The following is a 57383-nucleotide window of genomic DNA, read 5'->3' on the forward strand; positions in this document are numbered from 1 at the left end:
GGCGCCACGCCGGCGGCCGGCGCCTGGGCCGCTGGCGCCTGCAAGGTGTGATAGTGCACGGGCGCAGACGCTCCGCAGCCAGCCAGCGCCGCCGACAAAGCCAGCAAGGACAGGAGCGGACGCAAACGGGGGGCCGCGGATCGCGGCTGCTCGGAACTCGGAGTCGCCTGGCGGGCGCGGGGGAATGGGCGTCTATTCATGGGGTTCAGTTCCTGACAGGACCGGCGCCGGGGATCGGGTCTGGGCCGCGGCCGCGCAACAAGGCCTCGGGGTTGGCTTGCAGGAAGTCGGCCAGGGCGCGCAGCGAACGGGCCGCGCGGCCAAGTTCCTGCATCGCCTTCTCCGTGTTGACCGGCAAGGAGGCATCGGAGGCCAGCAGCGCGTTGACCTGCGCCATGGATTCCTTGGCCTGCTTGAGCATGTTCTGCGCTTCAGGCGCGACCTGCTTGTCCAGGCGGTTCATCAGCTTGGAGGTGCTGGCCAGCGTGGTGCGCAGGTCCTCGCCGATCTTGTCGAACGGAATCTTCTCGATCTTGGCGACGATGTTGCTGATCTGCTGCTGCAATTGGTCCAGGTTGCCGGGCACCGTCGGAATCATGGCCGGATCCGAGACCTTGAACTCAACCGGCTTCGCGTTCGGGAAGTCGTCCAGCGCCACGTACAGCTGGCCGGTCAGCAGGTTGGCGGTGCGCAGCTGCGCGCGCAGGCCGTGCTTGATCATGCCGCCCAGCAGGCGATTGCCGGCAAGGTCGCCATCCTTGGCTGCGCGATCGCGCACTTCTTCGAACACGCGCCCCAGGCGTTCCGGATACAGGGTGGCGTCCACCAGCGAATAGAAGCGCTTGGCGATCGGATCGAAGTCCATGTTGATCTGCGTGACGTTGCCCAGCGTGATGCCGCTGAAATCGATGGGCGCGCCCACCGTCAGGCCGCGGATCGACTGGTCAAAACGCATGCGGATCGGGAAGGCCTCGCCGTCCGGATTGGCCTTGGCGGCCGCCTCGGTCGCGTACAGGTCGAACTGGGCGTCGGCCTGCGCCTGCTTGCCCGAATCGCGCGTGGTCAGGACCGGTTCGAAAGCGACGCCCCCCACCGCCATCGACACCAGCGATTGCGTGCGTACCTTGAGTCCGTCGGCGTTGACGCTGAAGTCGACGCCGCTGGCGTTCCAGAAGCGCGAGCCTTGGGTCACGAACTTGTCGTTGGGCGCGTCCACGAACACCTCGACGTTCACGGCCTTGCCGGTTTCATCCAGCGCGTAGCCGATCACGCGGCCCACGTTGATGCGGCGGAAGTACACGGGCGAGCCGATATCGAGCGAGCCCAGATCAGAGGCCCTGAGCTTGAAACGCTTGCCGGCGCGGTCATGCGTAACCGCCGGCGGAACCTCCAGGCCCTCGAAATGCAGCTTGGTAGCCTTCTTGGAACTGTCCTTGCCTTCGGCCGCGTCCACGCCGATATAGGCGCCGGACAGCAGCGTGCCCAGGCCGGACACGCCGCTCACGTCCAGACGCGGGCGCACCACCCAGAAGTTGGTACCTTCGCGGGCCAGATCGGAAACATCCTTGGACAGCTCGGCCCGCACCACCACCTTGGTGCGGTCTTCGTTGAAGCCGATGGACTTCACGGCGCCGATGTTCACGTCCTTGTAGCGCAGCTGGGTCTTGCCGACTTCCAGCCCTTCTGCAGTATTGAACGAAATCGAGATGTCGGGCCCCGCCTGCATCCAGGTCCGCACGACCAGCGACAGGCCCATCAGGGCCGCTACGATGGGCACCAGCCAGATCCATGAAATCCGGCTCTTCTTCTTGCGCGAGATCGCGGGTGACGCGAACTTCTCTTCACCGGATCCGGGTGCTTGCTCGGACATCTACTCTTCCTTGTTCGTGGACGGAAGCCGCGGCGCTTCCTAGCCCATTTCCTTGCCGGCAAGAGACGCCGGCTGGCGCCCGCCTTCCACTGGCGGCGATTCTATTTCACTTTGTCCTTCCAGATCCCAACTGCGGCGCAGGTCGAAACTCATGGCAGACAACATGGTCAGGATCACGGTCAGCCCGAACGCCGCCGCACCCGCGCCGGCGCTGATTTCCATCAAGCCCTGGAAATCCGCCAACGCCGCCAGCAATATAACGACAAAAACATCCAGCATCGACCATTGGCCGATGAACTCGACCATTTGATACAGGCGCGTGCGCGGGCGCAGGTTGGTGGTGCTGCGCCACTGTTCCGTCAACAGCAACAGCATGAGCGCCAGCAGCTTGGTCAGCGGCACCGCCACGCTGGCGATGAAGACGATCAGCGCAATATCCCAGGAGCCCATATCCCACAGTTCAACCACGCCGCCCAGGATGGTATGGGCGCTGTCGCCTAGCACCGACCTGACCTGCATCACCGGCAGCACGTTGGCCGGGATATAGAACACCACGGCTGCCAGCAACAGCGCCCAGGTGCGTGCCAGATGATCGGGCTTGCGGAAATGCACCAGGGCGTCGCAACGCACGCAGTGGTGGTGTTCTTCCGGGTCGGCCGCGCGGGGCAGCCCCTGCACCTGACCACAGACATGACATCCGGTCAGTACCGTGTCCGGCGCAGTCTGGGGTATATGCACCGGCACCACGCCCACACTCTCGGCGTAGCGCCACAGCACATGCGGCGACAGCCGCCCCAGCATCGTCAACAGGATGGTCAGGATGCCGAACGCGACCAGCCCGATGCCTGGAGTCACGGCGGCCATGCCCGCCAGCTTCACCACAGCCACCAGCACGCCCAGGAGGAACACCGGAACCATGCACCAGGGCCGCAGAAAGCCCAACAGGCGCATCGCGGTACGGAAGCCCAGGGGCTCGCGGCCGCGCGAAAGCGGCCCCAACACCCACAGCAACACGGAAAGCTGCAGCATCGGCAACGCGAAGCCCGCCATGCCGGTCATGATGGCGACGACCCAGTGGTCCTGCCGCCAGGTGATGAAAATGGCGTCCAGCAAGGACGCCTGCTGCACCATGCCCTGCACGGACATCGAAGCGACGGGATAGGCGTTGGCCACCCCGAACACGATGAGGGCGGCAATGGCGAGGGCCAGCCAATTGGACAAAGTAAGCCCGCTGTAACGCCACAAGGTGGCGCCGCAGCGGGCGCAATTGGCGGTCTCGCCAGGTTCAAGCTGATGCCGGCGATAGATGCTTGCGCAGTGCTCGCACTCGATCAGCGGCTGGCGGTCCGCGGTCATTGAGTCGCCTAGTCGACCAGTTCGACTTCCTGTTTGTCAGGCGCATCCGACGAGGGCGGCTTGCCGTTCTCGTCGAAGTCCAGCTTGACCTTGCCTTCCTCGTCCAGGTCGACCGTGACCGTGCCGCCATCGACCAGCTTGCCGAACAGCAGCTCGTCGGCCAGCGCACGCCGGATGGTGTCCTGGATGAGGCGCTGCATGGGACGTGCGCCCATGAGCGGATCGAACCCTTCCTTGGCGAGATGCTCGCGCAGACTCGTGGTGAAGATGGCTTCCACGCGACGCTCGTGCAGTTGGTCTTCCAGCTGCATGAGGAACTTGTCCACCACGCGCAGGATGATTTCGCGGTCCAGCGGCGCGAACGGGATGATCGCGTCCAGGCGGTTGCGGAACTCGGGGGTGAACATGCGGCGGATTTCCGCCATTTCGTCACCCACCACGCGCGAATTCGCGAAGCCGATCGACGGACGGTTCAAGGTTTCGGCGCCCGCGTTGGTCGTCATGATGAGAATGACGTTGCGGAAGTCCGCCTTGCGGCCGTTGTTGTCGGTCAGCGTGCCGTGGTCCATGACCTGCAGCAGGATGTTGAACACATCCGGGTGCGCCTTTTCGATTTCATCGAGCAGCAGCACGCAGTGCGGCTGCTTGGTGATGGCCTCGGTCAGTAGGCCGCCCTGGTCGAAACCGACGTAGCCCGGAGGCGCGCCGATCAGGCGCGACACCGCGTGCCGCTCCATGTATTCCGACATGTCGAAACGCAACAGCTCCACGCCCAGCGTGAAAGCCAGCTGGCGCGCGACCTCGGTCTTGCCCACGCCGGTGGGACCGGAGAACAGGAAGGCGCCGATCGGCTTTTCCGGCTTGCCCAGGCCCGAGCGCGCCATCTTGATGGCGGCGGACAGGGCTTCGATGGCGTTGTCCTGGCCGAAGACCACGGTCTTCAGGTCGCGGTCCAGCGTCGCGAGCTTGCTGCGGTCGTCGTTGGAGACGGACTGCGGCGGAATGCGCGCGATCTTGGACACGATGTTCTCGATGTCCACCTTGCCGATTACCTTCTTTTGGCGCGAGCGCGGCAGCAGGCGCTGCGCGGCGCCGGCCTCGTCGATCACGTCGATGGCCTTGTCCGGCAGATGGCGGTCATTGATGAAGCGCGCCGACAGTTCGGCCGCGGCCGACAGGGCGGCGGACGAGTAGCGCACGCTGTGGTGCTCTTCGAAGCGGCTCTTCAGGCCGCGCAGGATCTGCACGGTCTGTTCGACGCTGGGTTCGGCCACGTCGATCTTCTGGAAACGGCGCGACAGCGCGTGGTCTTTTTCAAAGACGCCGCGGTATTCGGTGTAGGTGGTCGCGCCGATGCACTTGAGCTGCCCGGAAGACAAGGCGGGCTTCAAGAGGTTGGATGCGTCCAGCGTGCCGCCCGATGCCGAGCCGGCGCCGATCAGCGTATGGATCTCGTCGATGAACAGGATGGCGTCGGGGTTGCCGCGGATCTGCTTGAGCACGCCCTTCAGGCGTTGCTCGAAATCGCCGCGGTACTTGGTGCCCGCCAGCAAGGCGCCCATGTCCAGCGAAAAGACCTGGGCGGCCTGCAGGATTTCGGGCACTTCGCCGCGCGTGATGCGCCAGGCCAGGCCTTCGGCGATCGCGGTCTTGCCCACGCCGGCCTCGCCGACCAGCAGCGGATTGTTCTTGCGGCGGCGGCACAGCACCTGGATCACGCGCTCGACTTCGTGCTCGCGTCCGATGAGGGGATCGATGCGGCCCGCCAACGCGGCGGCATTCAGGTCGGTGGCGTACTGGTCCAGCGGCGACTGACGCGATTCGCCCTGCTCTTCACCATTGGTCTGCTGCTCTTTCTGCACGGCGGCGGACTCCACCTGGGGCTGTTTGGTAATGCCATGCGACAGAAAATTGACAACGTCCAGCCGCGTCACGCCCTGCTGCTGCAGGTAATACACGGCGTGCGAATCCTTTTCGCCGAAAATGGCCACGAGCACATTGGCGCCGGTAACCGGCTTCTTGCCGGTGCCTCCCGCGGATACATGCATGATGGCGCGCTGGATCACACGCTGGAATCCCAGCGTGGGCTGCGTGTCGACCTCGGCGCCGCTCGGGATCACCGGGGTGTTCTCCGAGACGAACTGGCGCAGATTGCGGCGCAGGTCGTCCAGGTTCGCGGCGCAGGCGCGCAGCACTTCAACGGCCGAAGCGTTGTCGAGCAACGCCAGCAGCAGATGCTCGACGGTAATAAATTCATGCCGGGCCGAACGGGCCTCGACGAAAGCCATATGCAGGCTGACTTCAAGCTCTTGAGAAATCACGCTTCCTCCGTAACGCATCGAAGCGGGCAAATACACGATTCATATTCTATGCCGATCATGGCGTAACGCCAGAGATTTCAAAAACCACTCTGTCGTGACGGCCTTGCGCATCCATGACGGTAAGCGTATACCGGCCGTCCATGGCCAACACTAATTTAAACGGATGACCCGACGCGCCGTGGCCAACCACGCGCCCGTCCAGCATCCACCATACTTCGCCTTCTGTTCCCTGCACATCCACATCCAGCGCCACTTCGCGCCCGCCCGGCACGGGCCGCAGCACCGAGCCGCTGGCCACGCCGCCCAGACGCAGCGGTCCGCGCGAGGCATCGGCGTAGCCGGCAAAGGACGGCGGCGCCGTTTCATTCAGCACCCAGGCCGCGCGCTGCTCCGGACATTCGCCGGACGGCACGCTGCCGAGCTTGTAACCCAGGGGCCAGCATGTCACCGCGGCCTGCACCGTTCCGGGCCTGACGCGGACCTGCTGAGCGCCTTCCGGCAAGGCCGCCACGATATCCTGCAGTAGCGGCGCCGCCACGTTTGCCCCGAAAAATCCGGGGTTGGGCGTACCATCCGGACGGCCGACCCAGACGCCCATCGTCCACCTGTCGGTCACTCCAACGGCCCAGGCGTCGCGGAATCCGAAACTGGTCCCGGTTTTCCAGGCCAGTTGCCGCGCCGGACTGCCCGACTGGTAGAACGGCCGGTCAGGATGGCCGCCGCTCTCCAGAATGTCACGGACGATCCAGGCCGCCCCAGGACTCATCATACGGGACTCGACCCGCGGCTGCTCCGGCCGCAGCCGGGGCCGCCCGGAGACGCCCCCGCGGGCCAGGGCCCGGTAAGCGCCCACCAGTTCTTCCAATGTGGTGCCGCCCCCGCCCAAAATCAAGCTCAAATTCGGTTCCGCGCCCGCGGGCAAACGTAACCGCACCCCGCCGGCCAGCATGACCGAGGCAAAACTGCTGGGCCCGACGCGATCCAGCAGGTCCACCGCCGGCACGTTGAGCGAACGCTGCAGGGCCTGCGCCACGCTGATCGGGCCGGCGAACGCGGCCTGGAAATTGCCCGGCGCGTAGCCGCCGAACGACATCGGCGCGTCGATCAGCAGGCTTTCGGAGTGGATCAGGCCTTCGTCCAGCGCCTGCGCGTACAGAAAGGGTTTGAGCGTGGAGCCCGGCGAACGCACGCCGCGCACCATATCCACGTGGGCGGCCCGGCTTTCGTCGGAGAAGTCGGCGGAGCCGGCATAGGCCTTGACCTCCAGCGTATCGTTGTCCATCACCAACACGGCCATCGATACCTTGGGCGGCAGGCCGTCCACCCGGTCCTGCAGCATGCGCTCCACCGCCGCCTGCATGTCCGCGTCCAGGGTGGACGTGATCACGGCGGGCCGCTCGCCCGGGCGCCGGCCGGCCTTGCGCTGGCTGCCCGCTTCCTGCAGCAGGCGCTGCGCGGCCAGGGGCGCCAGCCAGCGCGCCCGCAGCGGCGGCGCAACCACGTTCTCGATCTTGGCGTCGGCCACCTCGGCCGGGGTCCAGCGGCCCAGTTCGACCATGCGGTCCAGCACCTTGTCGCGCGCGGCCTGCGCGGCCTCGGGATGACGGTCCGGCCGCAGGCGCGACGGCGCCTGCGGCAAGGCGGTCAGCATCGCCGCCTCCGCCGGGCTCAGGTCGCGCGCCGGCTTGCCCAGCCACAGGCGCGAGCCCATCTCCACGCCTTCGACGATGCCGCCCATGGGCGCGTGGGTCAGGTACAGCGACAGGATCTCGTCCTTGCTGTAGTGCATTTCCAGCTGGATGGCGCGCCAGGCCTGCCGCAGCTTCGCCGACATCGAGCGCGAGGGCTTGCCGGCCAGTTCCGGATCGATCAACCGCGCAACCTGCATGGTCAGGGTGGAGCCGCCCGACACGATACGGCGGTTGGTGGCCCATTGCCAGCCGGCGCGCGCCATCGCCACCGGGTTGACGCCCGGGTGCCAGTAGAACCAGCGGTCCTCGTAGGTCAGCAGCGTTTCCAGATAGCGTTCGGACACCTGGTCGGGTTTGACCGGATAGCGCCAGATGCCGTCGCGGCTGGGATAGTTGCGCAGCGGCGTGCCGTCCGCGGCCACGACCACGGCGGCGCCGCCCGAATCCACGGGCGGCAAGGGATAGAGGCGGTCCAGCGTGAATAACAACGCGGCCAGCGCAAACAACGCGCTGGCCGCGAAGATTCCGCGCCGCCGCCAGCGGCGGGCGCGCGAGGCGCCCGCCACGGGGGTGGCGGCGGGGGTCAAGGACGCTTGGCGCCGCGGTCGCGGATCTCTACCGTGCTCCATTGCTCGCCTACACCCCGGATTTCAGGCCGGTACATATCTTCGGCCACCGTCGACGGCACCGCGTAGCGGCCCGGCGTCACGACGCGCACCAGATAGAACACGTCCACCTTGCCGCGGCCCAGCGACACCGCGGCCACATAGCGGTCGTCGCGGAACTCGCGGTGCTTGATGTTGGGATCGGACATGGCTTCGGCCACGCGGCGTCCGCCGATCGTCCATTCCTGCATCTCGGGGCTTTGCGACAGGTTCAGGTTTTCGACTTCAAAACCCGCCGGCACGCGGTCCACCAGCAAGCCATCCGGAATGTTCTGGTTGGCGCTGGCCTGCACCCACACCACCAGCATATCGCCGGTCTGCAGGCTGCCGCCATCCCACGGACGGCCGTCCGGACGGTACCAGCCGCGCTTGAGCTGGATCACGTCGTTGCGCGGCGCGGGCGCGGTGGTCGGGCTGCCCTGGATGTCGTATTCGACGAACAGGGACTGGTTGCCGGTGTTCAGCAGCTGCGCGCCGGCCAGGTCGGCCGCCGACAGCGACACGGTCTGGTCGCTGGTGCCGCCGGCGAGCGCCTTGGTGGAACCGTTGACGGTCAGCGTGGCGGACCAGGGCGTGGCCTTGTCGCCACCCAGGGCGCGGGCGGCCAGCAACAGCGACATCTGTTCCTGCGTCGACAGGTACGAACGGTTGCCCAGGCGGCTGGCCAACTGCGTCAGCAGGTTGTCCAGGCGCTCGTGGCGCAGCTCGTACTTGTCGGCGATCGCAAAGGCCAGCGCGTAGTCGCGCACGCCGCTGCCGTAGTCGCCCAGCCATTCGTCGTAATAGCCGGAGTTGCGGCGGTTGTTGAGACCGTACTCGCGCGCCACGGCCTGGTCGAGCGCGCTCTTCATGCGCCCTTCATCGCCCATGAGCTTGAACGCAGCCGCCAGCTGGATCAGCGGCAGCGGCGAACGCGCGCGCTCCTGGTAGTTGTCGTACAGCTGGCGCACCGTGGACAGCGGCGCCTTCTTGTCGCGCGCCAGCGCCAGCGCGGCAGTGGCCAGGCCGGCGAAGCGGCGGTGGTCCTCACGCAGGATGTTGGCGTCGCTGGAATCGTAGCGTCCGGATTCGACGCCGCGCTTCAGGTTGGCCGACCAGGTGCCGAATGCGCCGGAACTCTGCTGCACCTGCTCCAGCAGCCACTGGCGCGAACGGTCCAGCGAGGCCTCGGGCACTTCGAAACCGTTGTCGCGGGCGTCCTGCATGAAGCCGACGGCGTAGGCCGTCAGCCACACGTCGCGCGAGGACGAACTGCTCCACAGGTTGTACGAACCGGCGGCATTGCGCATGCCCGCCAGGCGGCCGATCGCGCCGGCCACCTTGGCGTCGCGCTCGACCTTGGTACGCGGCTTGAGGCCGAACTGCTTGGCCGCGGCCTCATCCAGCATGACCCACGGCAGGGTCGCGCTGATGGTCTGCTCGGTGCAGCCGTAGGGATAGTTGAGCAGCCCTTCGACCAGGCGGTTGACGTTGATCGGCGGACGGTTCGAAACCGTCATGCTGACCGTGGTCGAGTCCGGATAGTAGGAAGCGATCCACGACGCCTGCGGCGCGTTGGCTTCGCCCGGATTCAGGCGCAGGCGGCGCACCTGGCGCTCGGCCGCGTAGGCCGGTTGCACCTGCAGCACGGATTCGCGCACGATGCGCACGGGCTTGCCGCCGCCCTGCCCGTCGACGGTCAGGCGCATCAGGCCCAGGCCGTACGAACCGGTGGTGGCGGCGGTGAAGCGCAACGTGGTGCGCTGCTTGTCCTTCAAGGTCACGGTCTTGACGCCGTCGACGATGGCCAGCGGGTCCAGCGCTTCCAGCTTGACCGTCACCTTCTGTTCGGCGCCGCTCAGGTTGGTCACGTCCAGCGCGATCGCTGCCTGGTCGCCCGGAGTAATGAAGCGCGGCGTGTTCAGCTCGGCCACGATGGGCGCCGCCACCACCATTTCGGTGTCGGTGCTGCCGTAGTTGTCGGGCGTGAAGGCCACCGCCATCAGGCGCAGCGTGCCGTTGAAGTCGGGCAGGTCCAGCGGGATGTCCGCCTCGCCCTGCTCGTTCAGCTTGACCGGACCGGAGAACAGGTCCACCAGCTTGACCTTCTTGGGCAGGCTCTTGCTGTCGCCGCGCATGGCGGCGTCGCCGCCCCACTTCAGCTTGCCCTTGGTGCCGTCCATTTTCTCGATCAGCTTGCCGTACATGTCCAGCAATTCGGGCGCGTAGCGGTGCTTGCCGAAGAAGTAGTCCAGCGGGTCGGGCGTCTTGTACTGATTGATATTGAGGATGCCCACGTCCACCGCCGACAGGGTCACGGTGGCCTGCTTGCCCGAAGCGCCGTCGACCTTGACGCGCACGGTCGCCTTGGTCTCGGGCACTGCCTTGGGCGGCGCCGTCAGCTTTACGTCCAGCTTGCGGTCAGCGCTGGCGATGGGCAGGAAGGTCAGGCCCAGCGCGCGCGCCGGCGTCACGCGGTCGCCCTCGCTGCCGGGACGGAACACGGCGGCTGCAATGTACAGGTCGTGGCGCTTCCAGCTCTTGTCGACCGGAATCTCGACCTGCGTGCCGGTCGCTTTCACGGCCACCCAGGTGGACCACAGCATGCGGTCGCCTTCCACGGTGATGAGCGCCTGGCCGTCATGCGGCGGCGTCAGGGTCAGCTTGACCGTGTCGCCCGGCTTGGCCGGCACGCCTTCGAGCTTCATCTGCACGCGGTCGGGACGATTGCCCATGGCGTCGGAGTCCTGCGCGTTCCAGCCCGCGTAGAAGCGGTAACGCAGGGTCTGGCCGGTTTCGGGATCGGCGATTTCCAGGCGATAGCGGCCCCACTTCACGGGCACGGTCAGCTGGGAGCGGTCGTTCAGCGCGATCTCGCGCGAATCCAGCAATTCCTCGGTTTCGGTGTAGCCGCTGTTCCAGCCGCGCTGGTCGTCGAAACGCCAGTAGTACTGGCGATCTTCACGGTACAGACGCATCTGCGCCTGCGCCAGCGGCGCAATCTTGCCCTGCGCGTCGACGCGCAGCACTTCAAAACCGGCGGGCGCGCCTTCGCGGGCCACGTCGCCGTCGAATTGCGGACGCACGGCGATCAGGCGGTCGGCGGGCCAGACGCTGCGCTCGATCGAACGCACCACCGGACGGCCGCCGGATTCCAGCAGGCTGGCCGACACCCTCACCTTCATCGGCGAACGCGTGCCGCCGGTGCGCGGATCGACCTCGAGCTGGCCGCGGCCCTTGTCGTCCAGGGCCGTTTCGGGCAGTTCCTCGAAATGACGGCGGGCATCGTCGGCAACGTCGCCGAAGATGAAGCCAGGCCATTGCTGGGGCAGCGCAAAACGGTCGCGCTTGACCTGGAAGCTGGACAGCAGGCGGTTGCCGGCGGCGGGCGCGCCGTAGAGATAATCGCCCTGCACGTCCACGGTCAGCGTTTCCTCCGGCGACAGCACCTCCTGGTCGGAGGTCAGCGCCATCTTCATGCGCTCGGGCAGGAATTCCTCGACCTGGAACTTCCAGGACGCGTCCGGCGCGCGCGACGCGGGGTCCACGCGCAATTCCAGCAGCCACGTGCCGGTCTGCGCGTCCAGCGGCAGATCGATGCTGCGCTCGAGATAGCCGGGCAGATCCTTTTGGGGTTGCCACAAGGTGCTCAGCACCGTACGGCCGTCGGGGCGCTTGATGGTGGCGGTCAGGGGCGACGGCGCCAGCATGCGGCCGTCCAGGTCGCGCGGCAAAACCGAGACGTTGAAGGTTTCGCCGGGGCGGTACAGGTTGCGGCCGGCGTAGACGAACAGGTTGTTGGGGCGGGAAACATGGCCGCCGGTGTCGAATTCGGACAGGTCGAGGGCGGGTTCGCCCAGGGCCAGCACCGTCATTTCCTTGTCGCGCGAGGCGCGGATGACGCGCGCATTGGCGAAACTGCCGTCAAAGCGGACATGGCCCTGGCCGTCGGCCGCGGCCTTGGCCAGCGACTTGCCTGCGCCGTCCACCAGTTCGAACACGGCGCCCGAGATGGCGGTGCCGCTCTTCAGGGATACCGAATAGGCTTCGATGCGGTCGCTGTAGCGGCGCGCGTGCAGGCCGATGTCGCTGACGTAGAAATACGTCACCTGGTACTCGTAGCGGAAACGGCCGGGCTGGCTCATCACCGCGAAGTAGATGCCGGGCTCCTGGAGTTCCTTGATGCCTTCGACCGGCAGGAATGTGACATGGCGGCGGTTGGGCTTGTCGTCGGTGACGAAACGGCCTTGATAGACGCTGGTCGTCAGCGAGTTCAGGCGGTCCAGGTCCCAGTTGCTGACCGAGCCCTTCAGGCTGCGGTTGTCGGAATAGCGCCAGTTGTCTTCTTCGTCGCCGCTGTCTTCCTCTTCTCCGGAGCCGGTGCTGCGGCCGATGCCCAGCACGGTGTCGAACAGTTCAGGCACGCGCTCAGGCGATACGCGCAGGAACTGCACGTCCACTTCGGAGACGTTCACCGTGGCCACGGGCAGGCCGCCATTCTGGCCGGCCGGCAGCACCACGCCGCGGCTGGCGAAATAGAACGACGGCGGCATGGCCTGCGTGTTCACCTCGCAATTCGACGCTTCCGCCAGCTTGATGCCGCCCGCGCCGGGCAGCCCGGCACGCACGGAGATCGCGTAGGAACGCTGCGGTTGCACGTAGGGGAAATAGACCATGCGGGGGTTGTCGCCCACCACCCAGTTGCCCTTCAGGATCTTGCCCTTGGGCGCCGAGTCGCCCGGCCGGACCGAGGCGGGCTGGTCGCCGTTGCTGGCGGCCGATTCGCTGTCCTTGTCGGAAGCCGAGCCCGTGTCCGTCACTTGCAGATAGCTGTCCAGGTCGGACTTGGCGTCCACCGGCTGCGTGAAGGTCACCGCCAGCGCCAGCGTATCGTTGTACTGGCGCGGCTGGCAGGAAAGCGCGGCAAACGGGTCGGCCGCGCCGACCACCGCGCTGGCGGGCAATGCCGGCTTGGCATCGCCGCCACCCGCCGTGGCCGCAGGCTGCGACACGACGGCTGGCGCCGGATTGGCGGGCTGACGCTCCTTGCCCATCCACCAGCCCACGCCGATGGCGCCGGCCAATACAACGACCCCGGCTGTCGCCAGCCAGGCCTTGCTTATCTTTCCACTCACGGTAAATCTCCCGCTTACTCAAATGCAGACGCACCGCTCCTAAGCGGCGGAGCTGCCGACCTGATCATTCCGCGCGCTTCTCGGGTACGCGGATACTGCCTATCAAAACAAAATAACCGGACAACACAACGCCGCCATGACAGGCGGCGCATTGATTCTGGGGTTCAGACGGGTTCCATCACGCATTGCAGGGGGTGCTGGCGCGCCCGCGCGTATTGGGCCACTTGCGCAATGCGCGTGGCGGCGAGGTCCCGGGGATAAACCCCGCATACACCACGCCCTTCGTGATGCACCTGCAACATGATCCTCGTAGCCTCTTCGTGATTCTTATTGAAGAACTTTTGCAGTACTTTCACGACAAACTCCATTGGGGTGTAGTCGTCGTTCAGCAGCAGGACCTGGTACATCGGAGGCGGCGCGGCGCGCGCCGGAGCCTTCTCGACGGCCAAATCATGCTGGGTATCCAAGGTAGAACTCATAGGGCCGCTATTCTATTTAAACGGGGGACGGCTAGCGTGTAACTTACGGAAAATTACACGTAGAAATGCGTAGTTTCCATACTTGACGCCGCAAAGAAAAGCGGCGCATTATCCACGCATTCTGGGGTTTTCAAAGCACCGAAAATCTGCCAGGAAGCCGGAGGGGGGACAGGGGTCTAGGCCGCGATGCCCTTCGTCAACATACGATTCAATGAGGCAGTCCGCATGTCTGATACGACCGCAACCGCCGTCCAAGGGGACAATCCCAAATCGACGGGCACCGTCAAATGGTTCAACGATGCAAAGGGGTTCGGCTTCATTACGCCCGACGACGGCGGTGAAGATCTGTTCGCCCATTTTTCGTCCATCCAGATGAATGGTTTTAAAACCCTGAAAGAAGGCCAGAAAGTGGCCTTCGAGATTATTCAGGGGCCCAAAGGCAAACAGGCGCTTAATATCACGGCTGCCTGAGTTACCCTTAAAGCGCAACGGTAAGGTTGCGCCATTATTCAGGCGGGGCTTTCGGGCCCCGCCTTGTTATTTTTCATTCATTGCGCCAGGTCATGCCCAAGAACGCCGTTTTAAATCCTGTCAGCCTCACGTTGTTCAAGACAGCGTTCTTCAGAAACCTCCTGCCGAAAGCCCTGGCTCCCGCCCTGGCAGCCATCGCAATGGCGCTGCCCGCAGCGGCCGGCGCGCAGCAGACAGGCCCGCAAGCCCCGCTACCCACCACCCAGCTTTCGGCCGGCATCCATATTATCCGCGCAGAAGTCGCGAACACGGAAGCGACCCGCCGCGACGGCCTGATGTTCCGCAAGGAGCTGCCCGGCAACGACGGCATGCTGTTCGTCTTCGAACAGCCCGACGTGCAGTGCTTCTGGATGCGCAACACCATCCTGCCGCTCTCGATTGCCTTTATCGCCGACGATGGCACGATCGTCAACATTGAGGACATGGCGCCACAGACCGAAGACCCGCACTGCGCCAAGAAGCCGGTGCGCTACGCATTGGAGATGGCTCAGGGCTGGTTCGAACGGCACGGCATCCAGGCCGGCAAGAAACTGGACGGCCTGCCCTGAGGCAAGCCTGCCGGCAGACATGAAAAGGGAGCCTTGCAGGCTCCCTTTTCGTTCCAGCGCGCAGCGTAGCTGCTGCGCGCCAGGCGATTACACGCGTTCGATGATCAGCGCGATGCCCTGGCCCACGCCGATGCACATGGTGCACAGCGCGTAGCGGCCGCCAGTGCGGTGCAGCTGATTGATTGCGGTGGTGGCCAGGCGTGCGCCGCTGGCGCCCAGCGGGTGGCCCAGGGCGATCGCGCCGCCGTTGGGGTTCACGCGCGGGTCGTTGTCGGCGATGCCCAGCTGGCGCAGCACGGCCAGGCCCTGGGCGGCAAACGCCTCGTTCAGTTCGATGACGTCCATTTGCGCAAGCGTGAGGCCGGTCTGGGCCAGCACCTTCAGCGTGGCGGGCGCCGGGCCGATGCCCATGATGCGCGGCGCGACGCCGGCCGTGGCCATGCCGACCACGCGGGCGCGCGGGGTCAGGCCATGGCGGGCGGCGCCCTTTTCGTCGGCCAGCAGCAGCGCTGCGGCGCCGTCGTTGACGCCCGAGGCGTTGCCGGCGGTGACGGTGCCGCCTTCGCGGACCACGCCCTTCAGCTTGGCCAGCGCTTCCAGCGTGGTTTCACGCGGGTGCTCGTCCTTGCTGACGATGATCGGGTCGCCCTTTTTCTGGGCAATCGACACCGGCACGATCTCGGCGTCGAAGAAGCCTTCCTTCTGTGCGCGCGCGGTCTTCTGCTGGCTGGCCAGCGCGAACAGATCCTGGTCTTCGCGGTTGATCTTGAAATCGTCGGCGACGTTCTCGGCCGTTTCGGGCATCGAGTCCACGCCGTATTGCGCCTTCATCAGCTTGTTGATGAAGCGCCAGCCGATGGTGGTGTCATAGATGGCGGCGTTGCGCGAAAACGCGCTGTCGGCCTTGCCCATGACGAAGGGCGCGCGGCTCATGCTTTCCACGCCGCCGGCCAGCATCAGGCCGGCTTCGCCGGCGCGGATGGCGCGGGCGGCGCCGCCGATGGCGTCCAGGCCCGAACCGCACAGGCGGTTGACGGTGGCGCCGGGGACTTCGATCGGCAGGCCGGCCAACAGCGTGGCCATGCGGGCCACGTTGCGGTTGTCTTCGCCCGCCTGGTTGGCGCAACCCATGATGGCGTCGTCCAGTTCTTCCCAGCGCACGCCGGGATTGCGCGCCACCAGCGCCTTGATGGCTACGGCAGCGAGATCATCGGGGCGCACGGAAGCCAGCGCGCCGCCGTAGCGGCCGAAGGGGGTGCGGATCGCATCACAAATGAAAGCATGCACGGTCATGGGAAGCTCGAAGTCAGTGAGAAAAAATCCGGATCGGCCGATCTTAACGCAGCGCTTTCGCGCCAAGTTGGTGCGCACGCGGGATGTCCGCTGCACGGACAGTGTCCAACGGCTGTTCACCACGCCGGTGCGCGCCGCGTGCACCGCGGCAAGGCGCGGACCTGGCCTGCGGACTCACGCCGCAGGCGGCCTGGCGGCACGCCCGGCGTCGACGATGGCCTGCCTGCGGAAACGCCCGGCGGCCATGTGATAGAACGGTTGCGGGCAGAATTGGCGCGACACGCCCGAGGCCAGCAGGGAGCCCACCAGCAGCCAGAACAGCATGGGCTGGCTGCCCGTCATTTCCATGACCACCACGCTGGCGGTCAGTGGCGCCTGGGTCGCGGCGGCCAGGAAGGCGGCCATCGAAATCAGCACCAGCACGCGGTGATCCACGCCCTCTCCCGCCAATTGCCAGATGTGATGGCCGATGCCCGCCCCGGTGGTCAGGGCCGGCGTGAAGATGCCGCCCGGTATGCCCGCCCAATAGGAGGCGACCGTCGCGGCCAGCTTGGCCAGGCCGAAGCTGGCGGGCGCGGTGTCCTTGCCCGACAACAGATCCGCGGCCACGCCATACCCCGTGCCGTAGACGCTGCCGGCAGTAGCCAGCCCGATCACGGCCAGGATCAGGCCCATGATGAAGGCCGTCCAGATCGGATGGGCGCGGATCCAGGCGCGCCAGGACTGGGGCGCGCTGCCGGCCGCCCCCTTGCCCAGCAGGCGCGCGAATATGCCGCCCAGCGCGCCATTGAGCGCCGCGCAGATGGCCACCCACATCACCATGCCATGGGTCAGCGGCGCGCCGCCGAACACGCCGAAGTACGGGTTGTTGCCCACCACGGCCACGACCAGGAAGCCCGAGGCCAGCACGCCGATCAGCACCAGCCGTTGCCAGCGCAGCACGGTGCCGCGCCCGAGTTCCTCGATGGCGAAAATGACGCCGGCCAGCGGCGCGTTGAAAGCGGCGGCCAGGCCGCCCGCGGCGCCGGCAGCGATCAGTTCATTGGCGTGAAAGCCGCGCAGCTGCACGCCGCGCCGTTTCCAGAAGTCGCCCCAGGCCAGCATCAGCGCGGCGCCAACCTGGACCGACGGCCCTTCGCGGCCGATCGAGGCGCCGGCCAGCATGCCGCCGAACGCGAGAGGAATCTTCCAGAGGGTCTGCCCCAGCGCCACCAGGCTGTTCTGGCTGGCGCCCGGCGGCAGCGACAAGGCGCCGATGACCTGGGGAATGCCGCTGCCGGACGCATTGGGCGCAAAGCGCAGGGTCAGCCAACGCAAGGCCGCCAGGCTCAGCGGCAGGACCAGCAAGGCCAGCCAGCCGTTGTAGGCGACCCACTCGCGGTTCCATTCCAGCGCCTTGTCGGCCAGATAGGCGAAGCCCAGCGACATCAGCGCCACCAGGCCGGCGCCCCCCAGCAGCAGCCCCATCTGCACGCTCTTGCGCGACAGGCGGTTGATCTGGCGCACCTTGCGATGCGCCCATCGGCGCGGGCCGGCCAGCAGCCGGCGTAGGGGGTCGGGCAGGTTCATGGGCGAAGCCGGCGCGGTTGAAAGTGGCTAACCTTACCACTCCCACCTGACCGGCAGCCCACAGCGCGGGATCAGAAGGTCGACCAGTCGTCGTCCGAGGCCTGCGCCAGCGCGGGACGCGCCGCGGGCGCGGCCGTCTTGCGCGGCGCCGCGGGCACCGCCTGCACCAGACGGACCTGGGCTTCGCGCGCCGATCCGCCGCCTGCTTCGACCTTGAAGCGGCGCACTTCCTGGGCCAGGCGGGTGGCCTGTTCCTGCATGCTGGCCGCCGCGGCGGCCGCCTCTTCCACCAATGCCGCGTTCTGCTGGGTCACGGTGTCCATCTGCGCCACGGCCTGGTTGACCTGGCCGATGCCGGCGGATTGCTCTTCCGAAGCGCTGGCGATTTCGCGCACCAGCGTGGCGACCTGGCGCACGCTGTCCACCACTTCGCGCATGGTGCGGCCAGCTTCGTCGACCTGGCGCGTGCCGCCCTCGACGCGCGTGACCGACTCATCGATCAAGGCCTTGATCTCCTTCGCGGCCACCGCCGAGCGCTGCGCCAGCGTGCGCACCTCGCCCGCGACCACCGCGAAGCCGCGGCCCTGCTCGCCCGCGCGCGCCGCTTCCACGGCGGCGTTGAGCGCCAGGATGTTGGTCTGGAAGGCGATGCCGTCGATCACGCCCGTGATGTCGGCGATGCGGCGCGAGCTGTCGGAAATCGCGCTCATGGTCTGGACCACGCCCTCCACCACTTCGCCGCCGCGCACGGCCACGCTGGAAGCCTGGTTGACCAGGCGGTCAGCTTCGCTGGCGTTGTTGGCGTTCTGCTGGACGGTGCTCGTCAGTTGCTCCATCGAGGCCGCGGTCTCCTCCAGCGACGAGGCCTGTTCCTCGGTGCGTTGCGACAGATCGGCGTTGCCCTGGGCGATCTGCGAAGACGCCGAGGCGATGCTCTCACAGCCGTCGCGCACGTCCTTGACGATGCGCGCGAGGCTCGCGTTCATGGTCTTGAGCGCGCCCATCAGGTCGCCGGTTTCGTCGCGTGTGGCAACCTGGATGTCGGTCGTCAGATCGCCGGCCGCGACCTGGCGCGCGGCCATCACGGCCTGTTCCAGCGGACGCACGATGCCGCGCGTCACCAGCCAGCCCAGCAGCATGCCGATCGCGACGCCGGCCACGGCGAGGACGATCATGACGGCGCGCAGCGTTTCATACAGGTCCGTGCCCGCCTGCACGCTTTGCGCCGCGACGTTTTCCTTGGCCTTCGCCAGGGTCGTCATCAGATCATCCAGCTTTTGCGACGAGGCGATCACGCGCGCCTCGATCGCGGCCACTTGCGGGTCGGCCTGGGTCAGCGGCCGGGCCTGGGCGGCGGCGAAGAAAGCGGCGGATTCGCGCTTCCAGACCTGCTCGGTCTCGGTGAACTGTGCCAGCAGGCGCTTGCCCTCTTCCGAATAGAAGTTGGCGGCGGCCTTTTCGCGCAAGTCGTCCATGGTTGCAACGGCGTCGTCGAACTGCTTGCGCAGCGACTGGCGTTCCTGGTCCGTGGACGCGGCCAGGTAGCCCGTGCGGGCGCGGCCAGCGTAGATCAGATTGATGTTGGCTTCCTTGATGTCCGAGATGCCGCGCAGCTCGGTGTCGTAAAGCCGGTCATTCATTTCATTGATGCGCGCCAGGCCCCAGACCCCAAAGCCTCCTATCGCACCGCCTATCACCGCCACCAGCAAAAACGCGCCCGACAGGCGCGCGCCGATGCGCAAACCCGAAAATAACCGCAACATGCTTCCCTTCCCTGTAAGTACCACGGTTTATCGCGGGCATGCCGCGGCCGTGGACCCCGTGGTTCAGTCGCCGACCGGGGCCAACGATAGTGGTTGGCAAACCTAGGGATTACCCGGAAGAAAAGCCGGTTTGTTCGTTATTTCCCCGCAATGAATTCGACAATCGACAGGGATTTCGCAGGCTGAATTTTTCCTGAACAAAAAAGAAAACCCCACGCTTGCGCGAGGGGTTGCTCAGCAGGAGCCGCGACGCTGACGCCGCGGCGGGCCTGGCTTTGCCTATCAGGCGAAGTTCTTGGCCGCGAATTCCCAGTTCACCAGCGCCCAGAAGTTTTCCAGGTACTTGGGACGGGCGTTGCGGTAGTCGATGTAGTAGGCGTGTTCCCACACATCACAGGTGAGCAGCGGCTTGTCGGCCGTGGTCAGCGGGGTGGCGGCGTTGCTGGTGTTGACGATGTCGACCGAGCCGTCTGCCTTCTTGACCAGCCAGGTCCAGCCCGAACCGAAGTTGCCGGCGGCCGACTTGTTGAAGGCTTCCTTGAAAGCGTCGAAGCTGCCCCACTTGGCGTTGATGGCGTCAGCCAGCTTGCCGGTCGGAGCGCCACCGGCCTTGGGAGCCAGGCTGTTCCAGTAGAACGTGTGGTTCCAGATCTGGGCGGCGTTGTTGAAAATGCCACCCGAGGACTTCTTGACGATGTCTTCCAGCGACAGCGTTTCGAATTCCGTACCCGGGATCAGGTTGTTCAGGTTCGTGACGTAGGTCTGGTGATGCTTGCCGTAGTGGAACTCCAGCGTTTCCTTGGAGATGTGCGGAGCCAGTGCGTCCAGTTCGTAAGGCAGGGGGGGAAGAGTATGTGCCATGTGAGGTTCCTTCTGTTGAGTGCACGATCAAGCCGTTCAATTGTATCGGCAACTACTGAGGATACCGCGTTAACCCCCCGCCCGCGCGGGGTTAAGGGACGCATCTGCTCATTACCTGAAGCATGTGCTCATGGCAGCGCCCTCAAGGGCGCGCGACCGCCCTCTTTCAGGAAGCCTCGCGCGTCTCGCGGCTGCGCGTGACCGCGACTTCGGCGCCGCCTTGCGCGAAGCTCAGGTCCAGCGCCTGCCCCGCCGTCAGCGCGGCCCCGTCCCGCACGATGCGGCCTTGTTCGTCGCGCGCGATGGCGTAGCCGCGGGCCAGCGTGTTGCCCGGATCCAGCGCGCGCAATTGCGCCGTGGCAGACGCCAGCCGGTTGCGCCGCTGCACCAGCAACCGCGCATGCGCCTGGCCAAGCTGGCGCGCCGCGCCCGCCAGGCGGTCGGCGGCGCGGCCGGTATCGGGCACGCGATGCGCCAGGCGCTGCGTCAGCAGGTTGACGCGCGCCGCGCGCCGCTCCTGGGGCCCGGACCAGGCGGTCGCCAAACGGAAGCGCAGGCTGTTCAGGCGCTCGCGCTGATGCTCCAGGCGCTGGGCCGGTGACACCAATTGCGCGGCGGCGCGGTCCAGCCGCTGCGCCGCGCGTTCCAGGCGGCGCTGCTGGCCGCGCGTCATGGCCTCTGCCGCCTGCATGACCCGGCCCAGCAGTTCCGAGCGCGGCACGCAGGCCAGTTCGGCGGCCGCGGTCGGTGTGGGCGCACGCACGTCGGCAACGAAATCGACGATGGTGAAATCCGTTTCGTGCCCCACCCCGCTGATGACGGGAATGGCGCTGGCCGCGACTTCGCGGGCCAAGGCTTCGTCGTTGAAACTCCAAAGATCCTCGATGCTGCCGCCGCCACGCACCAGCAGCAGCGTATCGACCTCGGCGCGCTGGTTGGCCATGCGCACCTGGGCGGCCAGCCGCCCGGCGGCGTCCGCCCCCTGGACCGGCGCCGGGTAGATGAACACGGGCACCTGGGGCGCGCGCCGCGCGAGCGCCGACAGCACGTCCCGCAGCGCCGCGGCATGCAGGGACGTCACCACGCCGATCGCCCGCGGCAGGCGCACGGGTTCGCGCTTGGCGGCCGGATCGAACAGGCCTTCGGAAGCCAGTTGCTCCTTCAGGCGCAAAAACGCCTCGTACAGATTGCCTAGTCCGGCCCGCCGCATGGCGTCAGCCTGCAGCTGATAGTCGCCGCGGGGCTCGTAAAGGGACACGCGGGCCCGGATTTCGACCTGGTCGCCGGCGCGCGGCGTGAAACCCACCGCACTGGCGCGGCTTCTGAACATGACTGCCCGCACCGAGGCCCGGCTGTCCTTGAGCGTGAAGTACCAATGCCCGGAAGCCGCCGCCGTGAAGTTGGAAATCTCTCCGCGCACCCACAGCGCCGGGATGCTGCGCTCCAACAACTGCCCCACAGCTTGATTCAGCTGGGCAACCGTCAGGATATCCCGCGCGAATACGTTGTTTGTGACTGTAGATTCAATTGTCATGGGGCTTTCCGATGCATACCTGTCCACAGGAGCCGCGTAGCGGGCCGCAATCATACCGCGTCCCAGCAGATTTCCCCCAACCGGCCCGAAAGCCAGCAAATTAGAACCAAGTCATTGTTTTTTATAAGAATTTATTGAAATCCAAGCTGCTCGAAATTGAAGCAAACAAGTGCAAGCCCTGTGCCCACAAGCAATTCCGGGAAGTTTTGCACAGAATTATCCACAAGATCTGTGGATAGATTGGGGGTCGTACCGACTTGCCACACCCCCGCCGCACCGTTACAGTTTCGGCTTGATCAGATGCCGGTCCGCGCCGCCTTGCGCACCGGTTCCCCCGGGAGTTGAACGCTTTGCTTTCCATACTGCGCGAGGCCGGCTGGCCGATCTGGCCCCTGCTGGCGACATCCGTCCTGGGCCTGGCGCTGATCTTCGAGCGCTTCCTCTCCCTGCGCCGCGGCCTGGTCATGCCGCGCGGCCTGAGCGACCAAGTGGCTGAAATGCTGCGCAACCGCCAGGACACGCCCGACGCGATCAACCGCCTCGAGCGCAACTCGCCGCTGGGCCGGATCCTGGCCGAAGTGATGCGTCACCGTCATCTGCCGCGCGAGGAACTGCGCAACGTGGTCGAGGACACCGGCCGCGCCGTGGCCCACGACCTCAGCCGCTACATCTCCGCCATCGGCACCATCGCCGTGGTCGCGCCCCTGATGGGTCTGTTCGGCACCGTGGTCGGCATGATCGAGATCTTCGGCTCCTACACCCCCGGCGGCGGCGATCCCGCGCAACTGGCGCGCGGCATCTCGATGGCGCTGTACAACACCGGCTTCGGCATCCTCATCGCCATTCCCGCCATGATCGCGCACCGCTATCTGCGCGGCCGCGTGGAGGGCTACCTCAGCGCCATGGAGCAGACCGCGTCGCGCCTGGTGCGCGCGGTCGCCCCCGGCTCCGCCACGCGCGAGGGCCGTTCATGAATTTCCGCGGCCCCCGCGGCGAGCGCGATGAGCTGGACATCAACCTGATTCCGCTCATCGACGTGCTGCTGGTCATCCTGATCTTCCTGGCGGCAACCACTTCCTTCGCGCGCTTCACCCAGTTGAAGGTGACGCTGCCCCAGGCCTCGATGGAACAGGACACGCCTCCGGCGCTGGAAGTGGCCGTCAGCCAGGACGGGCGCTACGCGCTCAACGGCACGCTCATCGACGTCTCCACGCCCCCCGAGATCGCCGAGATCCTGCGCCAGGCCGCGGCCGGCAAGACCGAACCGCTGGTCGTCATCAACGCCGACGCCCAGGCCACCCACCAGTCCGTGATCAACGTCATGGAAGCCGCCCGGCTGGCTGGCATCGGCCGCGTCAACTTCGCCGCGCAGACCACCCGGTGACCGCCAAGCGTGCCTCGACGCTGCTGGCGCGCCAATGGCAGCGCGGCGGCTGGCTCTCCAATCTGCTGCTGCCGCTGTCCAGGCTGACCGCCTGGGAAGTGGCGCGCAAGCGCCAGCGCTACCTGGACGGTACCCGCAGTTCGTACCGCGCCCCGGTTCCCGTCGTGGTGATCGGCAATGTCTACGTCGGCGGCACGGGCAAGACCCCCATGGTCATCGCCACCGTCGAAGCGTTGCGGGCCCGCGGCTACACCCCCGGGGTCGTCAGCCGCGGCTACGGCGTCAAGGTCGGCCCGCACGCCCGCGTCGGGCTGGGCGAGCTCGAAGCCGCCCGCTTTGGCGATGAGCCCGCGCTGATCGCCCGCGCCACCGGGGCGCCGGTTTCCGTGCACCCGAAGCGCGCCCTGGCCGCCCAGGCCCTGCTGCAGGCGCACCCCAAAGTGGATGTGATCGTCTCGGACGACGGCCTGCAGCATCTGGCGCTGGCACGCGATGTCGAAATCGTGGTGCAGGACGAGCGCGGCGTGGGCAATGGCCGCCTGCTGCCCGCGGGCCCCTTGCGCGAACCTGCCGAACGGTTGCGGGAGGTCGACGTGGTCGTGACGAACATCGGCACGCCCGACGGCCAGCCGCAAGCCGCGAGCAGCGGCCGGCCGCGGCAAGTCCGCATGTGGCTGGAGCCGGGCGATACGCGCCAGGTCTCGGGCCGCGGCACGCGCCCCCTGGCGGCCTTCGCCGGCCAGCCGCGCGTCGCTGCGGCGGCGGGCATCGGCAATCCGGAACGCTTTTTCACCACGCTGCGCGGCGCCGGCATCCAGCTGGAAACCGCGCTCGCCCTGCCCGATCATCACGATTACGCCGAGTCGCCCTTCCAGGCGCTCACGGCCGAGGCCATCCTGGTCACGTCCAAGGACGCGATCAAATGCGCCGCCCTGGACGATCCGCGCCTGTGGGAAGTGCCCGTGCGCGCCGGCTTTTCCGACCCCCAGCTATTCGACTGGCTGGCGCAGGCGCTGCGCCAGCCAGTCCGGGCCTAGCAAACCGTCCGCCTGGTAGCGCCGCGCGGCCCGGCCCCCGGCAAACTGCTTTAGAATTCCGGTCATGGAATCCCGCCTACTCGACATCCTCGTCTGCCCGCTGTGCAAGGGCCGCCTCGAACACGACCGGCAGCAAGCCGAACTGGTTTGCCGTGCCGACCGCCTGGCCTTCCCTGTGCGCGACGGCATCCCCGTCATGCTGGAATCGGAAGCCCGCGCGCTGGACGACGCCCCCGCTGCCCACTGAACCGCCGCGCATGAGCTTCATCGCCCTGATCCCGGCGCGCACCGCCTCGACCCGGTTGCCCGACAAGCCGCTGGCCGACATCGCCGGCAAGCCCATGGTCGTGCGCACCGCCGAACGCGCGGCGCTGTCCGGCGCCTCCCGCGTCTATGTGGCCACCGACGACGTCCGCGTGCAACAGGCTGCGCAGGCGCACGGGCTGCAGGCGCTGATGACCCGCGCCGACCACCCGACCGGCACCGACCGCCTGGCCGAAGCCGTGGAGCAGCTGGGCCTGCCCGACGACGCCATCGTGGTCAATGTGCAGGGCGACGAACCCCTTATCGAACCCGAACTCATCGATGCCGTGGCGGCCAAGCTGCAAGCCAGCCCCGAGGCCGACATCGCAACCTGCGCCTGTCCCCTGGCCAACGCCGAAGCGCTGTTCAACCCCAACGTGGTGAAGCTGGTCTGCGCCGTGAACGACCGCGCGCTGTACTTTTCACGCGCCCCGATCCCCTGGGCCCGCGATGCGCTCGCCTCCGGCGAACGCGTGCTGGCGGAAGGCCTGCCGGCCTGGCACCACATCGGCCTGTACGCGTACCGGGTGTCGTTCCTGCGCCGCTATCCGGCCCTGCCGCAGGGCGCGCTGGAACGTTTCGAATCCCTGGAACAGCTGCGCGCCATGGAACACGGCCACGTCATCGTCGTCCATCGGGCGTCCCACCCTCCTGCCGCAGGCGTAGATACCCCGGCGGATCTGGAACGCGTCCGACAGGTCTACAGCAAGCAGATATAAGGGTTATTTCCTATGGCGCGGCTCCGCATCGGCTGCTGCATTGCGGCATAATTCCCCGGATCACAAAAAATACACCCCTTCAGGAGCACTCATGCGTCTCATCTTGCTCGGACCTCCCGGCGCCGGCAAAGGCACCCAGGCCGCGTTTCTCACCCAACACTTCGGCATCCCCCAGATTTCCACCGGCGACATGCTGCGCGCCGCGGTCAAAGCGGGCACGCCGTTGGGCATTGAAGCCAAAAAGGTCATGGATGCCGGCGGTCTGGTTTCCGACGAGATCATCATCGGCCTGGTGCAGGACCGTCTGAAGCAGCCCGACTGCGCCAACGGCTACCTGTTCGACGGCTTCCCCCGCACCATCCCGCAGGCGGACGCGCTCAAGAGCGCCGGCGTCAAGCTGGATTACGTGGTGGAAATCGAAGTCCCCGAAGAAGACATCATCGAACGCATGAGCGGCCGCCGCGTGCACCAGCCCAGCGGCCGCAGCTACCACGTGCGCTTCAACCCGCCCAAGGTCGAAGGCCGTGACGACGTCACCGGCGAAGAACTGATCCAGCGCGACGACGACCGCGAGGAAACCGTGCGCAACCGTCTGGCCGTGTACCGCGACCAGACCCGCCCCCTGGTCGACTACTACTCGTCCTGGGCGCAGCAGAATCCCGCCGACGCGCCGAAGTACCGCAAGATCTCCGGCGTCGGCGCGGTCGAGGAAATCAAGGCGCGCCTGTTCGCAGCCGTCCAAGGCTGATCGGCGCCTCGATGGCTCACAGGCCTTCGGCGCCGGCACCGGAACGCATCGCGTCCGGCCGGCCCCGAAGGCCTAGTCATATCCGGCGCCTGCCGCGCCGCTTTCATCCCTAGAACTCACTGGTGGTAGACACATGGAAATCGCGAACAAGGTATTCATCGTCACGGGCGGCGCGTCCGGACTGGGCGCCGGCACGGTGCGCATGCTGGTCGAAAATGGCGCCAAGGTCGTCATCGCCGACGTGCAGGACGAACCGGGCTCGGCCCTGGCCAAGGAACTGGGCCAGCGCTATGTCCACTGCGACGTGACCCAGGAAGCCGACGGCAAGAACGCCGTGGCCGCCGCGCTCGAACTGGGCTCGCTGTTCGGCCTGGTGAACTGCGCCGGCGTCGCGCCCGCCGCCAAGATCGTGGGCAAGAACGGCGCGCATCCGCTGGAACTGTTCCAGAAGGTCGTGTCGATCAACCTGATCGGCAGCTTCAACATGATGCGCCTGGCCGCCGAGGCCATGAGCGCCAACGCGCCCGAACCCACCGGCGAACGCGGCGTGCTGATCAACACCGCCTCCGTCGCGGCCTTCGACGGCCAGATCGGCCAGGCCGCCTACGCCGCCTCCAAGGCGGGCGTGGCCGGCATGACCCTGCCCATCGCGCGCGACCTGTCCAAGACCGGCATCCGCTGCATGACCATCGCCCCGGGCATCTTCGGCACGCCCATGATCTTCGGCATGCCGCAGGAAGTGCAGGACTCGCTGGCCGCCAGCATTCCCTTCCCCGCCCGCCTGGGCCGTCCGGAAGACTATGCCAAGCTGGTCCACAGCATCGTCACGAACGACATGCTCAACGGCGAAACCATCCGCCTGGATGGCGCCATCCGCATGCCGCCGAAATAATGCCCCCACGCTTCGCCCGCTGTGCGGGCTCTCTGCCCCCAAAGGGGAAAAGACGCTCCGGCCTAGAGAAAAAGCGTTGGGCGAAGCGTTGTCCCACTCAAGGGGCAATGTTGGTCATGGGGCCTATAGGCCCCCTTTTTACGTAGTCATCCATGAGCCTGTTTCGTTCGGCGGCCACGGTCAGCAGCTTCACCCTGCTGTCCCGCATTTCCGGCCTGATCCGCGACATCCTGGTGGCCCGCGCTTTCGGCGCCGGCCCCATCACCGACGCCTTCTGGGTCGCTTTCCGCATTCCCAACCTGCTGCGCCGCCTGTTCGCCGAAGGGGCCTTCGCCCAGGCCTTCGTGCCCATCCTGGGCGCAGCCCGCAACAACCGGTCCGAAGCCGAAGTCCGCACCCTGCTGGACCGCGTGGCGCTGCTCCTGACCGCAGCGCTCATGCTCATCACACTCATCGGCATCGTCGCCGCGCCCTGGGTGGTATCGGCCATGGCCAGCGGCCTGCGCGGCGCCGCCCGCGACACCGAATTCGGCGCGGCGGTCTGGATGACGCGGGTGATGTTCCCCTACATCTTCTGCATGTCGCTGATCGCCTTCGCCTCGGGCGTGCTCAATACCTGGCGGCGCTTTGCCGTGCCGGCCTTCACGCCGGTGCTGCTCAACCTGGCCATGATCGCCGCCTGCATCTGGCTTGCCCCGCGCATGGACGTGCCGGTCTATGCGCTGGCCATCGGCGTCATGATCGGCGGCGTGGCGCAACTGGCCGTGCAATGGATCGCCCTGGCCCGGCTCGGCCTGACGCCGCGCTTCACCCTGCGGTTCCGCGAGGCCTGGGGCGACCCCACGGTGCAGCGCATCCTCAAGCAGATGGCGCCCGCCACCCTGGGGGTCTCGGTCGCGCAGATCTCACTCTTGATCAACACCAACATCGCCACCTGGCTCACGCCGGGCAGCGTCACCTGGCTGTCCTTCGCCGACCGCCTGATGGAATTCCCCACGGCGCTGCTGGGCGTGGCGCTGGGCACGGTGCTGCTGCCCAGCCTGTCCGCCGCCCATGCCCGCGACGACCACGGCGGTTACAGCGGGCTGCTGGACTGGGGCCTGCGCCTGGTGCTGCTGCTGGGCCTGCCGGCGGCGGTGGGCATGGCGCTGCTGTCCGATGGCCTGGTCGCTACCCTGTTCCACTACGGCGCCTTCGCCGCCCAGGACGTGAGCCAGACCCGCCTGGCGGTGATTTCCTACTCCGCCGGGCTGATCGGCCTGCTGGCCGTGAAGATCCTGGCGCCCGGCTTCTACGCCAAGCAGGACATCCGCACGCCGGTGAAAATCGCCATCGGCGTGCTGATCATGACGCAACTGATGAACCTGGTGCTGGTGCCGCTGATGGCGCATGCCGGACTGGCCCTGGCGATCGGCCTGGGCGCCTGCCTGAACGCGCTGGCCCTGCTGATCGGACTGCGCCGCCGCGGCGTCTACCAGCCCGGTCCCGGCTGGACCGCGTTCGCGCTGCGCCTCCTGCCCGCCCTGGCGGCGCTGGCGGCCTTGCTCTGGTATGCGGACGGGCGCATCGACTGGATCGCCCTGCAGGCCCATTCCTGGCAGCGGGTGGCCTGGCTGGCCGGCGTGCTGGCAGCCAGCGGCGCGGTCTACTTCGGAATGTTGTTACTGTTTGGCTTCCGCCCTAGGGACTTTGGCCGACGTCCGGCGCGCTAAGTTCGGACAATCTGCCTATATACACGTCAAAAGCCGGTCTAGTACCGGCTTTTTTGCATTAGATTCGTCAAGAATTGACAATCAGCCGGTAATCTTTGGTAAAAAACCTTTATTATTTACAAATTGCCATCGAAAGGATCCCCCTTGAAGCACTGCGGGGACATGAAGTGAAGTACGCCCAAGGACAACCCATGGCGGACCAGGTAATCAATTGGCTGCTGTTATTGCGCTCCGGCAAGGCGACCGCCCAGGACTATAACGACTTCCTGGCGTGGCGCGCTGCCGACCCAGCCCACGAAAATGCCTGGCAGCAGCTGACCGGCTCGCTGGAAGGATCGACGTTCGGCCGGCTTGGCGACGCCTATCCCGCCGGTTACGCCACCGCTGGCCCCGCCATCCCGCCTCTCGCGGCCCCTCTCGGCCCAGCCATTGCGCCCCCTCGCCGCCGTTTCTTGGCCGGCGCGCTGGCGCTCGCCGGCACCGGAGCCTGCGCCGCCTACGTCGGCAATGCCTTCTATCCCCTGGGCAACGTCGCGGCGGATGCCGCCACCGCCACGGGCGAACGCCGCCGCTACGTGCTGTCCGACGGCAGCCAGCTGCTGCTGGACGCCCGCAGCCGCGTCAACCTGGACTTCACGCCTGCCTACCGCCAGGTCCGCCTGCTGGACGGCGCCGTGACGGTGTCCGTGGCGCCCGACGCGCGCCGCCCTTTCCTGGTCCAGACCGCGGAAGGCACGGTCCGCGCACTGGGCACCCGCTACATGGTGCGCCAGCAAGCCCAGCGCACCCTGGTGGTGGTGCATGAGCACGAGGTCGAGGTCGAAACCATGTCCGGCGCCCACGGCACCGTCCGCGCCGGCACCGGCGCCCGGTTCGACGCTGCCCGCATGGATACCCCGCGCGCCGAACTCATGGCCGAGGCCGCCTGGGAAGCCGGTTGGGTCGAAGCCCGCGGCCGCCCGCTGGCCGAAGTGATCGCCGCCCTGCGTCCCTACCGCAGCGGCACGCTGCGCGTGTCCATGGCCGCAGGCGGCCTGCCGGTATCCGGCCACTTCCCGCTGGATGACACCGATGCCGCGCTCGATACGCTGCGCGAAATCATGCCCATCCACGTCCGCCGCTTCACGCCCTGGTTCGTCTCCATCAGCGTCGCCACCTGACAACGCCGGCGTCCGCGCCGTGTCGCCAGAGCGGCTTCGTTGTATACTAAGCACGGTGTTTTTATCCAGTAGGCGCCACGGGTTTTCCTCAAACACATGAGGACCATCCGCAAGGGCTTTCCAGCCCAGGGAATTCCTCCCGCAGCGCCCCCGCCCGGTTGACGGGCGCTCCATCGGCTGATCAAACATTAAAAGCTTGCATTCCCGTAGGGACTTGCTACAATGTTCGACTTTGCCGAATTCAACTTATATAGCAACATGGCCAATACCGCCCAAGCCCGCAAGCGCGCTCGCCAATCCGTTGAGCGCAACAAGCACAATTCCAGCCTGCGCTCGATGCTGCGCACCGCCATCAAGCGCGTTCGCCAATCCATCGCCGCTGGCGACAAGGCTGCGGCTGGCGAAGTGTTCCAGAAGGCCTCCAGCGTGATCGATCGCGTGGCTGACAAGAACATCATCCACAAGAACAAGGCCGCTCGCCACAAGAGCCGCCTGGCTGCCGCCATCAAGGCGCTGGCCTAAGCCATTCTGCCGCCCTGTTTTCAGGGCGTCACGAATACGGCAAATGAAAAAGGATGCCCTTGGGCATCCTTTTTTGCATTTCCGCCCACCGCAAAGCCTCTAGTTTCCTGCGCCCGCATCCATTCTTTGGACGCCCTACTCCCGACGCAGCTACAGCTGCGCCGCGATCCGCTCGGCGAAGAAATCGATGAATGCGCGCACCCGGGCAACCTCTGCCGAACGGGGCGGCCACAGCAGCGAAACGCTGCCCCGGTTTTCCGTGTAGTCCTCGAGCACCGGCCGCAGCCGGCCCGCCGCCACGTCTTCCTTTACCAGGTAACTGGGCACCTGCACGATCCCCAACCCGCCGATCGCCGCGGACGCCAGGGCCTCGCCATCATTCAATATGCTGGACGGCTTGAACACCCTGCCCGACGGCTCTCCCTTGAAGGCCCAGGTTTCCGTCCTGCCCGTAGTTGGAAACCGATAGTGGATGCAGCAATGCTCACTGAGATCCGCGGGCGTGCGCGGCGTGCCGCGCTGGGCCAGATAAGCGGGCGAAGCGCAAGTCGTGAACGCATGCGGGCCGATGTTGCGGGCCTGCAGTCTTGAATCCTCCAGCTCGCCCAAGCGCAATACGAGGTCGTATCCGTCCTCGATCACGTCGACGATCAGGTCGTCCAGGTTGATGTCCACCATCACCTCGGGAAAGCGCGCGTGGAAGTCGCTGAGCGCCGGCAACACGATCCTGCGGCCCATCACCGTGGGAACGCTAACCTTGAGCCGGCCCCGCGGCGCGTTCTGCACCAGCTGCAATTCCCGCTCCGCCTCCTGGAGATCCTTCAGGATCTTGCTGACATAGCGGTACAGAACCTCGCCTTCGCCCGTCGGCCCCAAAGAGCGGGTACTGCGATGCAACAACCGCACGCCCAGCTTCAGCTCCAGCCTTTCCACCGCCTTGCCCGCCGCTGAAGCGGACAAACCCAGCTTGCGCCCGGCCGCGGCAAAACTGCCGGACTCCACCGTGGCCGCGAAGGCCACCATTCCACTGAACGATTCGATCGAAAAGGTTCCGGACATATGTTCGCGACTCTAAAGACCGCCACCCGTCTTCTGCCGGCGGCGGTACCGATGAATGATGCACCCAAATGGATGGCGAGCTGAACGCTGGCTCCAGCTGATCCGATCAGCCGTCGATGCGCTTGAACCTCCGATCCTGACACAAGCTCGGAATTCTTATGGGAGACCACAATGAATACAGGACTACGCCACCCTTTGGGGTCGGAAAATTCAGACTTCGAGCATGCTGCCTTCGACATCATCGTGGTGGGAGGCGGCTCGGCCGGAGCCGTGCTGGCCAGCCGCCTGAGCGAAGATCCGACCCGCCGAGTGCTGCTGATCGAAGCCGGCCGCGCCTATCCGCCCCACGCTTACCCCGACGCCGTCCGCGCCCAGAACATCATCGGCGGCGATGCCAGGCACGACTGGGGATATGCATCCCTGCCAGGCTGGGGCGGAAAATCCTTCCCGGTTCCGCGGGGCAAGGTGCTGGGCGGCTCCTCGGCCGTGAATGCCGGCGTCTGGATGCGGGCGCCCGCAGCCGACTTCGAGCGCTGGACCCGGGCAGGACTGCCGCATTGGTCCATCGCCGACGCGCTGCCGTTCTTCCGCGGCAGCGAATGGACCGCCTCGGGCGCGGACCAATGCCACGGCCGCTCCGGCCCGGAACCGGTGCACCAGCTGCACGACGACGAGATCTCCGACATGCAGCATGCGTTCGTGGTGTCGGCCCAGATGGCGGGTCACCCCCGCGTCCAGGATTTCAATGGCGACTCGCCTTTCGGCGTCGGCCCCTACCCGATGAACAACCGCATGGGCCAACGGCTGAATACGGGCATGACCTACCTGTCGGACCTGGTGCGCGCCCGGCCCAACCTGACGATCTACAGCGAAACGCTGGCTGACCGCGTCGATATCGGCGATGGCCGGGCGCGGGGCGTGATCCTGGCCGATGGCGAGCGGATCGAAGCCGGCGAAGTCGTGCTCGCGGCCGGAACGTATGGATCGGCAGCCATCCTGCTTCGCTCCGGTATCGGGCCGGCGGCGGACCTCAAGGCCCTGGACATCCCCGTTGTCGCCGATCTGCCGGTCGGCCTGCGGCTGCAGGAGCATCCCTTCTACTACACCGTCTGGGCCGCGCATCCCGAACGGCTGGGGCTTCCCATCCCGCCGGTCGGCGCCATTCTGTGGACCCAGTCATCCGAAGCCGGCCCGGGCGACGGCGACCTGCACGTCAGCGCCGTGCACTACGGCGATCCCGCCGACTCGCCCACCGGCGCGATCTTCATGCTGGCCCTGGCGCTGACCCGTCCCAGCTCCACTGGCACCCTCAAGCTGCGGGACCGCGATCCCCGTACCGCGCCGCTCATCGACCTCAACATCCTCGGGACCGCGCGCGACCGGGAACTGATGGTCGAAGGCATCCAACTGATCCGCCGGATCGCGAGCCAGGGTCCGCTGTCCGAGATCATCGCCCAGGAACTCATACCCGGCCCGGCCGCTGCGGACGCCGCGGCGCTGGAAGCCGCCCTCCCTGCGGCGCTGGACATCTATCACCACCCGACCTCGACCGCCCCCATGGGCGGCGACAGCGATCCCGGCGCGGTAACGGACTATCAGGGGCGCGTGCGCGGCATCGCCGGCCTGCGGGTCGCGGACGCTTCCTGTTTCCCGGACATTCCCTCGGTCGCCACCAATCCCACCGTAGTCATGCTGGCCGAGCGCATCAGCAACTGGATCAAGAACACGGAGACCTGACCATGAACGATGCCGCAAACACCGCCTGGCCCCGCAAGGCCTACAACTGGATCGGAGGCGTCCAGCTCTCCGAAGGCGCCTTGAGGGAATCGATAGACCCTGCCACCTACAACATCATCGGCCACTACCCCGACAATGGCCTGCAAGCGGCAAGTTCGGCCGTCGCGGCCGCCGTGCGCGCCTTCCGCACGACGCCGTGGGCGCATGACCACGAACTGCGCGCCCGCGTCCTGGAGCAACTGGCGCGCGCCTTCGAGCGCAACCGCGACCGGCTGCTGGATATCCTCTCGCTCGAAAACGGCAAGATCAAGGGCGAAGCCGGCTTCGAACTCGACATGATTCCAAGCAAGCTGCGCTACGCGGCCGCCGCCGCCCTGCTCGAAAGCGGCCGGGCGCTGACGCCCAGGCCTGGCAGCATCTCCATGGTCCTGCGCCAACCCATGGGCGTGGCGGCCGTGATCGCGCCCTGGAATTCGCCGGCGGTGCTGACGATACGGTCGCTGGCGCCGGCCCTGGCGGCGGGATGCACGGCGGTCGTCAAGCTGCCCGGCCAAGTGGCGCAGACGGCCAGCGTCATGGCAGAAATCATGGCCGAAGCGGAGGACCTCCCGGACGGCGTGGTCAATCTGTTCTTCGAAAGCGGACCCGAAGGCTCCGCCTATCTCGTGGACTCGCCCGAGGTTCCCGTCATCAGCTTCACCGGCTCCACCCGCACCGGCCGCGCGATCAGCGGCGCCGGCGCCAGGCACTTGAAGCGCTTCGGCATGGAACTCGGCGGCAAGACTCCCATGATCCTGTTCGATGACGCGGACGTGGACGCGGCGTTGCCCGTGCTTGAAAAGGCATTGACTGTCTTCAGCGGCCAGTTCTGCATGACCGGCTCCCGCTTGCTGGTTCAGGACGGCATCTACGCCGCGGTCCGCGACGGACTCGCCGGCCGGCTGCGCCAGGTCAAGGTCGGCCCGGCTGCCGATCCGGACAGCGATATGGGTCCGCTGATCGACCGCGCCAGCGTCGAACGCGTCGACCATGCGGTCGTCCTCGCGATGGCAGCGGGCGCCACGGCGGTCGAACGCGGCGGGCCGGTGAACAGCGGCCCGCTGGCCAGCGGCGCCTTCTACCGCCCCACCCTGCTGGAAGTGACCGACAACAGCTTGGCCATCGTCCAGCAAGAAACCTTCGGCCCGGTGCTGACGATCCAGCGCTTTGCCAATGAGGCCGAAGCCATACGCCTGGCCAACGACAGCGAGTACGGCCTGGCCGCCAGCGTCTGGACCCGCGACGTAGAGCGGTCGCTGCGCGTCGCGCAAGCCATCGACGCGGGTTCGGTATGGATCAACGACTGGGCCAAGGTCTACGACGGCACCGAGGAAGGCGGCTTCAAACAGTCCGGACTGGGACGCCTGAACGGCGTGGCCGCGCTGGAAGACTTCATCGAGTACAAGCACATCGCACTCAAATCCGGCCTCGGGTAATGCCGACGAACCGGAACATCCATTAGAAAAAAGGAGGCAACCATGCCGGATTCCACCGCCGCAAAGCTGATCGACGCGCTCCATGCGGGCGCGGAGGTCCCGCCAGGCTGCCGCGTCAATCACGCGCGCGGACTGCTTGTTGAAGGCAGATTCCTTGGCGTGCCCCGGGCAGCGCAATTCTGCGCTTCGCCCATGTTCAACGACGCGGAGCAGCCGCTCCTCGTCCGGTTCTCAGACTCCGGCCCCGACCCGCGGATCCGCCAGGACAGTCCGCAAGCCGAACCGCGCGGCTTGGCCGTGCGTATCGGGCAGGATTCCCAGTTGGTGCTGGTCGGCCACTCGATCGAAGGCTTCCCCGCGCAAGACCCGCAGACGTTTCTTGCATTCATACAGGCCTTGAACACGCAGCACGCGGCCCCTAAATCGCTGCAAGCCCACCTGGCGGCCAATGCGCGGGCGCAACGCTTCGGCCAACTGCAGCAAGACACCCTGCCCACGGGCTACGCCTCCCGCAGCTATCACATGCTTCATTCCTACCGCCTGACCGCCGCGGATGGCGGGACGCGAACTGGCAGGCTGACGATCCGGGGCAGGAACGCCGATGGCGCTCACAAGGCCCTGAACGGTCGGAACTGCATGGACGAGGCCTTGCGCCATGCAATGGAGGCGGGCCCGGTGGCGCTGGAACTGGCGTTCACCCCGGCGCCGGAAGGAGGCGCGACGAACGACCCGTCCGCTGGCTGGCCCGAACACGGCGGCTCGATGCTCCTGGGATACCTGATGCTGGAACGCCTTGCGCCAGATCAGGACGCGCAACGCACCCTGGTGTTCGACCCATCCATCCTGCCTGCAGGCATCGAGTTCGTGGGCGACCCGCTGCTGAAGGCGCGCCTGCTGGCCTACCGGTTGGCGGCAGAGCGACGACTGCGCGGTATTTCCTGATCCAGGCCTGACGCCAGGCGGCTCCGGGCTGCCGCTGCCGCCTCGCCCAATGACGCCATCAGCCCGCCCACCAGCGGATTGCCTGGCCGATGCTCAGGAAACACCACGCTGACCCGGAACGGAAACGAGCGCGCCAAGGGACGGATATGCAGGCCCCGGCCGGCAAAGTCCAGCGCGGTCAACGGATTCACGATGGCCAGGCCCAAGCCCTGCCGCACGAAGGTGCACACGGACACGGCGGTCGTCGTCTCGACGATGGACCGCCGCAGCACGCCGGCTTCGGCAAAGGCCTCGTCGATCTGGATGCGGTAGGGGTCGCTGGAAGACAGGCTGACGAACGCCTGCCCTTCGAAATCCGCCAGTTCTATGCGCTGCCTGCCCAGGAGCGCATGAGCATCGGGCAGCACGCAGACCTCGTCCACTTCCAGCAACAGCTCCACGCGCGTGCCGGCCGGCGCCGCATCGTGTTCGGTCAGGCCCAGGTCGTAGCGCTGGGCGCTCAGCCATTCCTCCAGGAAGGGCGATTCCTGCGTTTCCAGCATCAGGCTCACCCCGGGATGGCGCTCGTGGAAGCGCCGGAATGCATCCGGCAGGATGGAATGGGAAAAGACCGGCAAAGCGATCACCGACAACTGCCCGCCCTGGTAGGCCCGCAGGCGGGCGGCAGCCGAGGCCACCCGCTCCAGGCCCGCGTAGGACTGACGGACCTCGTCGAACAGCGCCAGGCCCGGCATGGTGGGCCGCAGCCGCCCCGCCACGCGGTCGAACAGCGTGAAGCCTATGCCCTGCTCCAGGCGCGCCAGCTCGCGGCTGACGGTCGGCTGGGACGACCCCAGCAGTTCGGCCGCCTTGGTCACGCTGCCGGCGATCATGACCGCGCGGAAGACTTCGATTTGCCGGTGCGTCAGCATCGCCTACTCATATCAAAAATGAATCGATCAAGGAAATTTAAGCATTTTACTGGATGACCAAAGCCGGGCATCATGCCGCCTTGTTTTCACTTCCACCAACAAGGTTTCGCCCGCCATGGCCTTCGATCCGCGCCAACTCACCCAACTCGCCGCCGAGCACGGCACGCCGCTCTGGGTGTACGACGCCGCCGTCATCCGTGAACGCATCGCGCAACTGCGCCGCTTCGACACCATCCGCTATGCGCAGAAGGCCTGCTCCAACCTGCACATCCTGCGCCTGATGCGCGCCGAGGGCGCCGTGGTGGACGCCGTCTCGCTGGGCGAGATCGAGCGCAGCCTGGCCGCCGGCTTCCAGCCCCAGGGCGAGCCGGAAGGCATCGTCTTCACCGCGGACCTGATCGACCACGCCACGCTGGCCGCCGTGCTTAAGCACGGCATCACCGTCAACGCCGGTTCCCTGGACATGCTGGCCCGCGTCGGCCAGGCCTCGCCCAGCCATCGCGTCTGGCTGCGCATCAACCCGGGCTTCGGCCACGGCCATAGCAACAAGACCAACACCGGCGGCCCGCAGAGCAAGCACGGCATCTGGATCGGCGACGTGGCCGCAGCCATGGCCATCGTGCGCCGCCACGGCCTGAAGCTGGTCGGCATCCACATGCATATCGGCTCGGGCGTGGACTACGCCCACCTGTCCAGCGTGTGCGACGCCATGGTCGACGTGGTCGCCTCGCTGGACCACGACATCGAAGCCATTTCCGCCGGCGGCGGCCTGTCCATCCCGTACCGCGAAGGCGATGCCCGCATCGACTGCGACCACTACTTTGAACAATGGGACGCGGCGCGCCGCCGCATCGCCGAGCGCCTGGGCCATGAGATCCGCCTGGAAATCGAGCCGGGCCGCTTCCTGGTCGCCGAGGCCGGCGCGCTGGTGTCGGAGGTGCATTCGATCAACCGCCGTCCGGAGCGCGATTTCGTGCTGGTCGACGCCGGCTTCAACGACCTGATGCGTCCGGCCATGTACGGCAGCTATCACCAGATTTCGGTGCACGCGCCCGACGGCAGCCGGCCGCAAGGCGCGGCCGAGACCCGCATCGCCGTGGCCGGCCCGCTGTGCGAATCGGGCGACGTGTTCACCCAGGACGCCGGCGGCGTGGTGTCGGACCAGTTGCTGCCGCAGCCGCGCATCGGCGATTTCCTGGTGTTCCACGACGCGGGCGCCTATGGCTCGTCGATGTCCTCGAACTACAACAGCCGCCCGCTGGCGCCGGAAGTGCTGCTGGACAACGGCGCGGCGCGGCTGATCCGCCGCCGCCAGACGATAGGCGAGCTGCTGGCGCTGGAAGAGGCCTGAGCCTCGTCAGGTCGGGAACGCCTCGCGCAAAGCGAAGGTCGCCTGCTTGAACACGCCCAGATCGGTGCCCACCGCCACGAAGTGCATGCCCATGTCCAGGTAGCGCCGCGCATCCGCATGCACCGGCGCCAGGATGCCCACGGCCTTGCCCTGGGCCGACACCCGCTGGTACAGATGGCGGATGGCCTCCTGGACTTCCGGATGGCCGGGATTGCCGATATGGCCCAGCGCCGCGGCCAGGTCGGACGGTCCGATGAACACGCCGTCCACGCCCTCCACGGAGGCAATCTCGTCCACGGCATCGATGCCCGGGCGGCTTTCTATCTGCAGCAGTACGCAGATGTTGTCGTTGATGGTGTGCAGGTAGTCCGGCACCGTGCCATAGCGGTTGCTGCGCTGGGCGCCCGCCACGCCGCGCATGCCCTGCGGCGGATAGCGCGTGGCGGCCACGGCCCGGCGCGCGTCCTCTTCGGATTCGATGAACGGAATCAACAGGTTGTAGAAGCCGATATCCAGCAGCCGCTTGATCTCCACCGGGTCGTTCCACGACGGCCGGCCCACGGCAGCGCTGGCGCTGCCCTGCAGGGCCTGCAGCTGCTGCAGGAACATCGGCACCTCGTTGGGCGAGTGCTCGCCGTCCAGCAGCAGCCAGTCGAAATTGGCCAGCCCCACGAGCTCGGCCGTGATGTGGCTGGACATGCACATCCAGAATCCGATGAGCCGTTCGCGCGCCAGGATGCGTTGCCGGAAACGGTTGGGTAAGGGTGAGTTCATTGCCGTCTTCACTTCATCAAAAAAACAGGTCAGGCCGGGCCCGCAAGCCCGGCCGCGCATTCAATCCACGCATTCAATCCATTTTTGCGCCCGAGGCCTTGGCCGCCTTGCCCCACTTCGCGATCTCGTTATCCACGAACGCCGAGAACGACTTCGGGTCGTCGGCCACCACCACGAACCCCACGCTCTCCAGCTTCTGCCGGATCTCGGGCGAAGACAGCGCCTTCACCGTCGCCTGGTTCAGGCGCTGGATCACGGCGGGCGGCGTCTTCGCCGGCGCCGACAAGCCAAACCAGGACTCGGCCGAAAAACCCGGATAGCCCGATTCCGCCACCGTCGGCGTATCGGGATAGGCGGGATTGCGCTTGGCGCTGGCCACGGCCAATGCGCGCAGCTTGCCCGAAGTGACCTGCGGCAGCAGCGTGTCCTGGTTCAGGAACATGACCTGCACGCGGCCCCCGATCATGTCGGTGATGGCGGCAGCGCCGCCCTTGTAAGGCACGTGCACCAGATCGATCTTGGCGTCCTGCTTCAGCATCTCCATAGCCAGATGGCCCGACGAGCCGCTGCCCGAACTCGCATGCGTGTACTTGCCCGGGTTCTCGCGCGCCAGCTTGATGAACTCGGCGAAGGTCTTGCCCGGAAAGTCGTTGTTGGCGACCAGCACATTGGGCCCGGTCGCCAGCAGCGAGATGTGCGCGAAGTCGCTGTCGCGGTAAGGCATGTTCTGGTAGACCGCATAGCTGATGGCGTTGGAGCCCACGCCCGACAGCAGCAGGGTGTAGCCATCAGGCTCGGCCTTGGCCACCATGTCGGAGCCGATATTGCCATTGGCGCCGCCCTTGTTCTCCACCACCACGGTCTGGCCCAGTTCCTTGGACAGCTCGGCCGCCAGCAGGCGGCCCACCGAATCGGTGCTGCCGCCCGCCGGAAACGGCACCACCAGCTTGATTTGCTTGGCGGGCCAGTCCGCGCCCTGCGCCATCAGCATGCCTGGCAGCATGGCCAGCGCCCCCGCGGCCGCCAGGATGGCCAAGCGTGCGCGCGCCGCCGGTTTCTTCTGTTGCATGGTTGTCTCCTCTGTGGGTTTTTTAGTATGTGCGCCCGGTGTCCGGGTCAGTGGATTTCAGGCTCGCCCGCGGCCGGAGCGCGCGTTTCAGTCTGAAGAAAATCGAAATCGCAGCCCGTGTCGGCCTGGCCGATGTGCTTGAGGTACAGCACGCCGTAGCCGCGCTCGAAACGCGGCGGCGGCGCCTGCCAGGCGGCGCGGCGCGCGGCCAATTCCTCGTCGGACACCAGCAGCTCCAGGCGCCGCGCCGGCACGTCCAGCGTGATGCGATCGCCGTCCTGGACCAGCGCCAGCGGGCCGCCCACATAGGCTTCGGGCGCCACGTGCAGCACACAGGCGCCGTAACTGGTGCCGCTCATGCGCGCGTCCGAGATGCGCACCATGTCGCGCACGCCCTGCTTCAGGAGCTTCTGCGGAATCGGCAGCTGGCCCCATTCCGGCATCCCGGGCGCGCCCTGCGGCCCCGCGTTCTGCAGCACGATGACGCTGTCGGCGTCCACGTCCAGATCGGGGTCGTCGATGCGCGCGGCCATGTCGTTGTAGTCCTTGAAGACCACCGCGCGGCCCGTGTGCACCTGCAGATTCGCCTCCATCGCGGGCGGCTTGATCACCGCGCCGTCGGGCGCCAGGTTGCCGCGCAGCACCGCCAGCCCGTCGCGCTCGATCAGCGCCTGCGCGCGCGGCCGGATCACGTCTTCATTGAAGATGCGCGCGCCCGCGATGTTCTCGCCCAGCGTGCGGCCGTCGACGGTGCGCTGGGTCGTGTCCAGCAGGTCGCCCAGCTGCACCAGCATGGCGCGCAGGCCGCCCGCGTAATAGAAGTCTTCCATCAGGTACTTGCCGGCCGGCCGCAGATTGGCCAGTACCGGCGTGGTGCGCGCCAGGTGATCGAAGCGGTCCAGGTCCAGCCCGAAGCCGCTGCGGCGCGCCATGGCGATCAGGTGCACCACTGAATTGGTCGAGCCGGACAGCGCCAGCACCGTGCGCACGGCGTTGTCGAAAGACGCGGCGGTCAGCAGGTCCGACGGCTTCAGGTCTTCCCACACCATCTCCACGATGCGCTTGCCGGTCAGGCTGGCCATCTGCGCGTGGCGCGAGTCCGGCGCCGGGATCGACGAGGCGCCCGACAGGCACAGGCCCAGCGCCTCGACCGCGCCCGTCATGGTGGACGCGGTGCCCATGGTCATGCAGTGGCCGGGCGAGCGGGCGATGCCGTCCTCCACGCCTTGCCAGTCTTCTTCGGTGATGTTGCCGGCGCGCAGCTCGGCCCAGTACTTCCAGGTGTCCGAGCCCGAGCCCAGGGTGTTGCCGTTCCAGTTGCCGCGCAGCATGGGGCCGGCCGGCATGAAGATGGTGGGCAGGTCCATGGACACCGCGCCCATCAGCAGCGCGGGCGTGGTCTTGTCGCAGCCGCCCATCAACACGCAGCCGTCCGCGGGATAGGAGCGCAGCAGCTCTTCGGTCTCCATCGCCAGCAGGTTGCGGTAGAGCATGGTGGTCGGCTTCTGGAAGGGTTCCGACAGGCTCATGGCGGGCATTTCCACCGGGAAGCCGCCCGCCTGCCAGATGCCGCGCTTGACCTCTTCCACGCGCTGCTTGAAATGGCTGTGACAGGGGTTGATGTCGCTCCAGGTATTGATGATGGCGATCACCGGCTTGCCGGCGTAGTCCGAGCGGTGATAGCCCATCTGCGCGGTGCGCGAACGGTGGCCGAACGAGCGCAGGTCGCGCACGCCGTACCAGCGGTGGCTGCGCAGTTCTTCGGGTTTCTTGCGCTTGGTTGAATTGCTCATGTCTCTGTTCCTGTGCTCTTGGGCAAGGGTTTATAGGGAAAACGGGATCACGCCGCGTCCAGCAGATAGGGCGTGCCGGCGCGCTCGCAGATGGCGCGCAGGCGTTCGGCCAGCGCGACAGGGATGGGGATGCCCTCGCGCAGCCGGCGCGCGCGCTCGGCGGCCTCGGGCTCGCCCGCCACCAGCACCGGCTCGTCCGGATGGGCGGGCGGCGTATCGTGCATGGCGTCGATCATGTCGTCCATGTCGGACTCGAACGAGCCCGCCGCGCGAAAGGCGTCGGGGTTCAGGGCCAGGAAGAAATGGCCCACGTCGTCGGGGTCGCCGGGACGGCGGGTCGGGGCGCGGCGCGCGGCGAAGGCGCTGCCGCTGAGCGTGCCGCCCAGGATCTGCGCCATCATCGCCAGGCCGTAGCCCTTGTGGCTGCTCATGGCGGCAGTGCCGCCCAGCGGCGTCAGGCCGCCCTCGGGATGCTTGAAGATGAATTGCATGGCGGCCGCCGCATCGGTGACCGCGCCGCCCTGCCCGTCCACCGCCCAGCCCGGCGGCAGCGGCTGGTCGAGGAAGTCGTAGACCTTGACCTTGTTGGCGGCGACGGTGGTGGTCGCCATGTCCAGCAGAAAGGGTTCGTTGTAGGCCGCCGGCGCGCCGAAGGCGATAGGGTTGGTGCCCAGCATGGGCATGGCGCCGCGCGTGGGCACCATGATGACGCCGTTGGCGCTGCTGGTCACCAGTCCGACCACGCCGCGCTCGACCGCGATGCGCGCATAGACCCCGGCCGCGCCGAAGTGATGCGAATTGCAGACCGACACGGCGCCCACGCCGTGCTCCAAAGCCTTGTCCACCGCCAGGTTCATGGCCTGCGCCGCCACCGGATAGCCCAGGCCGCCCATGCCGTCGATCAGCGCGCTGGCGCCGCCGTCGCGCAGGATGCGCGGCCTGGCGTCCAGCCGCAGGGTGCCGGCGCGCAGCTTGTCCTCGTATGCCGGCAGCATGGAGATGCCGTGCGAATCGATGCCCAGCAGGTCGGTGCGCGCCATCAGGCCCGCAGTGACGTGCGCCAGGTCCTGCGCCATGCCCCAGGCCATCAGCACCTGCAGGATCTGCTCGCGGACCTGCTCCACCGGCGCTTGCACCGCGATATTCCCTTGCACTCTGGTCTCCTGTAGTTTTGATTCGATCGCAGCGGGCAGACGGAAGGGATCAATCGCGCTCGCGGTCCACCAGCCGGTGCCGCGCCTGGCCCAGATGGAACTGCATGGCGACGCGGGCGCGCTCGCTGTCCTGTTCGCGAATGGCGTCCAGGATCGCGGCATGCTCGTCCACCACGCGCTGCGCACGCTGGCGCGAGCCGGTGCGGGTCAGGTTCAAGGTGAGCCGCATGAAGCCGCTGATGGATTCGTGGATGCTTTCCAGCACGCCCAGATAGAAGTCGTTGCCGCTGGCTTCGGCGATGCTGGCATGGAAGGCCAGGTCGGCCTCGGCCGACACCTGGCCGCGTGCCAGGCTGTCGGCGAAGGCCGCGTGCGCGTCCGCGATCTTCCTGAGCTGCTCATCGGTGCGGCGCAGCGCCGCCAGGCGCGCGGCGTCGCCCTCCAGCGCCACCCGGACCTCCTGGGCGCGCAGGTAGGCGCTGACGTTCTGCACGTCGTTGAAGGTCTTCAGGCGCGGCGCGGGCGCATGGCTGACAAAGGTGCCCAGCCCCTGGTGCGCGGTGATCAGGCCGTCGGCGCGCAGGCGCAGCAGCGCTTCGCGCACCACCGGACGCGAGACGCCGAAGCGTTCGGAGATTTCGTTCTCGGATGGCAGCTTGTCGCCCACGTTCAGCCCGCCGGAGACGATCTGCTCGAAGATCTGGCCGTACAGCTGATCCGCCAGCCGCACCCGGTGCCCGCGTTCGAGCACCAGCGCGCCCGCGGCATCGTGTTCGGCGGGCGCCTGCGGCGCGGGCGCGGGTGTTGCTTTGGGTCGGGCCACGAAACCTCCTCGATGCTATGGCGCTGCCCGCGATGGCGGGACAGCGCTCATCGTACCGTCAATGCGCGGCGCCAGTGCGCTCACGCGGCGGCCGCCTCCCGGTCCCAGGCCGCCAGGGCGCGCGCCACCGGCGCCACGCGCTCGCGCTCGGCGGCGGAGATGCCGGTCAGCAGGGGCAGCATCGGCCCCATGTCCGCCACGCCCGACAGGGTCACGGCATCGTGCAGCACGCGGATTGGGCTGATGCTGTCGCGGCAGTCTTCCAGGCCCAGGTACTGCTGACGCACGGCCTCGGCTTCGTCATAGCGGCCGTCGCGCAGCAGATGCAACAGGCGCATAGAGCCGCGCGGCGCGACGCAGACCGAGCCGGAGGTGAAGCTCTTCAGGCCGAAATCGCGGTAGTGCACGATGGCCGGGCGTTCGCCGATGCCGCTGACGATCCAGCGCGCATCCACCGCCTGCAGCAGCGACGACAGATAGGCGTCCTGCGACGGATCGTCGCGCACGACGGCGTACTTGAACGCCACGATGCGGCCCTCTTCGATCAGGCGCGCGGCGCTTTCCGGCGCCAGGTAGCCGGACGACTTGATGTAGATCACCGCGGGCTTGCCCAGCGCGTCCGTGAAGCGGCGCACGCCTTCTGCCAGGCCCGCGTCCGTATAGGGAAAGGACATGGGCAGCAGCATGGCCGTGGGAAACGCGCGCGTACGCAGGATCGCCGCCTGGTCCATCATCTTGCCGTAGTCGGGCCCCACGGAAGGCAGGATCCACGTATCCGCGCCTGCCAGCCCGGCCAGCATATCGACGATGCGCGCGTATTCGCCCACGCCCACGTTGTAGAAGTTGGCGTTGCCGCCATACATCACGTTGCGCACGCCGCCCGCTTCCAGATGGCCGAGCAGGGCCTTGTTGGCCGCCTCGTTCAGGGAAAGATCGTCGTGGCGCGCCAGCGGCGGCACGGCGATGACCGAACGCTGCAAGTCCTGCGCGGTGACCGGGGAGGTTTTCATGGGCTGGGCTCCTGGCTGATCCTGCTATCGGGTGTGTGGGTTCGAAAAAGTATACTTGGTTGACAAGCACAAGCTCAATACATATATTTGTTTTACAAGTAGTCAGGCAGCAAAACGCAGGGCGCCGCGGGGCGCCATGCGGCTTCAAAGCCTCGGGCCATGCCAGGGGCGGAATACCCCCAGAAACGATGCGCGGCCACGCGCACACCGAGGAGACGAATTCCATGCATGCAGCCCCTGCGCGAGGCCGGTCCGCCTTGGCCGTTCTTTGCACCGCCGCCCTGGCGGCGGCCGCCTTCCTGTCGCCGGCCGCGCCGGCGCGGGCAGACTACCCCGAACGAGACGTCAAGATCATCGTGCCCTTCCCGGCCGGCGGCACCACCGACATCGCGGCCCGCATCGTCGCCGCCGAACTCGGCAAGACCTGGAACAAGGCCGTGGTGGTGGACAACAAGGCGGGCGCGGGCGGCAACGTCGGCACGGCCGAAGCCGCGCGGGCCGCGCCGGACGGCTACACGCTGCTGATGGGCACCGTCAGCACGCACGCGATCAACCAGTCGGTCTATGCCAAGCTGCCCTATGACCCGGTCAAGGACTTTGTGCCGGTGACGCTGGTGATCCCCGTGCCCAACATCCTGGAGCTCAACCCCGCGTTTGCCGACAAGCACGGCATCCGCACGGTGGCCGACCTGATCAAGTACCTGAAGGCCAACCCGGGCAGCGTCAACATGGCGTCCACCGGCAACGGCACTTCCACGCACCTGTCGGGAGAGCTGTTCCAGAACATGACGGGCACGCGCATGACCCACGTGCCCTACAAGGGCAGCAGCCCCGCGCTGACCGACGTGATGGCCGGTTCCGCCGACCTGATCTTCGACAACCTGCCGTCCTCCATGGGGTTCCTCAAGAGCGCCAAGCTGCGCCCGCTGGCCGTCACGACTGCCCAGCGCTCACCCGCCCTGCCCGACGTCCCCACCATGGCGGAGGCCGGCGTGCAAGGCTATGAGGCATCCAGCTGGTTCGGCCTGCTGGCGCCGGCCGGCACGCCGCAGGCTGTGGTCGACAAGATCCAGCGCGACGTGGCCGCCGCCCTCAAGCTGGAATCCGTGCGCGCGCAGTTGCAGGCGCAGGGCGCCACCCCATCCGGCAACACCCCGGCCCAGTTCAAACAGTTCATGGCGCAGGAATCCGTCAAGTGGGCGGAGGTCGTGAAGAAATCCGGCGCCAAGGTCGACTGACCTCAAGCCGATCCGGGCCCGTCCGCAACGCGTGGGCGGCGGGCTCTTCATCAGCACGCGAACCAGGAGACACCATGAACAAACTGATGAGCGCCGCGGCCGTCGCAGCCGCCGTCGCCGCAGGCGCCGTGCTGCCCGGGATGCCCGCGGCGCAGGCTGCCGGCTATCCCGACAAACCCGTGACGATGATCGTGCCCTTCGTGCCGGGCGGCTCCTCCGACATCACCGCGCGCTCGGTCACGCCGGGGCTGACGAAAATCCTGGGGCAGACCTTCGTGGTCGAAAACAAGCCGGGCGCCAACAGCGCCATCGGCGCGCAGGCGCTGGCCCGCTCCACGCCCGACGGCTACACCATGATGGTCGGCTCCATCGGCACCTTCGCCATCAACGAGGCGCTCTACAAGAACCTGTCGTACAACCCCAGCAAGGACTTCGAGTACCTGACGCAAGCCGTGCGCAATCCCAACGTGCTGGTGGCCGCGCCCGCGTTTCCGGCCAGCACCGTCGCCGAGCTGATCGAGTACGCGAAGAAAAATCCGGGCAAGGTGTCCTATGCCTCGTCGGGCACGGGTTCTTCGGACCATCTGTCCGCCGTGCTGTTCCGCCAGCGCACCCAGAGCACGGGCGTGGACGTGCCCTACCGCGGCGGCGGCGCGGCCATCGCCGACCTGATCGGCGGGCAGGTCAACGTATCGTTCCAGAACCTGGGCGCGGTCCAGACCCACATCAAGGCCGGCAAGCTCAAGGCGCTGGCCATCACCGGCGACGCGCGCGCCGCCGACCTGCCGGACGTCCCCACGCTGGCCGAAGCCGGCATCAAGGACATGGTGGTGTACTCCTGGCAAGGCTTTGCCGTGCCCAAGGGCACGCCCGCGCCCGTCGTCCAGCAACTGTCCAAGGCCTTGCAGACCGCGCTGCGCGATCCCCAGACCGAAAAGACCCTGCAGGGCCTGGGCTTCGAGGTCGTGGCCAACACGCCGCAGCAGTTCACGGCGTTCCAGCAGGCCGAGGTCAAGCGCTGGAAGGACGTCATCCAGAAAGCCAACATCCAGCTCGAGTAAGGCCGCGATCAGGACGCGGGATGCCCCTGGCGGGCATCCTGTCAGCCTGCATCAAGGCCGGATCAAGTAGCATCAACGTTTTGCCACCCACCTGTACGACAACATGACCACCAAGCATCGCATCATCCAGGTCGGCTCGCTGGCCGGTTCCCCCTACGCCAACAAGACGCTCGCCGACCGCTACGACGTCGTCGAACTATGGAAGTACCCGGACCGCAAGGCGGCGCTGGCCGAGCATGGCAAGGGCGTCACCGCCGTCGTCACCTCCGCCACCTATGGCGCCAACGCCGAACTCATCAACGCCCTGCCCGACCTGAAGGCCATCTGCAGCTGGGGCGTGGGCTACGAGACCATCGACGTGCAGGCCGCCAAGCAGCGCGGCGTGCAGGTCAGCAACACGCCTGACGTGCTGACCGATTGCGTCGCCGATCTGGCATGGGGCCTATTGATCGCCGGCGCGCGCCACATGGGCCAGGGCGAACGCTTCGTGCGCGCAGGCCAGTGGGGCCAGGTGCACGGCGGCATTCCGCTGGGCCAGCGCGTCAGCGGCAAGAAGCTGGGCATCGTCGGCCTGGGCCGCATCGGCGAAGCCATCGCCCGCCGCGGCATGGGCTTCGACATGGATGTGCGCTATCACAACCGCCGCAAGCGCGATGACGTGGAATACGGCTACGAGGCCTCGCTCACCGACCTGGCCAAGTGGGCGGACTTCCTCATCGTGGCCACCGTCGGCGGACCCAGCACGCGCCATCTGGTCAACCGCGAAGTGCTGGAAGCGCTGGGCCCCACGGGCATCATCGTCAACATCGCGCGCGGCCCCGTCATCGACGAGACCGCGCTGGTCGCCGCGCTGGAAGCCGGCAAGCTGGGCTGCGCCGCGCTCGACGTGTTCGAACACGAGCCCAAGGTACCCGAAGCGCTGCTCAAGACCGATCGCGCGGTGCTGCTGCCGCACATCGGCAGCGCCACGCTGGAAACCCGCTTGGCCATGGAGAACCTGATGCTGGAAAACCTGCAGGCGTTCTTCGAGACCGGCCGCGTAATCACCCCGGCGGAATAAGCCCGCTCTGCGCTGCGGCCCTGGCCGCGGCGCGCCCATGAAAAAGCCTCTCGGCGCCCATACCGAGAGGCTTTCGACTTTCCGGCCCCCGCGGGAATCGGAAGTCGTTTGCGCAAAGGAACTACCAGGCCGCAAGGCCCTCAGTGCTTACTTCGCTGGTGCCGCAGCGCCGGAATGATCCGTCTTCGCGGCCCCGCCCGATTTGGCCGCCGCCGGCTTGGCGGAGGTCTTGTCGGATTTGTGATGCTTGTGCTGCGCCTGGGTCTTGGTTTCACCCGTCTTGGACGTGGCATCGGCGCCCGCCGCAAACGCCGAAGGCGCGGCAGCAAGACCGAGGCACAAGGCCGAGGTGGATAGGAACGCAGCAATACGGGAGTGAGTCGTCATTTCATGAACTCCTGAATGTAAAAGGACCGAGGTCCTTTATTCGACACGGGGCGGCAACATCGCCGCTTTACCCGTTCCCGTTTGAACCGGGCCCATCCAGAAGGTTCAGCGCGGAACCAGAAAATTTCGGTCGCTAACGCTTCGAAATATTGTGCGGGCGGTTCAGCTCTCGAATGCCAGCAAGGCCACGGTGGCGAACAGCATCAATGCGAAGCAGGCTCTCAGCTTGCGTTCAGGCAGACGGTACGCGAGCTTCACGCCCACCGGCACGAACAGCAGGCTGCCTATCGCCAGCGGCGCGCCAACCAGCCAATCGGCCTGTCCCGCCCAGGAGTAGGTGATCAACGCGATGAAAGAGCCCGGAATCACCATGCTCAGCGCCAGCGCCTGCGCGGTGGTCTGCGGCAACCTGAACACGGACGTGATGATGGGCACGGCCAGCACCGCGCCGCCCACGCCGAAGAAGCCGCCCAGCGTGCCGCACAGGATGCCCAGCACGCTGGCGCGGCGCGGCGTGAAGACGGGCGGCGCACCCTTGGCCGTCGGCTTGCGCGCCGCAGCGGGACGCGATGCGCGCCAGGTCTGCCACACGTAGAACAGCGCAATGAAGAAAAGGAAAACGGCGAAGCTGCGGCGCAGGATGCCGGAATCTATGCCTAGCGCCAGCTGCGCACCGACCCAGGTGAACACCACGGCCCCGGCCGCGCCCGCCAGCGCCACGCGCTTGTCGATGCGGGTCTGCTGGTTGTACTTGCGCACCGCCATCATGATGGTGGGCAGGACCATGATGAGCGCCGTGCCCTGCGCCAACTGCTGCGACATGCCCATCAACAGCACCAGCGCGGGAATCGCGATCAGGCCGCCCCCGATGCCCAGCACGCCGCCCATGAAACCGATCAGGCCGCCCGCGGCCAGGCACGCGGCGATAACTAACAGACTCACTTCTTGCTCCAGCAGGCCCGGCCGGTTGCAGGCCGGGCAATCAGAATACCGATATGAAACCGCCGCCGACCGCCGCTGTGGGCGTCAGCGCAACTTGTCCAGCGCGGCGTCCAGCCGGTCCACCGCCCAGATCTCCAGCCCTTCGATGGGCTGGCGCGGCGCGTTGGCCTTGGGGATCAGCGCGATCGAAAAGCCCAGCTTGGCCGCTTCGCGCAAGCGTTCCTGTCCGCGCGGCGCGGGCCGGATCTCGCCCGCCAGGCCGACTTCGCCGAAAGCGATCAGGCCGCGCGGCAGCGGCTTGTCGCGCAGCGAGGACATGATGGCCAGCAGCACCGGCAGGTCGGCCGCGGGTTCCGTGATGCGCACGCCGCCCACCGCGTTGACGAACACGTCCTGGTCAAAGGTGGAAACGCCGGCATGCCGGTGCAGCACCGCCAACAGCATCGCCAGGCGGTTGCCTTCCAGGCCGACTGTGAGCCGGCGCGGGTTGGGCGCGTGCGAACTATCCACCAGCGCCTGGATCTCCACCAATAGCGGACGCGTGCCTTCCTGCGTGGCCATCACGCAGGATCCCGCGACCTGCTGTTCATGCTGCGACAGGAACAGCGCGGAGGGATTGGCCACGCCGCGCAGCCCGCGGTCCGTCATGGCGAAGACGCCCAGTTCATTGACCGCGCCGAAACGGTTCTTGAAGGCGCGCACCAGGCGGAACGAGGAGTGCGTGTCGCCCTCGAAATACAGCACGGTGTCCACGATGTGCTCCAGCACCCGCGGCCCGGCCAGCGCGCCGTCCTTGGTGACGTGGCCGATCATGACGATGGCGATGCCCGTCTGCTTGGCCAGGCGCGTGAGCTGGGCCGCGCATTCGCGCACCTGCGACACCGACCCCGGCGCCGCGGTCAGTTCGCCGCTGTACAGGGTCTGGATCGAGTCGATCACCGCCACGGTGGGCTTCTGCTCCGACACCGCCGCCTGGATCGACTCCAGCCGGATCTCGGCCAGCAGATTGACGTTGCCCGTCTGCAGGCCCAGGCGGCGCGCGCGCAGGGCGACCTGTTCGGCGGATTCCTCGCCCGTCACGTACAGCACGTTGGTGACTTCGGACAGCGAAGCCAGCGCCTGCAGCAGCAAGGTGGACTTGCCTATGCCGGGGTCGCCGCCGATCAGCACCACGGCGCCGGCCACCAGGCCGCCGCCCAGCACGCGGTCGAACTCTTCCAGCCCGGTAGGCTGGCGCGGGGTTTCGCGGGCTTCGATTTCAGACAGGCTGCGCACCGGGCTGGCGGCCGCCAGCGGCGCATAACGGTGGGAGGCAGCGGCCGGCGCCGACGACTCCACGGTTTCTTCCAGCGTGTTCCAGGCGTTGCAATGCGGGCATTTGCCCTGCCACTTCGGGGTGGTGCCGCCGCAATCGGAGCACACGTATACGGTTCGGGATTTGGCCATGCGCGAAAGTGTACCGGCAAGCCAGGGGGGCATGCGCGCGCAAACGCGCGCTTTTGTCCTTGCGCGCCCCATGCTGGTGCTGCTATCTGTCATTCTGCTTTCAAAAACAGGGACGCGCTGAAGTTACATGATGCAAACTCAAGAAATTCTCTGGCGGATTTCTCCAAATCGCGCATAATCATCAGGTGCAGCGCATTGACGAACCGCCCGGCCCAGGGCGGCATACCTGCAGCCAGACGCCCCCAGGGGCGCGGCGGCGGGAATCGCGGCGCAATCACCCGCGGCTTTCCAGGAAGCCGCCTAAACCGGAACAGGACCCGAGCTACGACGAGACCGCCGGACCACCGGCGCGGCGTGCGCAGAGGTCAGACGCGGATGCGCCTTGCCACCAGGCGCATGCGCGAGGAGTACGCGCATGAGCATTACCTACCGCCCCCCTTTCGACGAAGACGATGAACGGGATCTGCGCGCCTTGTATCGCAGGCACGGTCCCGGCGCCAATCCCGAATTGGACGCGGCGGTGCGCCGCCGTTGGCATCCCGGCCATAGCTGGCACCCCGCCTGGGGCGCTGCTGCCTGCGCGGCCATGGTCTTCGGCCTGTTTGCCTGGACCGAGATGCGCGAAGCCCAGGACTTTGCCGAGCAGAACACGCCTGTCATCGCCCCCCACGAAATAGGGACAAGCTCGGAACGCGCGCCCGCGCTGCTGTCCACGCCGGCGCAAGCGCCCGCCGAACAGGCCGCGCCCGTCACCGAACGCGTGGCCGCGCCGCCGCAGGAAGCGGCGCCGCAAGCCGCTCCTGCCCAGGAAGCCGCCCCCGTCCAGGAAGCCGCGCCTGCGGAACAGCCGGCCGCCGAACCCGCCGCCCCGGAAACGCCCGCCCTCAGCGACCAGGACATCGAAGCCCGCGTGACCCACATCCGGGCGCTGGTGCGCGAGGAACAGCAGGAAGAGGCCGTGCAGGCGCTGCGCGAATTGCAGCAGGCCGCGCCCGACCTGACCCTGCCCGACGACCTGCAGGAACTGGCCCAGCAGAATCCCGCCTGACCGCCGCCTCCCATCGGCGCCGCGCCCGGCGCGGACCGATGGGCGTACGCGTCCGATTTCGCTGCGGCGCGGCTCGGCTTCTTGCTAACATAGCCGCCATGAGTCCGAGCTTCCACCACCGCAATCTCCCCCATCTGCTGCTCTACGCGCGTGAAACGCTGATGGCGCACTTCCGCCCCATCCTGCACGCGGCGGGCGTCACCGAACAACAATGGCGGGTGCTGCGCACGCTGAGCGAAGTGGGCTCCATGGAACCCAACCAGATCGCCCGCACCTGCCAGATCCTCAGCCCCAGCCTCACGCGCATGCTGGCGGGCATGCAGGAACAGGGCCTGATCAAACGCACGCGCTCCAGCGCCGATCAGCGGCGCCAGGAAATTTCGCTGACGCCCAAGAGCAACAAGCTGATCGACCGCATGCGTCCGCAAGTGGACGCGAAGTACCAGGAAATCGAGGCCCGGATCGGCAAGGAATTGCTCGACCGCCTGTATCGCGACGTCGACACCATGGTCGAACTGATCAAGCGCGAGCCCGCCGACGCGCGCGCCTCCGAAGACGAATGATCAGGCCGGCACCGGGAAGATCGCGTTGATCTGTCCCGTGCCGGAACTGGCGAAGTAGTCGGTCACGATCTCCACCGGCTGGTCATAGCCGTCCCAGCCCAAGAGGCCCAGCAGCATCGCGGTATCGTGCATGCCGCCCTCGCCCACGCACAGGTCGGCGTATTCGGGCAGCATGGCGCAGAAGGTCTTCCAGTCGCCTTGGCGCCACAACTCCACCACGCGCAAGTCCACCTGCCGGAAAAACTCGCGGCTGATCTGGTGCATGGCGGCCTCGGGGCTGCCGTTGTCGTTGAAGCGGTGCGACAGCGAACCGCTGGCCAGCACCGCCACGCGGCTGTCGCTGGCCTCGATGGCCTGGCGCAGCGCCGCGCCGAAGCGGCGGCTCTCGTCCAGCGAATGCCAGGCGCACCAGGCGGCCACCGACACCACGTTGAAGCGCCCGTCGCCATTCATGTAGCGCATCGGCACCAAGGTGCCGTACTCCAGTTCCAGGCTGTCGATTTCATGCGCACGCGTGCCCACGCCCGCGGCATTGGCGCATTCGGCAATGCGCCGTCCCAGTTGCGGATTGCCGCGGTAGGCGTAGTCCATGTCCTTGATGAAATGCGGCAGCTCGTTGCTGGTGTAGCGGCCCTTGAAGCCGCTGTTGCAGTTCACGTGATAGCCGCCATTGACCAGCCAGTGCACGTCCAGCACCACGATGCTGTCCACGTCCAGGTCGCGGCACCGCTGGCCGATGATGCGGTGTCCCTGGATCGCGGCCTCCCTGCAGCCCTGGTGCTTGCCAGGCAGTTCCGAAAGATACATGGACGGCACATGCGTTACCTTGGCCGCCAGCGCGAGCTTGCCCATGGTGCTAGTCTCCTCGTTCTTGTGGTCCGGGCCGGATTTAAACGCCCCATCTGGGGATGTGGTGGCTGCCCATGGACACGCACACGTTCTTGATCTCGGCAAAGACTTCGTAACTGTATTCGCCGCCTTCGCGTCCCGTGCCGGATTCTTTGGTGCCGCCGAAGGGCTGGCGCAGGTCGCGCACGTTCTGGCTGTTGATGAACACCATGCCGGCTTCGATGCCGCGGGCCAGGCGGTGCGCCCGGCCGATGTCGCGGGTCCAGATGTAGGAGGCCAGGCCATACTTCACGTCGTTGGCCAGCGCCAGGCCCTCGGCCTCGTCCTTGAACGGCAGCAGGCAGGCGACCGGTCCGAAGATCTCTTCCTGCGCGCAGCGCATGCGGTTGTCGACGTCGGCCAGCACCGTGGGGCTGACGAAATTGCCGCCCGCCAGATGGGCCGGCAAGCCTGCGGGCCGGTCCGCGCCACCCGCGAGTATGCGCGCGCCTTCCTGCTCGGCCAGGCGGATATAGCCCGTGACCTTTTCCCAGTGCTGGCGCGTGATCATCGCGCCCACATGGGTATGGTCATCGGTGGGGTCGCCCACGGCCAGGCGCTGCGTGCGTTCGGCAAACCTGCGCACGAAATCGTCGTAGATGGGTTGCTGGATGAAGATGCGCGAACCCGCGGTGCAGCGTTCGCCATTGAGCGAAAAAATGGTGAACAACGCCGCGTCCAGCGCGCGCTCCACGTCCGCGTCGTCGAAGATCAGCACCGGCGACTTGCCGCCCAGTTCCATCGAGTATTTCTTGACGCCGCCGGCGCTGGCCAGGATCTTCTTGCCCGTCACGGTACCGCCCGTGAAGGAAATCGCACGCACGCCGGGGTGGCGCACCAGCGCGTCGCCGGCGGTGGCGCCATAGCCCTGCACCACGTTCAGCACGCCGGCCGGAATGCCGGCTTCCCGCGCCAGCATGCCCAGCTGGTCCGCCGTCAGCGGCGAAAGCTCGGACATCTTCAGCACCGCGGTGTTACCCAGCGCCAGGCACGGCGCGGTCTTCCAGGTGGCGGTCATGAACGGCACGTTCCAGGGCGACACCAGCGCGCACACGCCCACCGGCTGGTACAGCGTGTAGTTCAGCATCTGGTCGTCCACCGGGTAGGTGTGGCCGTTCATGCGCGTGCAGACCTCGGCGAAGAAATTGAAGTTTTCCGAGGCGCGCGGGATCAGCTGCTTGCGGGTCTGCGAGATCGGCAGCCCGGTGTCGCGGGTTTCCAGTTCGGCCAGCTGAGGCACGTTCTGGTCTATCAGTTCGCCCAGCCGGCGCATCAGGCGGGCGCGTTCCTTGGCGGGCGTGTTGGCCCATTTGGGAAAGGCCTCGGCCGCGGCCGCAACTGCCGCGTCGACTTCGGCCTGCCCGCCTGCGGCGACCTCGGCGATGGCCTCGCCCGTGGCGGGGTTGCTGGTGATGAAGCGGTCGCTGCTGTCGACCTGCTTGCCATTGATCCAGTGCTTGATGCTCACGCGCGGCTCCTCGTCCCGTCTGCGCCTGATGGTGCGGCGCCAATTTAATTAACAAGTTAACGTTATGCTTGCCTGACCGGGCTGTCAACGTCGGGAAACCCCCAGGCGGAACGGACCCCGACAGCCCTCTGGCCGATTGTTGTCACCGCGGTTTTTCATTAAACTAGTTAACATGATAATTACATCATGCGGAGCAAGGCCATGCCCCATATATGGATCGAATACTCAGGCAATCTGGCCCTGGATACGCAGGCGCTGATGCGGACCGTGCAGGATGCCGCCGTGGGCGACGGCAGCCTGTTCCCGCTGGCCGGCGCGCGCACCCGCGCGCTGCGCGTGGATGATTGCCTGATCGTCGACGGCCATCCCGACAATGCCTTCGTCCACGTGGTGCTGCGCATCGGCCACGGCCGCAATGCCGAACAAAAAGCCGCCCTGGGCGAACGGGTGTTCCAGGCTCTGACCGCCGCACTCGCGCCGCAGATGGCGGCGCGCCCGCTCGGCATCTCGATGCAGATCGAGGAAGCCGACCCGGTGCTGAACTACAAGCTCAACAACTACCGCGAGCACCTGGCCGCGCGCGCGGCCGCGGCCGCGGCGCCGTGGCCGCGGACCGTGGTGGGCGCGGCGCTGAATACGCGCCAGGCGCTGGCCGCGCTGAGCGACGCCGTGGACGCGCCCCCTTACAAAGCCGCGCCGAATGCGCCCGTGCTCTACATCAAGCCGGCCAATACCTACGCCCGCAACGGCGACGTCATCGTCCTGCCCGCCGACGTGGACGAGGTCGAAGTGGGCGCCTGCCTGGGCGTGGTGTTCGCCCGCCGCGCGACCCGCGTGAGCGAAGCCGAGGCGCTGGACTATGTGGCGGGGTACCGCGTGGTGGCGGACCTGTCCGTGCCGCACGCCAGCTACTTCCGCCCCGCGCTCAAGCAGAAATGCCGCGACGGCTTCTGCCCCATCGGCCAGGATCTCGCCCCCGTGGCGGCGGTCGGCGACCCGGACGCGCTGGACATCGAAGTACGCATCGACGGCCAGGTGGCGCAGCGCGCCAGCACCGTCGACCTGATCCGTCCCGTGGCGCGGCTGATCGCCGACGTGACCCAGTTCATGACGCTGGAAGCGGGCGACATCCTGCTGGCCGGCACGCCCCACGGCGCGCCGCGCGCACGCGCCGGGCAGCGTTACGACATCAGCATTTCCCGGGTCGGCACGCTGGGCAATGCGCTGGCCGCCGCCCGATAAGCACAGGAGCCCGCCATGAAACATGCCCGCATCTCCCTGGACGGCGTCATCCATGCCGCCACCGAAGCCGGCCCCGGCCAGGTCCGCCTGGCCGACGGACGCGTGTATGCCGAAGACGCGGTGCAATGGCTGCCGCCCTTCGAGCCGCGCACCACCTTCACGCTGGCCATCAACTACGCCGACCACGCCAAGGAACTGGCGTTCAAGGCGCCGGACGAGCCGCTGGGCTTTCTCAAGGCTGCCAACACCTTCGTGGGCCACCGTGCCCAGACTTTCCGCCCCGCCGGCGTCGCCTTCATGCATTACGAATGCGAACTGGTGGTGGTGATAGGCAAGACCGCCAGCAAGGTCCGCCGCGCCCAGGCCTATGACTGCGTGGCCGGCTACACCGTGGCCAACGACTATGCGCTGCGCGACTACCTGGAAAACTGGTACCGCCCCAATCTGCGCGTCAAGAGCCGCGACACCTGCACGCCGCTTGGCCCCTGGCTGGTGGACCGCGACGACGTGCCCGACCCCATGAACCTGAACCTGCGCACCACCGTCAACGGCATGGAGACGCAGCGCGGCAATACCCGCGACATGGTGTTCGACGTACCCGCGCTGATCGAGTACTTCAGCAGCTTCATGACGCTCTCGCCCGGCGACCTGATCCTGACTGGCACGCCCGACGGCATCGTCAACGTGCAGCCCGGCGACGAAGTCGTGACCGAGATCGAAGGCGTGGGACGGCTGGTCAACACGCTCGTCCCCTTCCCCCATTGACTCCACTCCACCCCAATTACACCTGGAACTCCGATGCTAGATAAAGATACCGTGCGCGCCATCGCCGCGCGCCTGCACGAAGCCGAACGCACCCGCCAGCAGATCCGCCAGATTTCGCTCGAGTACCCCGACATCACCATTGCCGACGCCTATGCCATCCAGCGCGCCTGGATGGACATCAAGCTGGCCGAAGGCCGCATCAAGCGCGGCCACAAGATCGGCCTGACTTCGCGCGCCATGCAGCAGGCCTCGCAGATCGACGAGCCCGATTTCGGCATGCTGCTGGACGACATGTTCTTCAATGACGGCGCGGACATACCCGCGGGCCGCTTCATCCTGCCGCGGCTGGAAGTCGAACTGGCCTTCGTGCTGGGCAAACGCCTGCAAGGCCCCAACGTCACGCTGTTCCAGGTCTATGACGCGGTCGACTACGTGATCCCCGCGCTGGAGATCATCGACGCGCGCTCGCACAGCATCGACCCCGACAGCAAGCGCCCGCGCAAGGTGTTCGACACCATCGCCGACAACGCCGCCAATGCCGGCGTGGTGATGGGCGGACGCCCGGTGAAGATCGGCGAGCTGGACCTGCGCTGGATCGGCGCCATCCTGTCGCGCAACGCCGTCATCGAAGAAACCGGCGTGGCCGCGGGCGTCTTGAACCATCCGGCCAATGGCGTAGTATGGCTGGCGAACAAGCTGGCCGCCCACGACGTGGCGCTGGAAGCGGGAGAGATCATCCTGTCGGGCTCCTTCACCCGGCCGGTGCTGGCCCGCCCTGGCGATACCTTCAACGTCGATTACGGCGTGCTGGGTTCCGTCAACTGCCACTTCATCTGACCACGCCACCATCCATGGACATATTGACCAACACCTTCAAGCAGGCCCTGCGCAGCGGCAAACCCCAGATCGGCCTGTGGGCGGGCCTGGCCAGCGCCTACTCCACCGAGATCATCGCTGGCGCCGGTTTCGACTGGCTGCTGATCGACGGCGAACACGCGCCCAACACCTTGCAAACCACGCTGCAGCAGCTGCAATCGATGGCCGCCTATCCGGTCGCCCCGGTGGTACGGCCGGCCTGGAACGACGCGGTGCAGATCAAGCAGAT

At 67.0% G+C, this 57383-nt stretch carries 50 protein-coding genes (2 of these 50 running past the window's edge); 25 read left to right on the top strand and 25 right to left on the bottom strand.

The genetic code is table 11. The annotated features are described in order from the left end of the window. The 7 genes from ACM1PE_RS16395 to clpS form a co-directional block, all read right to left on the bottom strand. A protein-coding gene (locus ACM1PE_RS16395; protein ID WP_251881662.1) for a PqiC family protein crosses the window boundary here: on the bottom strand, nt 1–200 show its 5' end (the start). Its footprint begins 508 nt before the window's first position; the window shows 200 of its 708 coding nt (coding positions 1–200); it begins with the start codon at nt 198–200; its stop codon lies off the left edge, out of view. Between the two features lie 5 nt (nt 201–205). Beyond that, nucleotides 206–1870 (bottom strand): intermembrane transport protein PqiB, encoded by a 1665-nt coding sequence (locus tag ACM1PE_RS16400; RefSeq protein ID WP_059379874.1) that lies wholly within the window; start codon nt 1868–1870, stop codon nt 206–208. Nucleotides 1871–1909: 39 nt separating this feature from the next. Then, entirely contained in the window at nt 1910–3226 is a 1317-nt protein-coding gene (locus tag ACM1PE_RS16405; RefSeq protein WP_419343798.1) for a paraquat-inducible protein A, read from the bottom strand. An 8-nt stretch (nt 3227–3234) separates the two neighbouring features. Further along, on the bottom strand, nt 3235–5547 hold the full coding sequence (gene clpA, locus ACM1PE_RS16410) for an ATP-dependent Clp protease ATP-binding subunit ClpA (protein ID WP_059379976.1): 2313 nt from the start codon (nt 5545–5547) through the stop codon (nt 3235–3237). A gap of 55 nt (nt 5548–5602) precedes the next feature. Next, complete coding sequence (gene pbpC, locus ACM1PE_RS16415) at nt 5603–7825, bottom strand: penicillin-binding protein 1C (protein WP_419343799.1); 2223 nt, start codon at nt 7823–7825, stop codon at nt 5603–5605. Next, nucleotides 7822–13017 carry an MG2 domain-containing protein gene (locus tag ACM1PE_RS16420; RefSeq protein WP_419343800.1) on the bottom strand — a complete coding sequence of 1732 codons (5196 nt, stop codon included), beginning with the start codon at nt 13015–13017 and terminating at the stop codon, nt 7822–7824. Before ACM1PE_RS16420 ends, pbpC begins: the two co-directional genes overlap by 4 nt. Nucleotides 13018–13181: 164 nt before the next feature. Continuing rightward, nucleotides 13182–13496 (bottom strand): ATP-dependent Clp protease adapter ClpS, encoded by a 315-nt coding sequence (gene clpS, locus ACM1PE_RS16425; protein WP_006383989.1) that lies wholly within the window; start codon nt 13494–13496, stop codon nt 13182–13184. Nucleotides 13497–13721: 225 nt separating this feature from the next. On the opposite strand from clpS, the gene ACM1PE_RS16430 reads away from it, so the two are divergent. Beyond that, nucleotides 13722–13967, top strand: coding sequence for a cold-shock protein (locus ACM1PE_RS16430; protein WP_006220277.1), 246 nt, complete (start codon nt 13722–13724; stop codon nt 13965–13967). A gap of 92 nt (nt 13968–14059) precedes the next feature. Continuing rightward, nucleotides 14060–14575, top strand: a complete 516-nt coding sequence (locus ACM1PE_RS16435) for a DUF192 domain-containing protein (RefSeq protein ID WP_059379877.1) — start codon at nt 14060–14062, stop codon at nt 14573–14575. 87 nt (nt 14576–14662) lie between these two features. Here the strand turns inward: ACM1PE_RS16435 and pcaF are convergent, their stop codons facing one another. The 5 genes from pcaF to xseA all read right to left on the bottom strand — a co-directional run bounded on the left by pcaF (nt 14663) and on the right by xseA (nt 21595). Continuing rightward, entirely contained in the window at nt 14663–15868 is a 1206-nt protein-coding gene (gene pcaF, locus ACM1PE_RS16440) for a 3-oxoadipyl-CoA thiolase (protein WP_059379878.1), read from the bottom strand. Nucleotides 15869–16042: 174 nt separating this feature from the next. Continuing rightward, the gene (locus ACM1PE_RS16445; RefSeq protein WP_059379879.1) at nt 16043–17437 is read right to left on the bottom strand and encodes a chloride channel protein; all 1395 of its coding nucleotides are present in this window, start codon (nt 17435–17437) and stop codon (nt 16043–16045) included. 71 nt (nt 17438–17508) lie between these two features. Next, nucleotides 17509–19200 carry a methyl-accepting chemotaxis protein gene (locus tag ACM1PE_RS16450; protein ID WP_059379880.1) on the bottom strand — a complete coding sequence of 564 codons (1692 nt, stop codon included), beginning with the start codon at nt 19198–19200 and terminating at the stop codon, nt 17509–17511. Between the two features lie 282 nt (nt 19201–19482). After that, nucleotides 19483–20061, bottom strand: a complete 579-nt coding sequence (sodB, locus tag ACM1PE_RS16455) for a superoxide dismutase [Fe] (RefSeq protein WP_013394768.1) — start codon at nt 20059–20061, stop codon at nt 19483–19485. A 166-nt stretch (nt 20062–20227) separates the two neighbouring features. Then, on the bottom strand, nt 20228–21595 hold the full coding sequence (gene xseA, locus ACM1PE_RS16460) for an exodeoxyribonuclease VII large subunit (protein ID WP_118932827.1): 1368 nt from the start codon (nt 21593–21595) through the stop codon (nt 20228–20230). Between the two features lie 350 nt (nt 21596–21945). Between xseA and ACM1PE_RS16465 the strand changes: the two genes are divergently transcribed. From ACM1PE_RS16465 to rpsT, 10 genes are all read left to right on the top strand, one after another. Next, nucleotides 21946–22569, top strand: a complete 624-nt coding sequence (locus tag ACM1PE_RS16465) for a MotA/TolQ/ExbB proton channel family protein (RefSeq protein ID WP_419343802.1) — start codon at nt 21946–21948, stop codon at nt 22567–22569. Further along, on the top strand, nt 22566–22979 hold the full coding sequence (locus ACM1PE_RS16470) for an ExbD/TolR family protein (RefSeq protein WP_306636822.1): 414 nt from the start codon (nt 22566–22568) through the stop codon (nt 22977–22979). Before ACM1PE_RS16465 ends, ACM1PE_RS16470 begins: the two co-directional genes overlap by 4 nt. Continuing rightward, complete coding sequence (gene lpxK, locus ACM1PE_RS16475) at nt 22976–24016, top strand: tetraacyldisaccharide 4'-kinase (protein ID WP_419343803.1); 1041 nt, start codon at nt 22976–22978, stop codon at nt 24014–24016. Before ACM1PE_RS16470 ends, lpxK begins: the two co-directional genes overlap by 4 nt. A 64-nt stretch (nt 24017–24080) precedes the next feature. Beyond that, complete coding sequence (locus ACM1PE_RS16480; protein WP_059379885.1) at nt 24081–24263, top strand: Trm112 family protein; 183 nt, start codon at nt 24081–24083, stop codon at nt 24261–24263. A 10-nt stretch (nt 24264–24273) separates the two neighbouring features. Beyond that, a complete protein-coding gene (gene kdsB / locus ACM1PE_RS16485; protein WP_059379886.1) occupies nt 24274–25038 on the top strand; it encodes a 3-deoxy-manno-octulosonate cytidylyltransferase in 765 nt (254 codons plus the stop codon). A 91-nt stretch (nt 25039–25129) separates the two neighbouring features. After that, nucleotides 25130–25786, top strand: coding sequence for an adenylate kinase (gene adk / locus ACM1PE_RS16490; protein ID WP_059379887.1), 657 nt, complete (start codon nt 25130–25132; stop codon nt 25784–25786). Nucleotides 25787–25919: 133 nt separating this feature from the next. Beyond that, nucleotides 25920–26678, top strand: a complete 759-nt coding sequence (locus ACM1PE_RS16495; RefSeq protein ID WP_059379888.1) for a 3-hydroxyacyl-CoA dehydrogenase — start codon at nt 25920–25922, stop codon at nt 26676–26678. A gap of 152 nt (nt 26679–26830) precedes the next feature. After that, the gene (gene murJ, locus ACM1PE_RS16500) at nt 26831–28390 is read left to right on the top strand and encodes a murein biosynthesis integral membrane protein MurJ (protein ID WP_059379889.1); all 1560 of its coding nucleotides are present in this window, start codon (nt 26831–26833) and stop codon (nt 28388–28390) included. A gap of 191 nt (nt 28391–28581) precedes the next feature. Then, a complete protein-coding gene (locus ACM1PE_RS16505) occupies nt 28582–29550 on the top strand; it encodes a FecR domain-containing protein (RefSeq protein ID WP_059379890.1) in 969 nt (322 codons plus the stop codon). 258 nt (nt 29551–29808) lie between these two features. Further along, nucleotides 29809–30072 carry a 30S ribosomal protein S20 gene (rpsT, locus tag ACM1PE_RS16510; RefSeq protein WP_006396042.1) on the top strand — a complete coding sequence of 88 codons (264 nt, stop codon included), beginning with the start codon at nt 29809–29811 and terminating at the stop codon, nt 30070–30072. A 150-nt stretch (nt 30073–30222) separates the two neighbouring features. On the opposite strand, the gene ACM1PE_RS16515 is transcribed toward rpsT, so the two are convergent. Then, on the bottom strand, nt 30223–31131 hold the full coding sequence (locus ACM1PE_RS16515) for a LysR family transcriptional regulator (RefSeq protein ID WP_419343804.1): 909 nt from the start codon (nt 31129–31131) through the stop codon (nt 30223–30225). Between the two features lie 171 nt (nt 31132–31302). Between ACM1PE_RS16515 and ACM1PE_RS16520 the strand changes: the two genes are divergently transcribed. Genes ACM1PE_RS16520 through ACM1PE_RS16530 form a run of 3 tightly spaced genes read left to right on the top strand, consistent with a single transcriptional unit; the run spans nt 31303 to nt 35285 of the window. Further along, the gene (locus ACM1PE_RS16520) at nt 31303–32868 is read left to right on the top strand and encodes a GMC family oxidoreductase (protein ID WP_419343805.1); all 1566 of its coding nucleotides are present in this window, start codon (nt 31303–31305) and stop codon (nt 32866–32868) included. Nucleotides 32869–32870: 2 nt separating this feature from the next. Next, entirely contained in the window at nt 32871–34343 is a 1473-nt protein-coding gene (locus ACM1PE_RS16525) for an aldehyde dehydrogenase family protein (protein WP_419343806.1), read from the top strand. A 42-nt stretch (nt 34344–34385) separates the two neighbouring features. Next, the gene (locus ACM1PE_RS16530) at nt 34386–35285 is read left to right on the top strand and encodes a catalase (RefSeq protein ID WP_419340522.1); all 900 of its coding nucleotides are present in this window, start codon (nt 34386–34388) and stop codon (nt 35283–35285) included. Here the strand turns inward: ACM1PE_RS16530 and ACM1PE_RS16535 are convergent. Further along, a complete protein-coding gene (locus tag ACM1PE_RS16535; RefSeq protein WP_419340523.1) occupies nt 35243–36196 on the bottom strand; it encodes a LysR family transcriptional regulator in 954 nt (317 codons plus the stop codon). The two genes, ACM1PE_RS16530 and ACM1PE_RS16535, sit on opposite strands and share 43 nt — an antisense overlap. Nucleotides 36197–36311: 115 nt before the next feature. Here ACM1PE_RS16535 and lysA point away from each other — a divergent pair, with 115 nt between their 5' ends. Beyond that, on the top strand, nt 36312–37547 hold the full coding sequence (gene lysA, locus ACM1PE_RS16540; RefSeq protein WP_419340524.1) for a diaminopimelate decarboxylase: 1236 nt from the start codon (nt 36312–36314) through the stop codon (nt 37545–37547). 6 nt (nt 37548–37553) lie between these two features. Here the strand turns inward: lysA and garL are convergent, their stop codons facing one another. The 6 genes from garL to ACM1PE_RS16570 all read right to left on the bottom strand — a co-directional run bounded on the left by garL (nt 37554) and on the right by ACM1PE_RS16570 (nt 44170). Next, nucleotides 37554–38321 carry a 2-dehydro-3-deoxyglucarate aldolase gene (gene garL / locus ACM1PE_RS16545; RefSeq protein ID WP_041655817.1) on the bottom strand — a complete coding sequence of 256 codons (768 nt, stop codon included), beginning with the start codon at nt 38319–38321 and terminating at the stop codon, nt 37554–37556. A 73-nt stretch (nt 38322–38394) separates the two neighbouring features. Continuing rightward, nucleotides 38395–39390 (bottom strand): Bug family tripartite tricarboxylate transporter substrate binding protein, encoded by a 996-nt coding sequence (locus ACM1PE_RS16550; RefSeq protein WP_419340525.1) that lies wholly within the window; start codon nt 39388–39390, stop codon nt 38395–38397. Between the two features lie 47 nt (nt 39391–39437). Next, the gene (gene araD / locus ACM1PE_RS16555; RefSeq protein ID WP_059379897.1) at nt 39438–41183 is read right to left on the bottom strand and encodes an L-arabinonate dehydratase; all 1746 of its coding nucleotides are present in this window, start codon (nt 41181–41183) and stop codon (nt 39438–39440) included. Between the two features lie 47 nt (nt 41184–41230). Continuing rightward, nucleotides 41231–42337, bottom strand: coding sequence for an Ldh family oxidoreductase (locus ACM1PE_RS16560; RefSeq protein ID WP_118932817.1), 1107 nt, complete (start codon nt 42335–42337; stop codon nt 41231–41233). 49 nt (nt 42338–42386) lie between these two features. Further along, complete coding sequence (locus tag ACM1PE_RS16565) at nt 42387–43160, bottom strand: FadR/GntR family transcriptional regulator (RefSeq protein WP_118932816.1); 774 nt, start codon at nt 43158–43160, stop codon at nt 42387–42389. Between the two features lie 80 nt (nt 43161–43240). Then, nucleotides 43241–44170, bottom strand: a complete 930-nt coding sequence (locus ACM1PE_RS16570) for a dihydrodipicolinate synthase family protein (protein ID WP_059379899.1) — start codon at nt 44168–44170, stop codon at nt 43241–43243. A 224-nt stretch (nt 44171–44394) separates the two neighbouring features. Between ACM1PE_RS16570 and ACM1PE_RS16575 the strand changes: the two genes are divergently transcribed. The 3 genes from ACM1PE_RS16575 (at nt 44395) to ACM1PE_RS16585 (ending at nt 47529) form a co-directional block, all read left to right on the top strand. Beyond that, the gene (locus ACM1PE_RS16575; RefSeq protein WP_059379979.1) at nt 44395–45408 is read left to right on the top strand and encodes a Bug family tripartite tricarboxylate transporter substrate binding protein; all 1014 of its coding nucleotides are present in this window, start codon (nt 44395–44397) and stop codon (nt 45406–45408) included. A 74-nt stretch (nt 45409–45482) separates the two neighbouring features. After that, nucleotides 45483–46469, top strand: a complete 987-nt coding sequence (locus tag ACM1PE_RS16580) for a Bug family tripartite tricarboxylate transporter substrate binding protein (protein WP_059379900.1) — start codon at nt 45483–45485, stop codon at nt 46467–46469. Nucleotides 46470–46572: 103 nt separating this feature from the next. Further along, nucleotides 46573–47529, top strand: a complete 957-nt coding sequence (locus ACM1PE_RS16585; protein ID WP_059379901.1) for a 2-hydroxyacid dehydrogenase — start codon at nt 46573–46575, stop codon at nt 47527–47529. A gap of 147 nt (nt 47530–47676) precedes the next feature. Here the strand turns inward: ACM1PE_RS16585 and ACM1PE_RS16590 are convergent, their stop codons facing one another. The 3 genes from ACM1PE_RS16590 to radA all read right to left on the bottom strand — a co-directional run bounded on the left by ACM1PE_RS16590 (nt 47677) and on the right by radA (nt 50304). Then, nucleotides 47677–47916 (bottom strand): hypothetical protein, encoded by a 240-nt coding sequence (locus tag ACM1PE_RS16590; RefSeq protein WP_054452411.1) that lies wholly within the window; start codon nt 47914–47916, stop codon nt 47677–47679. Between the two features lie 162 nt (nt 47917–48078). Then, nucleotides 48079–48858, bottom strand: coding sequence for a sulfite exporter TauE/SafE family protein (locus ACM1PE_RS16595; RefSeq protein ID WP_419340526.1), 780 nt, complete (start codon nt 48856–48858; stop codon nt 48079–48081). Between the two features lie 84 nt (nt 48859–48942). Continuing rightward, nucleotides 48943–50304: a DNA repair protein RadA gene (gene radA, locus ACM1PE_RS16600; protein ID WP_059379903.1), complete on the bottom strand. Its 1362-nt coding sequence runs from the start codon at nt 50302–50304 to the stop codon at nt 48943–48945. Nucleotides 50305–50719: 415 nt separating this feature from the next. Here radA and ACM1PE_RS16605 point away from each other — a divergent pair, with 415 nt between their 5' ends. After that, nucleotides 50720–51352 (top strand): hypothetical protein, encoded by a 633-nt coding sequence (locus ACM1PE_RS16605; protein ID WP_059379904.1) that lies wholly within the window; start codon nt 50720–50722, stop codon nt 51350–51352. A 98-nt stretch (nt 51353–51450) separates the two neighbouring features. Next, on the top strand, nt 51451–51915 hold the full coding sequence (gene hpaR / locus ACM1PE_RS16610) for a homoprotocatechuate degradation operon regulator HpaR (protein WP_059379905.1): 465 nt from the start codon (nt 51451–51453) through the stop codon (nt 51913–51915). Here the strand turns inward: hpaR and hpaD are convergent, their stop codons facing one another. Both hpaD and hpaE read right to left on the bottom strand, forming a co-directional pair. Next, entirely contained in the window at nt 51916–52767 is an 852-nt protein-coding gene (hpaD, locus tag ACM1PE_RS16615) for a 3,4-dihydroxyphenylacetate 2,3-dioxygenase (protein WP_059379906.1), read from the bottom strand. It abuts the gene before it with no gap. A 37-nt stretch (nt 52768–52804) separates the two neighbouring features. Beyond that, on the bottom strand, nt 52805–54271 hold the full coding sequence (gene hpaE, locus ACM1PE_RS16620) for a 5-carboxymethyl-2-hydroxymuconate semialdehyde dehydrogenase (protein ID WP_419340527.1): 1467 nt from the start codon (nt 54269–54271) through the stop codon (nt 52805–52807). Between the two features lie 201 nt (nt 54272–54472). Here hpaE and ACM1PE_RS16625 point away from each other — a divergent pair, with 201 nt between their 5' ends. The 4 genes in view from ACM1PE_RS16625 to hpaI are tightly spaced (at most 33 nt apart) and all read left to right on the top strand, a layout consistent with a single transcriptional unit that may run on beyond the window. After that, on the top strand, nt 54473–55513 hold the full coding sequence (locus ACM1PE_RS16625; RefSeq protein WP_419340528.1) for a fumarylacetoacetate hydrolase family protein: 1041 nt from the start codon (nt 54473–54475) through the stop codon (nt 55511–55513). A gap of 15 nt (nt 55514–55528) precedes the next feature. Beyond that, nucleotides 55529–56278, top strand: a complete 750-nt coding sequence (locus ACM1PE_RS16630) for a fumarylacetoacetate hydrolase family protein (RefSeq protein ID WP_419340529.1) — start codon at nt 55529–55531, stop codon at nt 56276–56278. A 33-nt stretch (nt 56279–56311) separates the two neighbouring features. After that, nucleotides 56312–57115 carry a 2-oxo-hept-4-ene-1,7-dioate hydratase gene (gene hpaH / locus ACM1PE_RS16635; RefSeq protein ID WP_059379909.1) on the top strand — a complete coding sequence of 268 codons (804 nt, stop codon included), beginning with the start codon at nt 56312–56314 and terminating at the stop codon, nt 57113–57115. Nucleotides 57116–57129: 14 nt separating this feature from the next. After that, a protein-coding gene (gene hpaI, locus ACM1PE_RS16640; RefSeq protein ID WP_419340530.1) for a 4-hydroxy-2-oxoheptanedioate aldolase crosses the window boundary here: on the top strand, nt 57130–57383 show its 5' end (the start). It continues 547 nt past the right edge of the window; only the first 254 of its 801 coding nucleotides appear in the window; its start codon is at nt 57130–57132; the stop codon falls past the right edge of the window.

This window comes from Achromobacter sp. PD1, assembly GCF_048541815.1.
GTDB classification, from domain to species: domain Bacteria; phylum Pseudomonadota; class Gammaproteobacteria; order Burkholderiales; family Burkholderiaceae_B; genus Achromobacter; species Achromobacter bronchisepticus_A.

Coding starts and splice junctions, on each gene's coding strand:
- ACM1PE_RS16400 (WP_059379874.1), bottom strand. CDS start 1,870: ATGTCCGAGCAAGCACCCGGATCCGGTGAAGAGAAGTTCGCGTCACCC.
- ACM1PE_RS16405 (WP_419343798.1), bottom strand. CDS start 3,226: ATGACCGCGGACCGCCAGCCGCTGATCGAGTGCGAGCACTGCGCAAGC.
- clpS (WP_006383989.1), bottom strand. CDS start 13,496: ATGAGTTCTACCTTGGATACCCAGCATGATTTGGCCGTCGAGAAGGCT.
- ACM1PE_RS16430 (WP_006220277.1), top strand. CDS start 13,722: ATGTCTGATACGACCGCAACCGCCGTCCAAGGGGACAATCCCAAATCG.
- ACM1PE_RS16435 (WP_059379877.1), top strand. CDS start 14,060: ATGCCCAAGAACGCCGTTTTAAATCCTGTCAGCCTCACGTTGTTCAAG.
- pcaF (WP_059379878.1), bottom strand. CDS start 15,868: ATGACCGTGCATGCTTTCATTTGTGATGCGATCCGCACCCCCTTCGGC.
- ACM1PE_RS16445 (WP_059379879.1), bottom strand. CDS start 17,437: ATGAACCTGCCCGACCCCCTACGCCGGCTGCTGGCCGGCCCGCGCCGA.
- ACM1PE_RS16450 (WP_059379880.1), bottom strand. CDS start 19,200: ATGTTGCGGTTATTTTCGGGTTTGCGCATCGGCGCGCGCCTGTCGGGC.
- sodB (WP_013394768.1), bottom strand. CDS start 20,061: ATGGCACATACTCTTCCCCCCCTGCCTTACGAACTGGACGCACTGGCT.
- xseA (WP_118932827.1), bottom strand. CDS start 21,595: ATGACAATTGAATCTACAGTCACAAACAACGTATTCGCGCGGGATATC.
- ACM1PE_RS16470 (WP_306636822.1), top strand. CDS start 22,566: ATGAATTTCCGCGGCCCCCGCGGCGAGCGCGATGAGCTGGACATCAAC.
- ACM1PE_RS16480 (WP_059379885.1), top strand. CDS start 24,081: ATGGAATCCCGCCTACTCGACATCCTCGTCTGCCCGCTGTGCAAGGGC.
- kdsB (WP_059379886.1), top strand. CDS start 24,274: ATGAGCTTCATCGCCCTGATCCCGGCGCGCACCGCCTCGACCCGGTTG.
- adk (WP_059379887.1), top strand. CDS start 25,130: ATGCGTCTCATCTTGCTCGGACCTCCCGGCGCCGGCAAAGGCACCCAG.
- ACM1PE_RS16495 (WP_059379888.1), top strand. CDS start 25,920: ATGGAAATCGCGAACAAGGTATTCATCGTCACGGGCGGCGCGTCCGGA.
- murJ (WP_059379889.1), top strand. CDS start 26,831: ATGAGCCTGTTTCGTTCGGCGGCCACGGTCAGCAGCTTCACCCTGCTG.
- ACM1PE_RS16505 (WP_059379890.1), top strand. CDS start 28,582: ATGGCGGACCAGGTAATCAATTGGCTGCTGTTATTGCGCTCCGGCAAG.
- rpsT (WP_006396042.1), top strand. CDS start 29,809: ATGGCCAATACCGCCCAAGCCCGCAAGCGCGCTCGCCAATCCGTTGAG.
- ACM1PE_RS16515 (WP_419343804.1), bottom strand. CDS start 31,131: ATGTCCGGAACCTTTTCGATCGAATCGTTCAGTGGAATGGTGGCCTTC.
- ACM1PE_RS16520 (WP_419343805.1), top strand. CDS start 31,303: ATGAATACAGGACTACGCCACCCTTTGGGGTCGGAAAATTCAGACTTC.
- ACM1PE_RS16525 (WP_419343806.1), top strand. CDS start 32,871: ATGAACGATGCCGCAAACACCGCCTGGCCCCGCAAGGCCTACAACTGG.
- ACM1PE_RS16530 (WP_419340522.1), top strand. CDS start 34,386: ATGCCGGATTCCACCGCCGCAAAGCTGATCGACGCGCTCCATGCGGGC.
- ACM1PE_RS16535 (WP_419340523.1), bottom strand. CDS start 36,196: ATGCTGACGCACCGGCAAATCGAAGTCTTCCGCGCGGTCATGATCGCC.
- lysA (WP_419340524.1), top strand. CDS start 36,312: ATGGCCTTCGATCCGCGCCAACTCACCCAACTCGCCGCCGAGCACGGC.
- garL (WP_041655817.1), bottom strand. CDS start 38,321: ATGAACTCACCCTTACCCAACCGTTTCCGGCAACGCATCCTGGCGCGC.
- ACM1PE_RS16550 (WP_419340525.1), bottom strand. CDS start 39,390: ATGCAACAGAAGAAACCGGCGGCGCGCGCACGCTTGGCCATCCTGGCG.
- araD (WP_059379897.1), bottom strand. CDS start 41,183: ATGAGCAATTCAACCAAGCGCAAGAAACCCGAAGAACTGCGCAGCCAC.
- ACM1PE_RS16570 (WP_059379899.1), bottom strand. CDS start 44,170: ATGAAAACCTCCCCGGTCACCGCGCAGGACTTGCAGCGTTCGGTCATC.
- ACM1PE_RS16575 (WP_059379979.1), top strand. CDS start 44,395: ATGCATGCAGCCCCTGCGCGAGGCCGGTCCGCCTTGGCCGTTCTTTGC.
- ACM1PE_RS16580 (WP_059379900.1), top strand. CDS start 45,483: ATGAACAAACTGATGAGCGCCGCGGCCGTCGCAGCCGCCGTCGCCGCA.
- ACM1PE_RS16585 (WP_059379901.1), top strand. CDS start 46,573: ATGACCACCAAGCATCGCATCATCCAGGTCGGCTCGCTGGCCGGTTCC.
- ACM1PE_RS16590 (WP_054452411.1), bottom strand. CDS start 47,916: ATGACGACTCACTCCCGTATTGCTGCGTTCCTATCCACCTCGGCCTTG.
- radA (WP_059379903.1), bottom strand. CDS start 50,304: ATGGCCAAATCCCGAACCGTATACGTGTGCTCCGATTGCGGCGGCACC.
- ACM1PE_RS16605 (WP_059379904.1), top strand. CDS start 50,720: ATGAGCATTACCTACCGCCCCCCTTTCGACGAAGACGATGAACGGGAT.
- hpaR (WP_059379905.1), top strand. CDS start 51,451: ATGAGTCCGAGCTTCCACCACCGCAATCTCCCCCATCTGCTGCTCTAC.
- hpaD (WP_059379906.1), bottom strand. CDS start 52,767: ATGGGCAAGCTCGCGCTGGCGGCCAAGGTAACGCATGTGCCGTCCATG.
- ACM1PE_RS16625 (WP_419340528.1), top strand. CDS start 54,473: ATGCCCCATATATGGATCGAATACTCAGGCAATCTGGCCCTGGATACG.
- ACM1PE_RS16630 (WP_419340529.1), top strand. CDS start 55,529: ATGAAACATGCCCGCATCTCCCTGGACGGCGTCATCCATGCCGCCACC.
- hpaH (WP_059379909.1), top strand. CDS start 56,312: ATGCTAGATAAAGATACCGTGCGCGCCATCGCCGCGCGCCTGCACGAA.